A 57,671-nucleotide genomic window follows, 5' to 3' on the forward strand; every position below is an offset into this window, starting at 1 on the left:
GGTTGCCGAGGCAACCGCGCCTCGGCGCGAGAATGTGCCAAGGCACATTCTTTTTCAGATAAGCTATTGTCAGCTTCAGTTCTGATATCCCATCGCTTTGTGCGTTCCGTTTCCTTTTTCAGGAGCGGCCTGTGTGTTGTCAGTAGACTGGCTTTCTTCAGAGCTCTGTGCGGAGGAAAGGGTGATGGTCAGCTCCTTTTCTGTATAAATGCCGCCCTCGCCGGGAGACTGTACCGTAATAGAAACCGCTTCTCCGGCTGCGTAGTACTGCAGCTTTTCTTTCAGCTCCTGACTGGTGCTGACGGTCTTACCATCGAATTTTGTGATGACGTCACCCTTGCGGATGCCGGCCGCTTCTGCACCGCTGCCCGGAGTAACGCTTGCTACATAAACACCTGCGGGGATGCCATAGGCTGCGTTGATGTTGGAATCCACGGTGATGCCTGCGATACCGATGCTGGATTTCTGGCTGTCAGCAACCTTGGTTCTGGTCGTCTCATTCATCAGCTCTTCGATGATGCTGGATACTCTGGTGATGGGGATTGCATAGCCCATGCCTTCCACCTCTGTGCTGGCAAGCTTTGCAGAGTTGATACCAATAACCTCACCCTTCATATTGACCAGTGCGCCGCCGCTGTTGCCGGGGTTGATGGCTGCATCTGTCTGGATGTAGGTAGGTGTCTCTTTTGTGGTAACAGTGCTGGAAATGAGGGCATTGCTGTCATCGGAATCCGAAGAGGAAAGGGTACGGTCTGTGGCGCTGACAATGCCGGTTGTAACGGACTGACCATAGCCGAGTGCGTTGCCGATGGCAACAACCTGTTCACCGACCTTTAAGGAATCGGAATCGCCCACTGCAGCCACTGCGATCTGGGACATTGTATCATCGGAAATGCTGGAAAGCGGAACGGCGATGACTGCCAGGTCGTTGTCGGAATCTGTACCCTTGATAGTTGCTTCATAAACGGAGTTGTCAATGAAGCTTGCAGAAAGGGTATCCGCGCCTTCCACAACGTGATTATTGGTGACAATCAGCAGCTCCGTATCGTTTTTCCCAATGATAATACCGGAACCAACGCTGGTGCTTTCTACCTCCTGAGCCTGACCGCCGTAGCCGAACATGCTGAAATAGTTCTGTACCTCCTGTACAGATTTATTTGTGATGGATACGATAGAAGGCATAACGGATTCCGCAACGCTGGAGACGTCCAGACTTCCGGAGGATGCTGCGCTGCCTGTGCTGACCGGTGTGGTAGCCTTTAACAGGCTGCTGGAAGAGCTTGTTGTCTGGGAAGAAGCGGAAGCACTTTCCGAGGATGCAGCTGTTGAAGCATTGTTCCGATAGCCTGCCGCGTAGTTGACACCCAGAAAGGTACCGGATGCAACGCCGCCAAACAAAACAGCGCTCAGTGCAATTGCACCGGCTTTTTTGGCAATGCGTGCTGCACTCGTATTTTTTTTGCGGGGACGAGTCGGTGCCTGCTGTTCCGGGGTATTGGTATAATGATAATCCTGCTCTCTGTTGTCGAAGCTCTGGTTTTCATTTTCGTACATAACTGTCACTCCTTTTCTTATTCTGCCGGCGAGCTGCCTGATCGGTATCAGTCTGCCGGGAAAAACGGTTCAGCGCAAAGATTTATGCTGAACCATTGGTCTTTCTCTTTATCTGAGAAACAGTATAAAAAGGATTTGTGAGGAATGTGTTGGAAAAGTGTGAGGATTATGAGGAAAAATTGCGAAGGAATTGTGAAAATAGCTGTTGACAGCCGGATGGAGCTTCAGAATACTTTTGTATTCTGAATGGTTCCGGTTTCCCGGAAAATTTCCCATTCGCAGATATTGACCGCATGATCTCCGATGCGTTCGAGGTATTTGGCCAGCATCAGGGCATCGAGGCTCTCTATCGCATCGGAACGATCTTCTTTTATGTGGATAACGATATCATTCTTTACCTTATCAAAAAGCTTGTCGATGATATCATCGGAAGCGATGACATCATTCGCTTTTTTCTGATCCCGGGCGACAAAGGCGCTGACTGCCTCGTGTACCATCTCCCGGGAAGCTGCGATCATTGGCTGCAGATGTCCGGAATAACGTTCCAGCTGCTTGTGATCCATCTGCTGAATCAGCTCTGCGATATCAGAGGCGTGGTCTCCAATGCGTTCGATATCCGTAACGACCTTCAGAATAGAAGAAACCGTGCGCAGATCCTGTGCGATGGGCTGCTGGGTTGTAATGAGCATCAGGCACTGAGCTTCGATGCTGCGCTCCAGGTTGTTGACATTGCGGTCATCGGCCACGATCCGCTCTGCCAGCTGCATATCCTTGTTTTCGATGGAAAAAAATAAATTTTTCAGGGAAGCTTCAACGAGGTTTCCCATTTCCTCCAGGCTTTCGGAAAGCTGTACCAGCTCTTCACTGTATAATTTTCTTGTTGTCATAGATACCTCCATTTAAAATGAAAAATCGCAATGTAATGCCTGTTTACTATGCTGGGAAAGAGAAAAACGGGTAGGGTCTGTCAGGATTAGCCGAACCGTCCGCTGATATAATCCTCTGTGCGTTTATCCTGCGGATGGGAAAAGATCTGCTTCGTATCGCCGAATTCCACCATTTCTCCTACAAGGAAAAAAGCGAGATCGTCAGAAATACGGGCAGCCTGCTGCATATTGTGAGTGACAATGACAACCGTGTATTTTTCCCGCAGGTCTGCCATCAGGTCCTCGATTTTCATTGTAGAGATCGGATCAAGGGCGGAGGTGGGTTCATCCATCAACAGGATTTCCGGTGAAACAGCAAGGGCACGGGCAATGCAGAGACGCTGCTGCTGACCGCCGGAAAGACCGAGGGCAGATTTTTTCAGGCGATCCTTGACTTCATCGAAGATCGCAGCGTTTTTCAGACTGGTTTCAACGATTTCGTCCAGCTGAGCCTTGTTTTTGATACCGTGGATCCTGGGACCGTAAGCGATATTGTCGTAAATGCTCATGGGAAAAGGATTGGGCTGCTGGAATACCATACCGGCTTTTTTACGCAGCAGAGTGACATCTACGTGGGGATCGTAGATGTCCTCGCCGTCAATTTTGACCTCACCGGTGATCTTTACATTGTCCACGAGGTCATTCATACGATTTAAGGTTTTTAAAAAGGTGGATTTACCGCAGCCGGAGGGACCGATAAAGGCGGTGATCGCTCCGGCCTTGATATTCATATTGATGTTTTTAAGGGCGTGATTTTCGCCGTAATACAGATCGAGGTTCTTCGTGCTGATTTTGATATTGCTCATGAATTCTCCATTCTGCAGGCGCTGCTGCGTCTGCGTTATCCTCCGGTTAATCGAGTTTGGAAACATCGAATTTCTTTGCGAGTATTTTGGTCAGAAGGTTGATAAAAAGGACGATGATCAGCAGGACAGCGGCAATTCCGAAGGCTGCGTCATATTGTGCCTTGGACATGCTCAAGTACAGCTGGATCGTAAGGGTTCCGCCGGATTCGAAGATTTTTTTGAAAAATCCTGCAAAGGTCTTTGGCAGAAGATAGCCGCTTCCGGCGGTGAATAAAAGGGCGGCGGATTCTCCGACGATACGTCCGATCGCAAGAATGATACCGGTGATAATGCCGGGCATTGCGGAGGGGAGCAGGATTGTGCGGATCATGTACCATTTGGTTGCGCCGATGCCGAGTGCGCCGCTGCGGTAGGTCGCAGGAACTGTTTTTAAGGCTTCCTGTGTGTTTCGCGTGATCAGGGGAAGAACCATAAGGGTCAGGGTCAGGGCGCCGGTCAGGATGGAATAGCCAAGTCCCAGGGTGGTTCCGAAAAATACCATACCAAACAGACCGAAAATGATAGAAGGAATACCGGAAAGGGTTTCTGTCGTAAATTCGATCAGCCGGACGATTTTTCCGGGCTTTGCGTATTCGTTTAAGTAGATCGCGCTGCCGACACCGATGGGAGTTGCGATCAGCAGGGTAAGGATAATGATGTAAAGCGTATTGACGATATTTCCGGCGATACCAAAGGTTCCCTTGATGGTGCTGGGAACGGAAGTCAGGAAGGAAAGGCTGATCTGGGGCAGACCTCTGAAAAAGACATAGCCCATAATCGCGATCAGTAAAAGGATGGAAAATGCCGCAGCCAGATCGATCAGAACGGTGAGAATGAGATCGGAAGACCGGATTTTTTTGTTTAAAATACTGGAGGAACCGGGGACCGTAAGCTCTGTGCTCATTACTCTTTTTCTCCTTTCAGAATTTTGTTCAGGGTCATGTTAATGATCATAATGAATACGAAGAGGACAAGGCCAATGGTGAATAGTACCTGACGGTGTAAATCTGCTGCATAGCCCATTTCAGCAACGATGGCGGTTGTCAGGAAGCGGACAGAGTGAAAGGGCAGAGGGGCGTTGACACTGCTTCCGGATACAAGGCTGATTGCCATTGCTTCACCGATCGCACGGCCGACACCGAGGACGATGGCGGTTGCGATACCGGATTTGGCTGCCGGGATCGTTACACGGAAAATTGTCTGGATCCTGGAAGCACCCAGACCCAGGGAGGCCGCCTTTAAGCTGGCAGGAACGCTGCGGAGGGCGGATTCGCTGATGTTGATAACAGTAGGCAAGATCATGATCGCAAGGACAAGCACGGCAGAAATAAGGTTTGCACCGCCGGTAAACTGATGGGTCGCAGAGCCTGCAAAGATTTTCTGCTCGAGTTTATACATTGCAGGGCACAGCAACAGGATACCGAGCAGACCGTAGATAACGGAAGGAATACCGGCGAGCAGCTCAATGGCGGGGCGGACGATTTTAGAGAGGGGCTTGGGCGCTGTTTCTGCAAAAAAAACAGCAGTCAGGACGCCGATGGGAACGCCCAGCAGGATCGCAAGGGTTGTGCCGACGATGGAGGTCAGAATGACGTATAAAATGCCGTAACTGGGATCTGCAGCGGTTGGCTTCCATACTGTGCTGAACAGGATCTCTGTAAGTCCCACCTTTGTAAGGGCGGGAGTACCATTTAAAAACATATAAACTGTAATGGAAATGACTGCAAGAACAGCGAAAAACGCGCAGATGGTAAAAATGATCTCAGCAGTTTGCTCTACCACGGATCTTGCTTTTTTATTGCCGATAATAGAATTCATAAAAATCCTCGTTTCCAGGCAGCCTGCAGAAGGCTGCCTTTAATCAAAGGTTATCCCCTATGCGGTTGTGCACAGAATACTGGAAAATGCAGGTCCGACATTGCCGGGCCTGCATCCAGCAGGGAGTGTTTTGGAAAAGAAATGTTGTCAGTCAACTGTGATCAGGCCAACGGATTTGATCAGAGCCTTGCCCTCATCGGAGGTAAGGTAATCAAACAGTGCCTGTACTTCGGTCTTCTGCTCGGAGATTTCACCTTTGGTTGCCATTACGAAAGGTCTGGACAGTGCGTAGTTGCCGGCTTTAATATTTTCTTCCGTTGCGTCTACGCCATCGAGCTTCAAAGCTTTTACGGAATCATCTACAACATCGAGAGAAACATAACCGATCGCACCGGGGGTGGAAGCAATCTTTGCCATAACGGCACCGGTGGAATCCAGTTCGTTTGCGTAAACGCAGGCATCTGCGATGTCCAGCAGCTCTTCAAACGCACCTCTTGTACCGGAGCCTGCCTCACGACCAACAACAACGATCGCCTGATCGTCTCCGCCAACCTCACTCCAGTTCTTTGTTTCACCGGTGTAGATGGAAACCAGCTGATCCTTTGTGAGATCTTCTACCTTGTTTGCAGGATCTGCAACTACTGCGATACCGTCAATTGCAACGATGTTTTCTGCGGCGCCTGCGCTCTTTTCATCGTCCTTTAAGTTTCTGGAAGAGTTACCGATGTCAACGCTGCCTGCCAGGACACTTTCGATACCTGCGGAAGAACCGGTAAACTCAGCAGTTACGGTCACGTTGGGATATTTTTCCATGAAGCTTTCTGCAACTGCATTTGCCAGCTTTTCCATGGAAGTGGAACCGGACATGCTGACGGAACCGGAAAGATCTGCATATTTGTCTGCACTGTCTGCGGCTGTGTCAGCAGCTTCAGTAGCCTCAGCAGCTGCTGTGCTGACAGCCTCGACGGGGGTTTCTGCAACTGTGTCAGCTGCACTTGCTGCAGTATCTGTTGCAGCAGTATTGCCGCAGCCTGCCAGAGTGCCAACTGCCAGTGCGCTCATTGTAAGAAGTGCGATCAGTTTGTTTTTCATAATGTTTCTCCTCCTTGATGCCGGAAGTATCCTGTTCCGGGCTGATGAATGAAATATAGTGAATGCCTGAAGCCATATGCCGTCTGCCTCATTGCGAGACTTATGATAAGTCATTTGAGCAATGCAAGATATCACGATCCGGTTAGGAATGGGTAAAGGTTGTGTAAAATGATGTCGGAGTCAAAAGCCCTGACCCGGATGCCTGTGGAGCGCTTCGAGGTGTAATACACATAAATATACATATAGAATGTATATCGGCGAATAATATACATACAGGTGAATATTTATACAAGAAAGAGGTAAAAAAGTGAATATTTTGTGAAAATTTATACTTGATTTTTAAAGGAAGTGTGATAGTATAGATGTCATGAAACGGAATTACAACGGAAAAGGAAATCCCGTTTAAAGATGTCTTTAAAAATAAATCTAAAGATAAAAGAATAAGGAGACATCAGAGGAGAAGATTGAAAAATAAGATTTTTCAATCGCGAGATTTGTGTCTGCGCGCACTTGACACAAACTCGGCATGCGCAAAAAACGTGCGCAGAAATGAGGAGAAGAAAAATGAAAATGAAAAAATTACTGACAAGCGTATTGGCAGTAGCCATGGTTGCTTCTCTGGCAGCATGTGGTTCTTCTGCATCCACAGAGACAACAGTACAGGCAACAGAGACTGCAGCAGAAAGCACTGCGGCAGAGACAGCAGCTGCAGAGACCGATGAAGCAGCCTCCACAGAAGCAGAAAGCACAGATACCGCTGCTTTTGATCTGGCTGGCAAGAAGATCGGTGTTCAGCTCGGTACAACAGGTGATCAGCTGGCAACGGAATATGAACAGAACGACGGTTCTACTGTAGAACGTTTCAACAAGGGCGCAGATGCAATTCAGGCATTAAAGCAGGGCAAGATCGATTGCGTAGTGATCGACTACAATCCCGCAAAGGCTTTTGTGGAAAAGAATGATGATTTACAGATTCTGGACGAAGAGCTTTCTTCTGAAGAATATGCAATGTGTGTCAACAAAGACAACAGCGAGCTGACTGCAAAGATTAACGAAGCGCTTACTCAGTTAAAGGAAGACGGTACGCTGGATGCTATCGTTTCCAACTACATCGGTGATGAGGCAGGACAGCATCCTTATACCTCTCCGGAAGGTGTAGACCGTTCCAACGGCACACTGGTTATGGCAACCAATGCGACATTTGAGCCTTATGAGTATTATGAGGATCAGAAGGTTGTCGGCATCGATCCTGATATCGCACAGGCTGTCTGTGATGTGCTTGGTTATGACTTAAAGATCGAGGATATGGAATTTGATGCAATCGTCAATGCAGTTGTTTCCGGCAAGGCTGATTTCGGTGCAGCAGGCATGACGGTAACAGATGAGCGTAAGCTGAGCGTAGACTTCACAGATACCTATGCAACAGCAAGCCAGGTGATCATTGTAACAAAGTAATTACAAGAGATAATCGGAAAGCAATTATAATATGGAAGATTTTAAACTCAAATTTATTGCAAACTTTATAACCGATAATCGGTGGAAGTACTTCACCAACGGATTGGGAACAACTTATGTTGTTTCCTTTTTCGCTGTTATTCTGGGCGTTGTCATCGGCGTGCTGATCGCAGTGGTGCGGTCGTCTGCAGATAAGCTGGACCGTCCTCCACTGGTGGTTAAAATTCTGAATGTGATCTGTAAGCTGTATCTGACGGTTATCCGCGGAACCCCTGCAATGATCCAGCTGCTGATCATGTATTACATCGTGTTCGGTTCTGTGGATGTCAGCAAGCGGCTGGTTGCGATTCTGACCTTCGGAATCAACTCCGGCGCATACGTAGCGGAGATCATCCGTTCCGGTATCATGTCCGTGGATCAGGGGCAGTTTGAAGCAGGCAGAAGCCTGGGACTGACCTATGTGCAGACGATGTGGTATATTATTATCCCCCAGGCATTTAAAAATGTCCTGCCTGCCCTGGGCAACGAGTTCATTACCCTGTTAAAGGAGACGTCTATCTGCGGTTACATTGCACTGACGGATGTTACGCACGGTGCGAATACCGTCAGAAGTCAGACCTATGAGCCTTATATGCCGTTGTTTGCGGCAGCTCTGATTTATCTGGTCAGCGTGAGTGTACTTTCAGCTCTGATCAGCAGACTGGAAAGGAGGATGCGTGTCAATGAGCGATAACGGACAGGAAAAACAGGTTCTGTTTGAAATCAAACAGCTCTGCAAGTCCTTTGGACCGACGAAGGTGCTGGATCATATTGATGCGACGATCCGCCAGGGTGAGGTAGTCGTTATTGTAGGTCCCTCCGGCTCCGGTAAATCGACCTTTCTGCGTTCCTTAAACCTTCTGGAAATGCCGACCTCGGGCGAGATTTTATTTGAAGGAAAAGAGATTACAGATCCGAAAAGCAATTTAAATCAATATCGTCAGAAAATCGGAATGGTGTTCCAGCATTTTAATCTGTTCGCAAATAAGACGATTCTGGAAAACATGACGCTGGCACCGATCAAGGTGTTAAAAAAGTCCAAGGCGGAAGCGGAAAAAGAAGCGATGGAGCTGCTGGCACGTGTCGGCCTTGCAGAAAAAGCAAACGCTTATCCGGCACAGCTGTCCGGCGGTCAGAAACAGCGAATCGCCATCGTTCGCTCTCTGTGCATGCATCCGGATGTTATGCTGTTTGATGAGCCTACCAGCGCGCTTGATCCGGAGATGGTTGGCGAGGTTTTAAGTGTAATGCGGGATCTGGCCCACGAGGGTATGACAATGGTGGTCGTTACCCACGAGATGGGCTTTGCCCGGGAAGTCGGCACGAGAGTGCTGTTTGTGGATGAAGGCAGGATCAAAGAGGAAAACACGCCGGAAGAATTTTTCGATCATCCGAAAAACGCGAGACTGCAGGAGTTTCTGTCGAAGGTGATCTAAAGCAGATTTTCCGGAAAAATGACAGAAAAGGATTGATTTTGTAAAAATCATAAAAAATTGATATGAAATGGAAGAATTTCAACATGCCGGGGCAGTTGCAGTTCTTCCATTTCTTTTGTTACAATAAAAAGGATAAACTGGTTATTTTATCCGCGTATTTAGAGAATGACTTTTGATCAGGAGGAGCAGGAAAATGGAAAATGTAACACAGAAACGGACGCCGGGGGAATGGAGAGAGCTGTTTTCTTCGCAGGAATTTGAAGAAGCCTATGAATATGGGGGCGATGACCTTGGGGCGGTTTATCAGACGCAGGGGACAGACTTTGCACTCTGGGCCCCGACGGCAGAGCGGGCAGAGCTTTTGCTGTATCGGGCAGGAAGCGCAGAGGAGGGTGCAGCAGAGCCCTTTGACCGGACAGAAGCGGTACGCACAGAAAAAGGCGTTTTCCGTGTGCATAAAAACGGAGATCTTTCAGGTGTTTATTATACCTGGCTGGTAACGGCGGACGGTCAGACACGGGAAACTGCAGATCCTTACGCAAAGGCCGCCGGAGTAAATGGACAGCGCAGTATGGTGATCGATCTGAAAAAAGCTGAGCCGGAGGGCTGGGACAAAGATCAGGAGAAGCTGCCAAAGGCTCCGGCACCCGTTGTCTGGGAAGTGCATGTAGGCGATTTTTCCCACGATCCCCAAAGCGGTGTTTCGGAAGAAAATCGAGGGAAATATAAAGCGTTCTCAGAAAAGGATACCTGTCTGGATGGAAATACAGGAAACCCGACGTGCATGAGCTGGCTGAAATGGCTGGGTGTCACTCATGTCCAGATATTACCGATGTATGATTATGGTTCGGTAGATGAAACCGGAAAGAAGCTCCAGTATAACTGGGGGTACGATCCGATGAACTATTTTGTACCGGAAGGCTCCTATGCGACCGATCCGTATCATGGAGAAGTACGGGTGCGGGAATGCCGTGAAATGATCCAGGCCTTGCATCGCGCGGGAATCCGGGTGATCATGGATGTGGTGTATAACCATACATTCAGCATAGACTCTGTTTTCCAGAAAACTGTTCCGTATTATTTTTACAGACAGGAGGCAGACGGCAGCTTTTCAGACGGCTCCGCATGCGGCAACGATACTGCAAGTGAGAGAAGGATGTATCGCAGATATATGATTGACTGTATTTGCTACTGGGTAAAGGAATATCATGTGGATGGATTCCGGTTCGATTTGATGGGACTGCATGATACGGAGACAATGAATGAGATCCGTGCGGCACTGGATTGCCTGCCGGGTGGAAAAGAAATTCTGATGTACGGCGAACCGTGGACAGCAGGCAAGACTGCGATTCAGCCAGGCTATGAGCAGGCGCTGAAATGCAACGCAGCCCTTTTGTCTGACCGAATCGGATTTTTCAATGATGATATTCGGGACAGCATTAAGGGCAGTGTTTTTGAAGTCAAGGAGACTGGCTTTGTCAACGGAGCAAAGGGACTGGAGACTCAGATTCGTTCCAGTGTGCTGGGATTCTGTGATGGAATGGGCGGTTATCAGCCATCGTCTGCACACCAGTCTGTTTCCTATGTCTCAGCCCATGACAATTATACGCTGTGGGACAAGCTGGTGCATACGCTGACGGACAGCATGGAGCCGGATTTTGGCGCATACAATGAAGTAGCTCTGGCGCAGAACCGTCTTGCCGCGGGAATTTATTTTACCTGTCTGGGGATTACGTTTTTACAGGCGGGAGAGGAAGCGGCGCGTACGAAATACGGTGACGACAACAGCTATCGCTCCGCGGCGAAGGTGAATCAGCTAGACTGGACCCGGATGCATGAATACCGGGATTTGGCGGAGTTTTACCGCGGTCTGATCCTGCTGCGAAAGAGTTTTCCGGCATGGAGGCAGAGAAGCCTGGAGGTGCTGGATCAGATCTCCTTTGTGGACGCACCGGAAGGCTGCGTAGCCTTTACCATCCGGACAGGGGCTGAGCCGGAGGCTGCAGCCGAAAGCGTCCTCACAGACAACGTTGCGCCCTGGCAGGAGCTGTTTATTATTTACAACGCGAATAAGGAAGCTGTGGAATTTCGACTTCCGGGCGGGAAAGGCTCTGATCCGGAACAGGAGCCTTCTGAAAATTATTTTGCCTTGGAGGGCAAGTGGCAGTTGCTTACAGATGGAACACGGTTTAAAATAAAAGAGGACACGAAATTAGAGCAGATAAAAGAGCTGGAAGGTTCTGTATGGGCAGAACCGGTGTCTATTACAATATTAGGAAGATAAGAGGGAACAGGTATGAGAACAAGCGGTGTGCTGCTTCCGGTATTCAGTCTTCCGTCTCCGCACGGGATCGGCTGCTTTTCCAAGGAAGCATATGAATGGGTGGATTTTTTGAAGCTGGCAGGACAGCAGTATTGGCAGATCCTGCCGCTGGGACCGACAAGCTATGGGGACTCCCCGTATCAGTCCTTTTCTACGTATGCGGGCAACCCGTATTTTATTGATCTGGAGGAGCTGGTGGAAGCCGGGTTTCTGACCAGAAAAGAGGTAGAAGCCTGCGATTGCGGCAAAGCGGCCAGAGATATTGATTATGGAAAACTGTATGAAAACAGAATGCCGCTCTTAAAGCTGGCATATGAGAGAAGCCTGGAGAAGCCTGACCCGAAGTTTACAGCATTCTGGACAGAAAATGCCTGGTGGCTGGATGACTATGGCCTGTTCATGGCAGTGAAGGATATTTTTGACGGAAACAGCTGGGATCAGTGGGCAGAGGATATTCGCTATCGCTGGGATAATGCGATGTGGTATTACAAGACCAACTATTCTAAAGAAATCGGCTTTTATGTATGGCTTCAGTATCTGTTTTTTACACAGTGGCAGAAACTTAAAAAATATGCCAATGATAAGGGATTGAAGATCATTGGTGACATTCCGATCTATGTGGCATATGACAGCGCGGACGTCTGGGCACATCCTGAGATGTTCCAGCTGGATCAGGAGAGAAAACCCGCCGCAGTTGCAGGTTGTCCTCCCGATGGATTTTCTGCAGATGGACAGCTGTGGGGCAATCCGCTGTATCGCTGGGATCATCACAGAAATACCGGCTATGACTGGTGGATAACACGAATCTCCTGGTGCTTTAGACTGTATGACGTTGTCAGAATCGACCATTTCAGAGGCTTTGATGAATATTTCTCCATCCCTGCAAAGGACAAAACCGCGGTGAATGGTCACTGGGAAAAAGGTCCGGGTATTGAGCTGTTTCAGGCGATCAAGGCACGTCTCGGTGAAAAACCTATTATCGCAGAGGATTTGGGCTATGTGACGGATACTGTCCGCAGAATGGTAAAGGAAAGCGGCTATCCGAATATGAAGGTTCTGGAATTTGCATTCGATTCCAGAGATTCCAGCGGCGCGGGTGATTATCTGCCGCATAATTATGAGCATAACTGCGTAGCTTATACTGGCACCCATGACAATGAGACGATCCTGGGCTGGCTGTCCAGCATTAAACCGGAAGAGATTCAGATGGTGCGGGCATACTTAAACCGTCCGACAGAGAGCAAACAGGTTTTGGCATCCGAGCTGGTTCGTACTACCATCGCTTCTGTGGCGGATACCTGTATCATTCCAATTCAGGACTATCTGGGGCTGGATAACAGCGCAAGAATCAATTTTCCGTCAACACTCGGCACGAACTGGCGCTGGAGACTGATAAAGAGTGACCTGACAAAGGCGCTGGCAGATTCTATCCGCAAGCAGAATATTGTTTACGGCAGAGTGAAGTGGGAAGATCTGCAGGAGGATGAAAAACCGAAGGATCCGGAAGAAGAAAAAGAGACAGAAACAGAACCCAAGCAGAAAAAAGACAGTTCTGTAAAGGAGGCAAAAGACTGATGGAATTCGGAAAATTATGCAGTTGGGAAAAGCAGGGGAATCGTGTCGTTTTTCAGTTTGAGAAACGAACAGGACGCGTGGAGATCCTCACACCGGAGATTTTTAATGTATTTTCGGGAGTGGTGAGTGAAGAGCATCGCTCTAAGGCCATTGAGGGAGACAAGTCTGTTGCAGTTGATTTTACGGCGGCAGAAGCAGACGGTGCAGTAGAAATTTCCACAGATGCAGTGACTGCACGGATTTACGATGATTTCAAGGTCGATTTTTATAAAGCGGACGGCACCGTTTTGTGCCGGGACTACCGGGGCAGCAGAAAGATCTGCGCCGGTCTGAGTGATGAACTGAAGGCATTAAAAGAAGCAGAGGGACACAGTGTAGAGGAGCAGCGCACGGAAGCGGTAGAGGTTGTCAAGCAGCTTGAGGGTGACGAAGCCTTTTACGGACTTGGTGATAAGACCGGCTTTATGGACAAGCGCGGCTATGAATATGTGATGTGGAATACGGATGATCCGGCTCCGCAGATGGACAATTTCAAGTCCCTCTACAAATCCATTCCGTTTTTTATTACCTTACATAAAAATGCAGTGTTTGGCCTGTTCTATGATAACACCTACAGATCCTGCTTTGATATGGGCAAGGAATCGGAGGAATATTACTGGTATGGCGCTGCAGACGGCAATCTGGATTATTATCTGATCGCCGGCGAGAGTATGCCGGAGGTGCTTGGCAATTATACTTATCTGACAGGTACGGTTCCGGTTCCGCAGAAGTGGACCCTGGGCTATCATCAGTGCCGCTGGAGCTATATGTCTGAGGAAGAAATCCGGGATGGTGTTTCCCACATGAGAGAGTGCGGAATCCCCTGCGATGCCATTCATCTGGATATCGATTATATGGATCACTACAAGGTATTTACCTGGACACCGGATAAGGAACGTTATCCGGATCCGGAAAAGATGATCGCAGATCTGGCGAAGGACGGCATCAAGATCATAACCATCATTGATCCTGGTGTAAAGCTGGAAGAGGGATATTCTGTTTACGACAAAGGTGTGGAGAACGGCTATTTTGCAACGACGCCGGAGGGTGAGATCTATGTCAATGCAGTATGGCCGGGAGATGCGGTTTATCCGGATTTTGGCAAAAAAGAAGTGCGTGACTGGTGGGGCGAGAATCAGCAGTTCCTTGTAGATAAAGGCGTACGCGGCGTATGGAATGATATGAATGAGCCGGCAAGCTTCCGCGGGGAGCTGCCGCAGGACGTTGTGTTTACCGATGAGGACGAAAAGAGCGACCACGCGAGAATGCACAACGTTTATGGTCATAACATGGCAAAGGCAACCTACGAGGGCTTAAAGCAGCGGGATAAAAGGCGTCCCTTTGTTATCACGAGAGCCTGCTATGCCGGTTCGCAGAAATACAGCACAGCATGGACAGGTGATAATCACAGCATTTGGGCGCATCTGCAGATGGCGATCCCGCAGCTGTGCAACCTTGGTATGAGCGGAATGTCCTTTGTCGGTACAGACGTGGGCGGTTTCGGCTCGGATTGTACAAAAGAGCTGATGTGCCGTTGGGTAGAGGTTGGATGCTTCTCTCCGTTATTCCGGAATCATTCCGCGATCGGAACACGGTATCAGGAGCCCTGGAGATTCGATCAGGAAACCGTGGATATTTACCGGAAAGCAGTGCAGCTTCGATATCATCTGATCCCGTATTATTATGACCTGTTCTTTACCGGAGAGAAGACCGGACTGCCGATCATGCGTTCCCTGGTGCTTCATTATGAAAAGGATGAAGTAGCAAAGGAGTGCAATACAGAATTTTTGGCAGGCCCGAATCTGCTTGCTGCACCTGTTGTAACCCAGGGCGATCGCAAGAAGATGGTTTATCTGCCTGCAGGAACCTGGTATGACTACTGGACAGGTGAAAAGATTTCCGGCGATCAGGGACAGTGGATTCTGCGGGATGCTCCGCTGGATACCTGCCCGCTCTATGTAAAAGCAGGCGCAGTGCTGCCGGTATGGCCGGAGCAGAATTACGTGGGCGAGAAGGATACCAATCAGGTGCTGATGCTGGAGGTGTATCCCGGAGAAGGAAGCTGGGATCATTTCCAGGACGACGGCGAAAGCTTTGCATACCGCGATGGTGTATACAATCAGTATCACTGCGAACTCAAAGATGGAAAGCTGACCGTAGCCTGTGTTCATGATGGCTATGAAAAGCATTATCAGCGCGTACAGGTTCATTGCCTTGGAAAGACCTTTGAGGCTGAGCTGAAGGACGGCGCATGCTGTGTAGAACTGTAAAAAACGCTCTACAGGGTTCATAGAAAACAAAAAAGACCGCAGAACGTGCACATTGTTTGTACGGGTTCTGCGGTCTTTTTGGATTCATGACATTAGAATGCACACTTTACGGGAATTCTAATGCTTGTATAAACTTAGTGTGTTTTGTCGGAGCAGGATTGGGTTTTAGTCAATCTTTACCGGGTTGGTAACGCTGACGGTATGATCGTACCATTTTCCCTTGGTTCCGATCAGGGCGAGGTCGAAGTCTTTATCCAGCGCTTTTACCGGAACGTCAAATCCATTTACTTCTTCGGTCGTGCCGTCATCGTAGGTTACGGTATCAGTGGTGGGCTGTAAAAGCTCTGCACCATCCTTTTTTGCGTCAGCAGCCTTGCCGACAAACAGGTTTACGATGTTTTTGGAGGTCAGGCTGATATGAATGGACATCTGTCCATCTTTTACAGTCAAGACACCTTTTCCGTCGTTTGCTTCATTTACATGGAACATGCCGCTGTCAGTTTTGAACTCTGCTTCATAGGTTCCATCTTCCAGGACAGCATCTGTAGTGTCAGAGCTGGATGCAGCCGATGTGCCGAGCTCTTCCATAGCAGCGTGTGTGTGGGAAACATATAAATCCTGGATGACAGGGATCTGTCCAAGACCGGCGATCTGGGTTTCAATGCTGTCAAATACGCCGGAGGCTTCGAACTGGCTCTTCCAGGAGTCATCATCGTCACCAGCCATATCATTGTTTGCATGGTCGCCGGCAACAACCATCAGAGGACGGAGAATTACTTTCTTGTAGCCTGCCTCCTGAATCTTTTCGATCACTGCTTCGCATGCAGTATCTTCAGGTTCACCCTCTACAGTGCCGATGAATACATTGTCATATCCGAGGGCATTCATCTGGTTCTGCATCTGGCTGTAACTGATTTTTGCGGTATGAGAGGTTCCGTGTCCCATGAATACGAAAGCAGTTCTGTCTTCCTTTGCAGCGTCAAGGCTTTCGTAGCCTGCAGTTTTTACTGCCTCTGCTGTAACCGCCTTTGCAACCGCTTCTTTATCACTGTTTACGGAATCGTCTGCAGAGCCTACTTCACCCAGAAGAGGCTCGGCGATGGATACGGATTCAAACTTGTCGCTGTAGCTTGCAACCGCTTCGCTCAACTCATCATATTCTGCGCCGTGCATCAGATGAGTAGGCTGTACGATCAGATTCTTTACACCGTTATCAACAGCACGCTGCAGTGCCTGATCCATATTATCGATTTTTTCACCATCCCGTGCCTGCACATGGTTGATGATGATCTGCGCAGTAAATGCACGTCTTACGGACCAGTCGGGATATGCTTTCTGCAGTGCTTTTTCGATGCCGCCGATATCCTCTGTACGGCTGTCGTTAAAGGAAGTACCAAAGCTTACAACAAGCAGTTCGTTTTCCCCGATCTCATCTGCGTTTAAGGGATCATCCTTGGAAGCGTCGCCGGTATCTCTTCCGAAATAATCGGGATCGGCGTTTTCGCCTTCTACCAGTTCTTTCTGAGCATCCGTCAGTGCATCCCATGCTGCCTTTGCTTCGGCACACTGTTCATCGGTGTTATCGTTTCTTTCCTGAACATAGATCTGGTCGATGAGGGCGGCTACTTTGTCTGCGGCTTCCTGGTCAGATTCTGCGTCAGCGGTTTCCGCTTCTGTCGTAGTTTCCTGCACAGTTTCAGTGGCGGTGGATTCCACAGCGGTTTCAGCTGTAGAGCCACATCCGGAAACCAGCGCAGCAGTCATTGACATGGATAACATCAGTACGATCAGTTTCTTTTTCATAAGTTCCTCCTTGGGAATGGGTTCGGATTGCAGAAACGACGGGCGTCGGGCAATCCGGTATCAGAGGACAATAAAATTTTGTCCCAACAGTGTGTGAATATGGCGATAAATGAGTGATACGGGAAATTTTCGTTCAGATGCCGTTGAAAAAAGAGAAGAAAGGCGAAATGTGCAAAGTTGGATCGCTGAATCAACTCCATAGAGCGGAGCCATAGCTTCGAATCTCGGAGCGCAACAAAATAAAACCAGAAGTGTTTCTGATTTTGCAGATTTCGTACTGCCAGTTTCTCGTGGCATGAATTTTCATTGTTACCGTTCACTCGTACCGTTTTGTAAGCAAAAATGAGCTGCGAAGCAGCGGAGAGCGTCGAAGACGCGGGTTTTGCGAATGTCGCGGGTGAACGGTAACTTTTCATTCCTGTACTGCGAAAGGCAGGTCTCCCGACTGAACGCTCTGACGCTTCGACTCCCTTCCCGGTCTCCCAGTGGTAATAAGCCGTCGCTTGCGAATCACGGTGACGAGTTCGCGCAGGATTTGCACCCGCTTCCCTTTTCACCAGACGCATATGGTCTGACACCTTACGCATTTATTCAATTATGCCTTATGCCAAATTATTCTAGCATTCCTATAGTTAGTTGTCAATGTAGGGGGAAGAACGAGATTTGTGTCTGCGTGCACTTGACGCAAACTCGGTATGCGCAAAAAGTGTGCGCAGAAATGAGAGGAAAGATGGAATATGATTTTCGGAACGTTGTTACTGATGGAAAATGCGAAAAATAAGCGGCTTCCGAATCCTCGGAAACCGCTTGCTTACTGACTTTTTAGAAGAGCGACAGACGGGGCTCGAACCCGCGACCTCCACCTTGGCAAGGTGGCGTACTACCAACTGTACTACTGTCGCATTTTCTCTCTCGCTGATGTATCTCAGCGACGAAATTTATAATAACACAGTTTCTTCTGCTTGGCAAGCTTTTTCGTAAAAAATTTCAATTTTATTTTGGAAGAAAATAGAATAGAAAAATTTTGGAAAAATATGCGCCGTTTTTTATTCATGACAATAGAATGCTCGCAGAGCGTGCATTCTATTGTATCTTTTCATCCGTAGCATTTCCGAAAACATCGAGCAGCGTTCCATAGCGGAAGAGCCAGACCATCTGCAGCTCGGTCTGATCGTATTCCTGCAGTGTTTTCATTACCTGCTCGGCGATTTCGGGCGTAACGCTTCGGGCCGTTTCCGGGGAAGCAGGATTACAGAGCATGTGCCAGTATTCCGGATAGGCTTCGACCCATTTGACCAGCCGCTGCTGGCGCAGTTGGTTGTAGAGCTTTGAGAGGGCGAGAATGATCTGGGCAGCGTTATCTTTTTCCAGTTCTTTGTAAAGGTCTTTCGAATCCATAGTACCTCCTAAAACAAATAGTAGGGACGTATTTATCCCTATTATAAGCAAAACAGGAGAAAGATGCAAGGCAGGTCTCAGGAAGATTCGACGGAACAGGAAAGCAGGACTTGCAGATCAAAAATCGTCATGCTACACTACGATGAGAGCATGAAAAGTGTTCAAACGGGAATCACATGACGAGGCTCCCGGTGTGGGAGCACGGATCGAAGCAAAAAGAAAAGGGGAACAAAAGAATCTATGATAACAGATCAATTCGGAAAAAAATGGTATAAAGGAAATCTCCATACTCATTCCACCAATTCTGACGGTCGTCTGTCGCCGGAAGAAGTTATCAGGCTGTATCGAGAGGAAGACTACGACTTTCTTGCCCTGACAGATCACTGGTTTATGGGAGAAGAGCGCCAGGAGGAAAATTTTCTGCTTTTGAGCGGGGCAGAATATGACGTTGGCAACAATGTCCGGGACGGCATTTATCATGTCGTCGGAATCGGTATGCAGAAGGAGCCGAAGCTGGAAAAAGGACCGGAATTACAAGAAAAGCAGGCGCAGCTGATGATCGATCGGATTCATGAAGCCGGAGGCATTGCAATTCTGGCACATCCGGCGTGGTCGATGAACCGGGCGAGCGAGGTGCGTCTGTTAAAAGATCTGGACGGCTGCGAGATTTATAATACGACGTCGGGCGTGCCGTGGAACTGTAGACCCTATTCGGGCATCATCCTGGATGAATTGGCAGCGCAGGGATATGTGCTGCCCTGCATGGCAGCGGACGACGCGCATCAGTACACAGGCGACGAAACAAAATCTTACCTGATGGTGCAGGCGGATGAGCTGAGCCGCGATGCAATCCTGGAAGCGATTGCTCAGGGGCGTTTTTATGCATCCCAGGGGCCGCGTTTTTGGATTGAGAAAAAGGATAACAGTCTGATCGTGCACAGCACGCCGGTGAAGGAAATCGTCTTTTTCACGGATGCGGTATGGTCGGACGATCGCGCGACAGTCGGGGAATGCGTGGAAGAAGCCGTTTATGAGATCCAACCGCATGAAACGTTTGTAAGGGTAGAATTAAAGGATGCTGTAGGGAACCGGGCATGGTCGAACTTTTACCTGACCGGAAAGGCGGTTTTATAAGAATGGAAAATCTCCTTTTTTGTCTGAATGCGACGGTACCGATTTTTCTGACGATGATGCTGGGGTGTCTGTTTAAGAAAATCGGCTGGATAGACGAGCTTTTTACAAAACGCCTTAACAAATTTGTCTTTCAGGTGGCTTTGCCGGCGCTTCTGTTTGAAGATCTGGCGACAGTTGACCTTGCGGAAGTCTGGGATATGGGTTATGTTGCGTACTGTTTTGCTGCAACATTTCTCGGAATCGGGATCTGTTACCTGATTTCCCTCTTATTAAAGGATAAATCCATTCAGGGCGAGTTCGTGCAGGCGTCTTACCGGAGCAGCGCGGCGCTGATGGGAATCGCGATCATTCAGAACATTTATGGAAACGCCGGAATGGCGCCGCTGATGATTATCGGAACCGTGCCGCTTTACAATGTGATGGCAGTCGTTATTCTGTCGATTTTAAAGCCGGAGCGCGGAAAAGTGGACAAGGCGCTGCTTTTAAAGACAGGAAAGGGAATTGTAACAAACCCGATTATACTCGGTATTTTAGCCGGTATGATCTGGTCGGGACTGCGCCTTCCGATGCCGAAAATTCTGGACAAAACGGTTTCCAATGTCGGCGTTCTGGCGACCCCGCTTGGTTTGATGGCGCTGGGTGCTTCGTTCGATTTAAAGCAGGCTGCCGGAAAAATCAAACCGGCGATTGTTGCAACCTTTATCAAGCTGATCGGTCTGGCGGCAATTTTTCTTCCAATTGGCGTGATGCTCGGCTATACACATGAGCATCTGATTGCTCTGATCGTGATGCTCGGCTCTGCCAGCACGGTGAGCTGCTTTGTTATGGCGAAAAATATGGGACACGACGGCACGCTGACATCCAGCGTCGTTGTTTTGACAACATTGTTTTCTGCGTTGACGATGACTGGATGGCTGTTTATTTTCCGGACAATGGGACTGGTGTGATGGAGGATTAAAATGAAAAAGCTGGAAGCGGTAATTTTTGATATGGACGGCGTTCTGTTCGATACGGAGCGAATGAGCTGCGAATGCTGTTTTGAGGCGGCAAAGCAGCTGGGACTCACGCTGGCGGAGGAAGCAGTCTATGGCGGCTGCGGACGAAATGAAGCATCACTTCGCAGACATATTATGGAGACGGAGGAGCCCTGGTATCCGAATGGAACCTTTCCCTATGAAAAATATCGGGAACGGTTTATGGCGTTGTTTCAGGAGAGTCTGGAACGGGAACTTCCAATTAAAAAGGGTGTAAGGGAGCTGCTGGAATATCTGAAGGAAAAGCAGATCAAAACGGCGATCGCATCGTCTACGAAAGGCCCGCTTGTCAGAAAGCATCTGGAGCGCACCGGCCTTAGCGGATATTTTCAGGAAATTGTTTCCGGTGATATGGTGGAAAAAAGTAAGCCGGAGCCGGATATTTATTTAAAAGCCTGTGAGGTAGTCGGCGTTTTGCCGGAAAATGCGATGGGAATCGAGGATTCTTTTAACGGAATCCGTGCGGTTGCGGCTGCGGGAATGACGGCGGTTATGGTGCCGGATATGGTACAGCCGGACGAGGAAATTCGTCAGATTTATGATTACTGTGTGCAGGATTTGCTGGAAGTGAAGGAACTGATCGAACTGCTCGCGTAGAGTAGAGAAGTTCGGTGCAATGCAGCATGGAGGGTACAGTTCACCTGTAGCATTTGTAGTACAATAGAATACGCACTCCGCAAACATTCTATTGTCGCGAATCGCCTCTTCTTTTGCAGACGAAGCCATGAGTGAACGGAATCTCATTGACAAATCTCAGGAAAATGATTATACTGTAACCACCGTGCAGCCGGGGGAGCAGCGGCCCCCTGAACCTGAAATCCGCTATAGCAGGGGTGATGGTACGCCGAGGGCTTTTGGCTCATATTGCTGCCCTTTACAAGTGGCGATGAAGTTTGGGTCTTGCGCAACGGGTGTCTGTGAACCGTGTCAGGTTGGGAACAAAGCAGCACTAAACAGAAATTCCCGTGTGCCGCAAGGGTGCCTGGCGGAGTTAACTGTAAAGGTAACGGATATGGGTTTCGGTTCGAAGCGTGCCGCACGGTCTTTGAAAAAGAGAACAGTCTTTCGGGAGAAGCCCGGAAGAATATGGGCGTCCGGAGGAAGAGAATTTCTCCGGGCGTTTTTTAGTTATAGTTCACTCGTTTTTCATTCCCGGGAATGGAATTGTATCAAGACGAAGAGAAAGAGGAAATAAAACGTGGAAACGATCAAAAAGGATAACAGCGGGACGCTACCGTTGCCGGAAAATCTGGAAAAGCTGCTGACAGACTGCACACTCTGTCCGCGTAACTGCCACGTCAATCGTATGGCGGGGCAGATCGGCTACTGCCTGCAGACGGGGACGCTGCGGGCGGCAAGAGCAGCGCTGCACTACTGGGAAGAACCGTGCATCTCGGGCACGGCAGGTTCGGGTGCAGTGTTTTTTGGCGGCTGCTCGATGCGGTGCGTGTTTTGCCAGAACCATGATATTGCGGCAGGAGAAGCCGGACGGGAAATTTCGGTGGAACGGCTGAAAGAAATTTTTCTGGAACTGCAGGAAAAGGGCGCGAACAACATCAACCTCGTGACACCGACGCATTTTGTACCGCTGATTGTTCCGGCGCTGCGGGCGGCAAAGCGGGAAGGATTGCGGATCCCGATTGTATACAATACCTCCTCTTATGAAAAAGTCAGCACGCTGCAGCTGCTGGACGGGCTTGTGGATATTTATCTGCCCGATCTGAAATATGAATCTGCAGCGCTTTCCGGGCTGCTTTCGAATGCGCCGGATTATTTTGAAACAGCAACAGCGGCGATTGCAGAGATGGTCAGACAGGTCGGCGAGCCGGTTTTTGCAGCGCCGGATGGGACGCTGCTTTTAGCGGCGCAGATGAATGATGCATGTGAAGAAGCCGACGAGGACGCAGAATTTTTAATGAAAAAAGGCGTTATCGTGCGGCATCTCGCCCTGCCGGGACAGGAGGCAGATTCGAAGAGAGTGCTTTCCTATCTGTTAAAAACCTATGGGGAGCGGATTTATATCAGTCTGATGAATCAGTACACGCCGATTCCGTCTGTGCTGGAGAAGACGCTGCCAAAGCTTACGCAGAAGAAGTTGGCGGCGCCAGAGCCCTTGCGGGAGAAAAGCGCAGCGCAGCCTGAATCTGCACAAGCCTGCCTGACAGGTCTGCAGCGCCGTCTGACGGAGGACGAATACGAAGCTCTGATTGATTTCGCGATAGAAAACGGAATCGAAAACGGATTTATTCAGGATCAGGAAACGGCGCAGGAAAGTTTTATTCCTGCATTTGATGGCGAGGGCATCTGACGGAAAAAGAGGATTGTGCAATTTTACAGGGATTTATGGTGTTTTCTTGATTGTTCGGAGGCCTGTGTGAGTGTATTCTGAAAAAGAACAGATGCCTGAAAATATTCCTTTTTCAGGTACAACAACAGAGCAGGGATTTATAAAAGGAGGAACTATCATTATGAACACAATGCCCAGACCGGAGCATCCGCTTCCTCAGTGGGAAAGAAGCACATGGAAAAACTTAAACGGAGAATGGGATTTTTCTTTCGACTTTGGTAAAAGCGGCGTAGACCGTTGTTTTTATGAAAAGAAGGATTGGGAGAAAAAGATCATCGTTCCGTTTTGACCGGAAAGCGATCTGAGCGGAATCGGCTATAAGGATTACATGGATGCCGTATGGTATCATAAGACCGTAGAACTGACCGAAGTGGAGGTAAAAGGACGCGTTCTGCTGCATTTTGGCGCGGTGGATTATGATATGCGCGTATGGATCAACGGAACAGAGGTTGGACGGCATAAAGGCGGTTATACCTCTTTTACATTCGATATCACGGCTTATGTACAGGCCGGTGCAAACGATATCGCCGTATACGCAGAGGACGATTTGAGAAGCGGCAAACAGCCCCATGGCAAACAGAGTGGGCTCTACTATTCCCATGGCTGTGAATACACCAGAACCACCGGTATCTGGCAGACGGTTTGGCTTGAGTTCGTGCCGGAAAATTATGTGAAAAAAGCACGTTTCTTTCCGAACGTGGAAGCAGGCACGATTACGATCGAAGCGGTGACTGTCGGCGACGGATCGTTCTGCGCAGAAGCGTTTTATGAAGGAAGACGCTGTGGCCAGGCGGAAACCACAACTGCTGGCGGAAATGTTGTTGTGACGCTGCCTCTTTCTGAAGTGCATCTGTGGGAGGCTGGAGCAGGCAGACTGTATGATTTGACAATTACTTTTGGGAAAGATACTGTTCACAGCTATTTCGGACTGCGCAATGTCACAATTTCCGGGGAAAAGGTGTTGATTAACGGAAAATCCGTGTTCCAGAGACTCGTTCTGGATCAGGGATTTTATCCGGACGGCATTTATACCGCATCTACCGATGAAGCACTGGAAAACGATGTGAAGCTGTCGATGGCAGCAGGCTTCAACGGCGCGCGTCTGCATGAAAAAGTGTTCGAGCCCCGTTTCCTGTATCATTGCGATCGCCTGGGCTATCTTGTATGGGGCGAGCAGGGTAACTGGGGGATGGATCCGAGCGCACCGGATGGATTGAAAAACTTCCTGCCTGAATGGATGGAAGCGGTTGAAAGGGATTTCAATCATCCGGCGATCATCGGCTGGTGCCCGTTTAACGAGACATGGGATTATGAAGGGCGCAAGCAGGATGACGACCTTCTGGCAATTGTCTATCGGATGACGAAGCTCTACGATACGACCAGACCATGCATCGATACCAGCGGCAATTTCCATGTTATTACTGATATTTACGATCTGCACGACTACGAGCAGAACCCGGAAGAGTTCGCAAGTCATTATGAGAGCTATGCAAAGGACGGCATTCTGGCATGGGATAACCATGCGCCGAGACAGAAACAGATTGTCGGTATTCCGGTATTCATCAGCGAGTACGGCGGCATCAAGTGGGATGTTGAGGGCGTGAATAAGGACAGCTGGGGCTACGGCGACGGACCCAGAACCGAGGAAGAGTTCCTTGCACGTTATAAGGGTCTGACGGATGTGCTTTTGGACAATCCGAAGATGTTCGGCTTCTGCTACACCCAGCTGTACGATGTAGAGCAGGAAATGAACGGTCTTTATACCTATGGCAGAAAGCCTAAATTCGATATGGAAATTATCCGTAGGATCAACAGCCGCAAAGCTGCGATCGAGGAGGGAGAGGCATAACGCTTTCCTGTTTTGCATAGGCTGAAAGAAAAGCGGGTAACGCGATGCTGAATGCAATCTGGGCAGGAATGATTGTTCTTGGAATCTTATACGGAGCTTTTACCGGCAATCTGGAGGCGGTGTCCAACGCCGCCTTGGAAAGTGCCGGGGAAGCTGTGGATTTATGTATTACGATGTGCGGGATCATGGGACTTTGGACAGGTCTGATGAAAATCGCACAGCAGGCGGGGCTGATTGCTGCATTGACGCGCGGCATCAGCCCTTTTGTGTCGTTTTTATTTCCCCGGATTCCGAAAAATCATCCGGCGCGGGAGTCAATTTCCACCAATATTGTTGCAAACGTCCTCGGACTTGGCTGGGCGGCAACTCCGGCGGGCTTAAAGGCGATGGAGGATCTTGCACAGCTGGAAGAAAAACGGAGACAGACGGGGTATCTGAAAAACGTTCCAAAAGATACGGCGAGCAATGAAATGTGTACGTTTCTGATTTTAAATATTTCGTCCCTGCAGCTGATTCCGGTCAACATGATCGCCTATCGCAGCCAGTACGGAAGCGCCAGCCCCGCCGCAGTGGTCGGTCCTGCGGTGCTGGCGACACTTGTCAGTACGTTTGCGGCAGTGATTTTTTGCAGGGTGATGGATCGGAGATAGATTGTTGATATAGCATTTGGATACTGAACAGAAGCATAGTTTGCAGGCGGGCAGTCATACATCGTTCGATGCGCAGCTGCCCTCTGTTTTTGTGGAAATTTACATCAGATATGCCAGCAGCACGCTCATAACGACACCGACGGCGGTAGAAAGCAGCGCGCCTGCCAGCGTATATCTGGATTTGGAAACGCGCGCCGTCATAAAATAAACAGACATCGTGTAAAAACAGGTTTCTGTGCAGCTCATCAGAATCGACGTGATGCGTCCTGCCAGAGAATCTGTCCCGTAGGTTTTGAAAATATCGAGCACCAGTCCAGTCGCCGCGGAAGAAGAAAACAGGCGGATGAAAATGAGCGGGAAAAACTCCGGAAACATACCGCTTATGGAACTGTCAGCGGCGTATTTTTGCAGCAGCTTTCCCGGAAGATCCAGCAGCCCGGAGCCCCGCAGAATCCCGACTGCCATCATCAGCCCGATGAGCGTTGGGACGATGCCGACGACCGTTTTCAGACCGTCCGCTGCGCCGTTTATAAAGTCGTCGTAGAGATTACATTTATGAATCCACCCATAGCCGATGATGAAGAAGATCACGGCAGGAATGAGGATGGAGGAAAGATGTGCGAGAACATTTGCCATGGAAAACTCCATTCTGCAGAGATTAAATCACCGGACATTTTCAGACCGGGAAAGGATACGATCCTGCGGGAATATCTGTTACCGGAATATATGATTTTGCCAACCCATACAGAACCGGAATCATAAAATGCAGAGTAGGGGCATAAGTTACTATCAGGTTTTCTGAAAAACGAATGGGATGGAAAAAGGAGGACAGGCATGGCGGAATATCGAAAACAAATCGCATATCTGGATTATCTGGAAGACGGCGTAAAAATCAAAAATGCCGGATTTGTCAGAATAGAGGAACAAAACGGACACAACCGGATGGAAGTAAAAGTTAAAAACCTTCCGGGCAAGGACTGCGGGGAGTTTCGGTTACAGGAAGAACATGAGAGAACGGTCGGAAGGATTAGTTTGCAGGGCGGCAACGGAAACTGCTGCATGGTGTGGCGGATGCCGGAGCCGGGCGAATTGGATAACAGCCGGGAGGAAAGCTGGCAGCAGACTGCGCAGCTTCGGATTTTACTGCCCGGAAAAAGAATGCTGATTGCAAACTGGCACGAACCGGTTGAAATTCCGGCACAGAAAGAGACGCTGCAGCTGCAGCAGCAATCGCAGGTACAAGGGGATCAGTTCCAACAGATGGAGGCGCGGTCATCGCAGACAAATTCACCCCGGCAGCCCGGAGCTGGAGAAATTATTCCGTATCCGGAGCGGCGCGGCAGCGAGATGGAAAAGCAGTCCACACTGAAGGAGCCTGCCGAAATAGAGCAGTCCGCCATATCGGAGGAGCCTGCCGAAACAGAGCAATTCGCCATGTTGAAGAAGCCCGCTGAAACAGAGCAGTCCGCCATGTCAAAGGAGCCCGCGGCAACGAAACAGCAGCCTACTCCGGAAGCGCCATCTGTGTCAGCGTCCGAGCCGACGATTCCTTTTCCTTCCGCTGCGCCGAAATCGCCGTCCTCTCCATCGCGTGAGCCGGTCTGCAGCGCGGATAAATGGGAGCAGCTGTGCACGATGTACCCGGAAATTCATCCGTTCCGCGACAGTCGGGAATATCTTTCTATTGCGCCGAAGGATTTTGTGGTTCTGTGCAAGGAATACCAGAAGTTAGTACATAACAGCTTCCTGCTGCATGGCTACTATAATTACCGTCATCTGATTCTGGGCAGAATCCGGCAAAAGGATGCATGGCAGTATTATATCGGCGTGCCCGGCAATTTTTATGACCGGGAAAAAATGGTGGCGGAAATGTTCGGATTCGAAGCCTTTGAGGGTGAAAAAGAATCCGCATCGCCGGGTGATTACGGGTATTATATGAAGCGGGTGGAGATTTAAGTGTGTAAAACATTTGAAAAAACATTAACTGCTTGATGGAAACAAATTTTAGTAAATTGTTAATAAAGAAAATACAATATGTTATAATGCATTTAATGAATAAGGCACACTTTGATATGGAAGGACGCACTTGGGGGGATTATTTTGACGAAGATTGTAAAATTGTATTTGATTAGTGAACAAATTGATAAAGATGGCAATAGGGTAGATTATAAGGAAATAAATTCAATATTATGGAATTTACAAAAACAAACTCGAGACATAAAAAATAAAACGGTACAACTTTGTTGGGAATGGATGAATTTTTCTAGTGATTATTATAAAAAGAACGAGTTATATCCAAATGAAAAGGAGATACTGAATCTTACATTAAGAGGATATGCGTATGATCATTTCAAACAGGGATATGACTTATATTCCTCAAATATTTCGGTATTAACAGAAGCGGTATGTGGAGCATTTAAAAATGCGAAAAAGGAAATGCTGAATGGTGAAAAATCTGTTTTATCTTATAAAGCAGAACAGCCATTAGATATTCATAAAAAATGCATAAAACTTGAGTATGATAAAAATTTTTATGTAAAACTGAAAATGTTGAATAAAGCTGGGAAAAAGAAATACGGTATTGAAGATGATTTGAATTTTAAAATACAAGTAGAGGATAAATCTACGAGGACAATTCTTGAAAGGTGCATAGATGGAGAATATGTAGTAAGTGGAAGTAAACTTATTTATGATAAGAAAAAGAAACTGTGGAAATTAAACTTGTGCTACTCTTTTAAGGCTAATGAAATAGAATCCCTTGATAAAAATAAAATACTTGGGATAGATTTAGGAATCGCATGTCCGTTGATGGCATCAGTGAATGGGGAATTTGATCGTTTTTCAATAAAGGGTGGGGAAATTGAAACGTTTAGAAAACGAATCGAAGCGAGAAAGCGATCAGTTCTTCATCAGACGAAATATTGTGGAGATGGGCGAATTGGGCATGGGAGAAACAAGCGTACAGAACCAGCATATAAGATAAATGATAAAATAGCACGTTTCCGGGATACTGCAAATCATAAATATAGTAGGGCACTAATCGATTATGCGATAAGAAAAAATTGTGGTATGATTCAAATGGAAAATCTGACGGGAATTAGTGATAACAAGGAGCATTTTTTAAAAGAATGGTCTTATTATGATCTTCAAACAAAAATTGAAAATAAAGCAAAAGAAAAGGGTATAAAAATTGTCTATATCAATCCAGAATATACAAGCCAAAGGTGCAGTAAATGTGGGTACATAGATGCAAATAACAGAGAACTTCGGGCGGTTTTTAAATGTCAAAATTGTGGTTTTGAGGCGGATGCAGATTATAACGCCAGTCAAAATATAGGAATAAAAAATATAGAAGACATTATAGAAAATACCTTAAAAATAAGCAGTGCGAATGAAAAGCAAACAAAAAACACATAGGATATTCGCACTGATATTAAGGGCGGCTCAGCGTCCTTAAGTCGAGAAAGTATACATAAATTTCTTATATAGAATAGTAGATACTCTCGGCAAGGTATAAACCCTACAAATTTAATCCTTGTAGGCAACTTATATTTGTATTTATTTGAGATATATCTTGTATGCATATGTAGGTTGTGAGTGGTTTGCGCTCCCTTTTGCGGTGCTGATGCAGTGATATATCTTGTATGCATATGTAGGTTGTGAGTGTAATAATTCCTCCAAACCGATTACGGTTCTCCCGATATATCTTGTATGCATATGTAGGTTGTGAGCGTTTGCGTCTTTTATTGGGATATTCGGCCCATAGATATATCTTGTATGCATATGTAGGTTGTGAGATGACCCACACTCCTTTCGTCGTCCGAACAGGCAAGATATATCTTGTATGCATATGTAGGTTGTGAGTTTGCGATTTTGTGGCAACGTATGGGGATAGCATGATATATCTTGTATGCATATGTAGGTTGTGAGGATATTGAAGAATTACGAGAGATTACGTCCTAGGATATATCTTGTACGCATATGTAGGTTGTGAACTGGAAAAGGATGTACATGGCGTTTATATCCGAAGATGTATCTTATATGTATATGTAAGATAAGAAAAAAATTATGCCTCCATATTATTTAGGTATTTGTTGTGCGTTATATATTAAAGTAGATGTTCGATTACATTTAAACGACCAATATAAAGAATAAAATAGACTAAATTACGGCAAAATTGAAACACAGGGAGCAATTATGGCAAGAATCCGTACAGAAGAGGAAAAAGAAGCGGCGCGGCAGGCTGCAAAGCAGGCGAAAAAAGATCAGTGGCTTCGGGAGCAGGAAGAAAAGCGCCCGATACATGAAAAATATATGAAGGATGCGATCCGACAGGCGAAAAAAGCGGCAGCACTCGGCGAAGTGCCAATCGGCTGCGTGATCGTGCATGACGGACAGGTGATCGGCAGGGGCTATAATCGACGAAATACGGACAAAAGTACACTGGCGCATGCGGAGATCACGGCGATTAAGCGGGCGAGCAAAAAGCTGGGTGACTGGCGGCTGGAAGACTGCACATTGTATGTGACGCTGGAGCCCTGCCAGATGTGTGCCGGAGCCATCGTTCAGGCGCGGATTCCGGAGGTTATGATCGGCTGCATGAATCCAAAGGCAGGCTGCGCAGGATCAATCTACAACCTGCTGCAGGAACCGGCATTTAATCATCAGGTCAGCCTGTTTAAGGGCGTGCTGGAAGAAGAATGCAGCCAGATGCTGAAAGATTTTTTCCGCAGTCTGCGGACACGATTGAAAATCTGAGACAGAACGCAGTCTGCGGACATGTCGGAACGCAGCGCAGAACTTACGGACTGTGTACGGGCATATTCCGGACCGCACCACAAAGGAGAAAGGAAATATATGGACTTTTGGGAAAGACTCTTTGCCAGAGCTGGAAGAAGAAAACCAGAGCCGTCTGCAGAAGCGAAATGCGCAGAGGAGTGGGATACAGAGTTGGCAAGCGAACTCTCGGAGACTGAGCGGGAGCAGTTGAAGAAAGCCGGCTGCATCCGAAAGCATATTTATTTTTCAGGACGCGTGCAGGCGGTGGGATTTCGCTACAGCGCGCTGTGTCTGGCAAAAGAGCTGCAGCTGACCGGCTGGGTGAAAAATTTAACGGATGGACGTGTGGAAGCAGAGCTGCAGGGACAGGCCGAATTGGTAGACTCGTTTGTGGAGCGTATCAGTCAGCGTGGCAGGATTGTCGTAGAGTTTGTGGAAGAGGAGGACCGTGAACTTTGCTATGAGGAAGGCTTTGAGGTCAGGTGAAAAGCTGCAGAGCCACTGATCGGGGCAGAAGACGCTGCAGCGCATGGCTGTGCGTTCCGCCGGTCAGAACACCAGCCGCGAATATTCGCTTCCGGCGTCCTGCTTTTGCGGCTGCCTGCGATAATCTGACGGTGAGACGCCCATACGTCGGTGAAATGCCCGGGAGAAGTAAAAAGCATCCGAGAAGCCGCAGGAGACAGCAGCTGTTTTGACGGAATTGCCGAGCTCGAGCAGGCGGCATGCCTGATGAATGCGGAAATTCGATAAAAATTCGCCGGGAGAAATGTTCAGTTCAGATTGAAAGGCGCGGTAGAGCGTGCTTCTGCTGACCCCGAGCATCTGACAAAGCTGTTCAGTATGGAAGTACTCATGATGAAAATTGGAACGGATCAGAAAAACTGCATTTGCCAGAAGGGACGAAGCAGGAGAGTCGGGCAGACCGGATGCCGGGGCATAATCGGCATAAAGACCGAGCAGCGTGCGGAGTATGCCATTTGCTTCGTTGCGGTTCTGGTGATAAAGGTCGAGGGGTTGCAGATCGGCAAAAAGCTGTCGGAGCCGGGCAGGGCAGATCGCGGGACAGACGGGCGCGGCAGGGGAAAAGGCGGTCTGATCGAGCAGAGAGGCAGCTTCTTTTCCGGTAAATTCCACCCAGGTATATTCCCATGGATTCCCCGGGTCAGGATAATAGCGAATCGTATCATAAGGATAAATCAGAAAGCTTTCGCCGGTGTGAACGGGGAAAGTTTTTTTATGATAATCGATAAAGCCCTGACCGCGCAGAATATAATGGATGATATAGACCGGGCGGACGCCAGGTCCCCAGGAATGCAGATCGCTGCAGTCCTGTCTGCCTGTGGCAAGCAGGGTGAGACCGGGCTGGGAATCGGACCCAAAAACAGATGAATTCATAAAGAGACCTCCTGATTTACAGGATGCCGGGGATGATGTCTAAAAACCTCCTGCAGACAGTCTGCAGCGGCCTTTGGGCACATACCTCCGGCATTGTCCTGACGTGAATAAATAATCCATGTATTTGCAACAAAAACCCATGGAAGAGAACAAAAGTGTCATGCTACAATCACGATAACGGATAACGAAAGAGAGGTCAAGGGGTATGGTAAAATTAACGCCGCCGATGGGCTGGAACAGCTGGAACACATTTGGTGAGAATATCAATGAAAAACTGATCATGGAAACTGCGGACAAAATGGTGGAGCAGGGGCTTTTGGACTGCGGATATGAGTATCTGGTCATTGACGACTGCTGGTCTTTAAGAAAGAGAGACGAGGAAGGCCGTCTGATTGCAGATCCGGAGAAGTTTCCCCACGGCATGAAAGTGGTTGCGGATTACGTGCATTCCAAAGGGTTGAAATTTGGTATGTATTCTTGTGCGGGCAACCTGACTTGTGCCGGATATCCAGGCAGCTTCGAGCATGAATTTATCGATGCAGACACCTTTGCATCCTGGGGTGTGGATTTTTTGAAGTACGATTACTGCTATCACAGCAACATCATTCCGGGCAAATATTTATACCGCAGAATGGGCATCGCGTTGGAAAATTGCGGCAGGGATATCCTGTTTTCCGCATGCTCCTGGGGCGCAGATCAGACGCATGAATGGATTAAGGAAACCGGCGCGAGCATGTGGCGTTCCACCGGCGATATTTTCGACAGCTGGGAATCGATCAAGGATCTGACCAAACAGCAGGCAAAGCTTCATCCGTATCATAGCGTCGGCTGCTTTAATGATATGGATATGCTGGTTGTCGGCATGTACGGCAAAGGAAACGTTGGTTTAAGCGGCTGCAACGACGTTCAGTACAGAACGCATTATTCAATCTGGGCGCTGTTTGGCTCTCCGCTGATGATTGGCTGCGATATCCGTAATATGAACGAAGAGACGAAGAAGATTCTGGAAAATAAAGAACTGATTGCGATCAATCAGGATCCTCTGTGCCGTCAACCGATCCGTCTGGACGGAATCTGGAGTGGAGACGATGTCCTCATTTATTCCAGACAGCTTTCCAATGGCGATCTGGCAATCGGTTTCTTCAACTTAAAGGACGAAAGCGTAGTAGCAAATCTGAATCTGGACGAAGTCGGTCTTCCGATGAGCACCGGCAAAACCCTGCAGATGAAGGAGGTCTGGACCGGGGAAGATCTGCCTTCGCTCAACGGAACGGTCCGTAAGGCCTTGGAGCCTTACGGCTGTGCAGTCTACCGCTGCAAGGTCGTTGATCTGTAATGGACACCTGCATGAAATGCGGAAAGGAGCTGACCCAGCTGGATCGGGGAGCTTACCGGAAATTTGTCAACCGGGGCAGCACGTCGTTTCTGTGTAAAAGCTGTCTTGCAGAAAAGTTCGGAATAAAAGAGTGTGTGCTGGATGAAAAAATCGAGCATTTCCGGAAACAGGGATGCACGCTGTTTATTTAATAATGAGGAAAAGGTTCCTATAATGGCGGATTGCTTGCAGTCCAGAAAACACAGAAAGCGCTTCACGGAGAAAAAATAATTCGTGAAGCGCTTTTAAAATGCCTGACTGTACTTTCAGGAAAGTGGTGCCGACATCAGAAACAGGGAAGCGGTCAGATGCCCGTCGGAATCCTTTTGATAGGATAAGTGGCTGTTGTTGCCAAAATGGAGCTGTAAGCGTTCATTGACGTTTCGGATTCCAAAACCGCTGCTGACGGTCAGGAAAGTGTTTTCATAACGCAGAAAGGCATTCAGCTGTTCCGGATCTGCTCCGACTCCGTCGTCTGTAACGGAAATCTCGGTGCAATCAGGCTGCCTGTGAATCTGAATCCGGATGGTGAGATGGTCGAGATTCGCATTATGCAGAATCGAATTTTCCACGAGAGGCTGCAGGGTAAACTTGGGGATCGGGATCTGATCCGCTTGTTCGGGAGAGAAATCCGGGATCAGCTGGATGTCGCAGGGGCGTTCCATCTGATAGATTCGGATAAATTCCCGGATATTTTCGATTTCCCGGGAAAGGGAGGCAGTTGAATCCGGACGGGAAATGCTGTAATGCATCAGATTGGAAATTGAGGAAACAATGTCTGCGATGGAGTCTTCGCCCTTACTGAGGGCATGCCAGCTGACCATATCGAGTGCGTTATAGAGAAAATGCGGGTTGATCTGAGCCTGCAGAGCGTGGAGCATGGCGGTACGTTTTTGCCTGTTTTCTTCGATAATCTGATCCAGCAGCAGATTTTCCCGTTGAATCAGCGCTGTAAAACTGTGACAAAGCACCTGAAGCTCCGCGTCGTGATAAACCGAAAACCGTTGTGTCTGAAAGGTTCTGGTATCCTCGATGGTGCTGATCAGATCCGCCAGGGAAATTATCGGCTCGGTGATTTTGCGGGAAAGCAGATACAAAACACAGATCAGTAGGAAAAAAGCGATCAGCACAAAAAGGATATAGGGAAATAGTGCGGTAATTACAATCTGCTCAATGTCAGAAAGAGGGGTCAGGAAGGTGAGGAAAAGATCTTGGTTCACGGAAGAAGTACTGACCAGATAGCGTTCATGGGAAGTCGAATCGCACAGGATCTGTCCGGAGCTTTTGGAAAGCGCGCTGAGAAATAGGCTGTCGGAAACTTCGCTGGAAGCGTAAAGAAGCTCCTGATATTCGTTGCTCAGAAAAAATCTGCTGTTCGGAGTAATGGATCCGGCAGAAATTTTTTCGAGGAAAGCATTTTCCGGAATGGCGATCACGACAGTTCCGATTCCCTCTGAGGAAGAATTTAGCGCATAATTGTAGACATATTTGGAATAACAGAGTTCATCGGTATCCTTATTGATGAAAAAATAGGGAGACCAGGTTATTTTTTCGGTGCGTTTATACCATTCCTGATCTTTCACAAGACGGGAAGAATAAACCTGACAAGTACGCAGTGCAACGTGCTCAGAAAGCGTATAGGCATCGCAATAGGAATCCATAGGAAGCGTATCGTTTAAGTAAAACAGAATACGGCAGTCGAGATTGGAGGTAAAAAGCTGCTGATTGAGATAGTTATTGAATTTTTTGCGCAGAAGTTCCCGGGCACGGAACATATCCAGATAGGAACTATTGTTTGTGCTGGCGAGTTCTCCGATTTCTTCGTCGTTGACCAACTGAAATGGAACCATGCTGAAGGAATCAATATAGCTGGTAAAAATGGTTTCGTTATATTTTTGCAGATTGATTTGCTGCTGTCGGATCTCCTGAAACAGGACAGAACGGAACAGGAAAAATATAAAAAGATAAGAGGTCAGAAAGACAGCGGACAGGACGCTGCACAATGTAATAAAAATTTTTCGGCGCATACAGATCTCCTTTCCGATTGCAGCAGCTAGAATGATACAGATTGCGATTTCTATATCGGGTTGATTACAGGCGGCAATTACGGTATTCTGTTGGGTTCATCCCGATTTTTTTCCGGAAAAGCGAGGAAAAATAACCAGCGTCATCGTATCCGCATTTATGGGCAACTTCTCCGATTGAGTATAAGGGAGAAGCAAGCAGAAGACAGGCACGCTCGAGTCTCTTTTCCGTTACATAGTTGTTTAAGTTTTTGCCGGCATGCTGTTTGAAAAGTGTGCTCAGCCAGGAAAGCGTGATGTTCATATTGTCTGCCATGGCAGAAATAGAAAAATCCGGGTTAGTATAGTGCGTGTCGATATATTGTAGCGCATAACGGTACAGCGCGGAAGTATTGTTGTTCTTCTGTGATAAGAGCAGGTTTAAAATATCAAAATACAGAGTTTCCAGATAATTTGCTTTGGAAGCCGGATTTGGAAGGGAATACCAGGTTTCCAGCGTATGTGTTTTTGAAGTGAGCAGAGATTGCTCTGTAAAATGAATTTCCCCAAGATAGTCATACAGGGTGGTCAGAATCCTGGTACCCATCAAATTGCAGAGATTTGGATCGCTCATGCAGTTATGGTAAAGCGGAGAACGGAAAAAATCTTCAATGCAGCTGATATCGTGATGGCGCAGTGCATCAAAAAGTTCCTTCTGATAGTTGCTTTCTGACAGGGCAAGAATTTTCTGATGAGAGGCTTCCTTGCTTTTATATAATTCTGTAAGAATATCTTCCAGCTGTTCGAGTTTCTGCCGGGTGACAGGTTTTAAAATATAGTGCTGTACATGATACTGCATGGCACTTTTGGCATATTCGAATTCGCGGTAACCGGACAAAAGAATCACAGGAATGCCGGATAAAATCGGTGATTCGCTGATTTGTCTGGCAAGTTCAATTCCATCCATATGCGGCATCTTGATGTCAGAGATGATAACGTCAGGACGGCAGGTCTGCAGAAAGTTTATGGCCTCTGCTCCATCCGAAACGCAGCCGCAGATGAGACCGTTAAAACGGGACCAGTTGAGCTGTTTTTTCAGACCGTCCAGTACAATCTGTTGATCGTCCACCAGTAATATTTTAAAAGATGACTCCATTTTAAAACCTCTTTTCTCCCCTTTTTCCCTATTGTGGCAAAAAGAAGAAAGGGTGTCAATGGAGGAAATAGAGCAGTAAAAAAAATTCATAATGAACAAAAAACTTTCAAATTGAGATCTGAAGGAGCAGACAGTAGAATAAAACCATCAACAACGCAAGGGAGGAAAAAGGAGTATGGGGAAACCGAAAAAAAAGAAAGGAAAGATGAGCCAGGCAGTTGTCAGAGAGAATATCCAGTTGTACTTACTGATGCTTCCGGTCTTTCTTCTGATTATTGTTTTTTGTTATGGACCGATGTTCGGCCTTGTGATCTCGTTTCAGGATTATATGCCAGGTTCTCCTTTTTGGGGTGAAGGAGTGGAATGGGTTGGCCTGACGCATTTTAAACGGTTTGTAGAAGGAAAATATTTCGGACGTCTGATTAAAAATACACTGGTGCTGAGTGGAATGAATCTGCTGTTTGGATTTACGGCCCCAATTCTGTTTGCGCTCTTAATCGACCAGATCAAGCGGCTCCGTTTTAAAAAGATTGCGCAGACAGCCAGCTATATGCCCTATTTCATCTCTACGGTCGTCGTAGCGGGCATGGTGATTTCTTTTATCGATCAGGGGGGACTGATCAGCAATTTCCTTTCTGCAGTGTTTGGGCTGCCGAACCAGAACTGGCGGGGTCAGGCACCGGCGTTTCCTGCAATTTATACGATCACAAATGTCTGGAAAGGATTCGGCTTTGGCAGTATTCTGTATATTTCTTCGATCACATCGATCGATCAGAGCCAGTATGAGTCGGCAAGAATTGACGGGGCAAACAGAGGACAGCAGTGCTGGTACATCACATTACCTGGAATTAAAAATATTATTGCGATTAACCTGATTCTGGCGATCGGAGGAATTCTCGGGACAAACAGCGATCTGATCCTGCTTTTATATTCTCCTGCGACATATGATGTTGCGGATGTAATTGGAACTTATACATACCGACTTGGTATCGAGGGCGGACAGTACAGCTATACAGCTGCAGCAGGATTATTCATGTCAGTAATCGGATTTGCACTGACTTATATTGCAAACAAAGTGAGCGATAAACTGACAGGATTTGGGTTATGGTAAAGAAAAGACTGATTTTGGTAACAGGAGATTAACATGAAAACAGGCAAAACAAAAAACAGAATCAGAGAAGGAAATCCGGCGGTAACGGTACTTCTGTATGTGCTGGTGCTCCTGATTTGCATCGCGACCGTTTATCCGATGTATTATGTATTGATTCTTTCCATCAGCGCGCCGGAATATGCGGCAAAAATGAATGTCTATCTGGTCCCGAAAGGGTTTTCGCTGGGCGCGTATAAAATGCTGGCCGGCGACGGGGAAATGTGGAGAGCGTATTTGAATACAATCCTCTACACGGTTCCGACGACTGTTCTGATGCTGGTTACGAGTGTACTAATCGCTTATCCGCTGACGTATAAACATCTGGCAGGACGCAAATTTGTAAATATGTTTCTGCTGATCCCGATGTATTTTTCAGGCGGTATGATTCCAGCGTTTTTGCTGATTACAAAGCTGAAGCTGTATGGAAGTCCGCTGTCACAGGTTCTCCCGGTATGTTTCTCGATCTGGAATATTATTCTGATGAAAGCGTTCTTTTCCAGTATTCCGGAAGGATTGAGGGAAGCTGCAAAAATTGATGGCGCAGGAGTGATCCCGATTTTGACAAATATTTATCTGCCGCTGTCAAAACCGATCCTGGCGGTTATTTCCGTATATACGATTGTGGGACGGTGGAACAGCTGGTTTGATGCACTGATATATTTGCCGAAAACGGAGTGGCAGCCGCTGCAGTTGTTTTTGCGCAGGATCCTGGTAGAAAGTACCAGACAGGTAACGGATGTCCTGGATCCACAGATGGCGGCGGAGATGATAAAAAAGCAGATGTCGGGTGCTCAGTTAAAATATGCGATGATTATATTTACAACGCTGCCGGTGCTGTTTACGTATCCGTTCTTCCAGAAATATTTTGTAAAGGGCGTTATGCTCGGTTCATTAAAAGAGTGACAGTATTCTGTTATTTTATAGAAAATAAAAATTATAAAACCGGGAAATAACCGTGAAGTGACTGCAGGCACGGAGAGGTTATAAAATAAAAAGTAACTGTTCAACAGTATGACCGCAAAGACGGCAGATTCTGACATAAGGAGGGTACAGAATGAAAAAGAGTTGGAAAAAAGGGATAGCGGCAGCGATGAGTGTACTGCTGGCAGCTGGTATGGCAGGATGCGGACAGACGAATACAGCCAATAGTACGGCGACTTCCGGTGATGCTGCTACAACAGCGCAAACTGAAGCGGCACAATCCAATACGGATAATGGCGATTTAACTGTAGTAAAAATTCTGGGACGCAATTACACTTACACTGGGGCGAACGGAAAAACAGTCACTTTAAAAGACTGGTCAACAGAAGGCAAGAGCAAACGGTGGGATAAATTATCTGAAAACCTGGCAGCAAAGGGTGTGAAGTTGGAACTGGATCTGATTGAGCCGGATCAGTTTGATACGACGATTCAGACCATGGCGGCGAGCGGAGAACTGTTCAATTACGATATGATTAACATTACTCCTCTGGATGATAAGACAAAATTAAACCTGGTTAAACAGGGACAGCTGCAGTCGATCAGCGATATCTGGGAAACCTATTCGGATGGAACTTATACCGATTTTATCAATTCTGACGCCGGACAGTTCTATTTCAAACATGTTGCGCTGGAAGACGGGAAGTGCTACTGGCTGACAGATTATGAAACCGGTTCTTATGAAGGAAAACCTACTAATTTCATACTTGCTTTTCAGATTCGACAGGACTGGCTGGATGCAGTCGGAAAAGATATGCCGACAACGACGGACGCGGTTTATGAAGCTTTAAAGGCATTTCAGGATCAGGATGTGAACGGAAACGGACAAAAGGATGAGGCATTTCTGACAGATTACAGTGGATTTGCTACAGATGTTGCGCAGTGGTTTGGACTTGGTGTTGGAACGACGTTTATCAACAATCAGGAAGATTATAAAATTGAATCTCCTTGGTATCAGGAACATATAAAGGATTATATCCAGTATATGCAGAAACTTTACGCAGCTGGATTATTAAAGATGAATGACAGCCAGGGCGGCACTTATATGGCGAATAACCAGGTGGCTGCAATTTCCCAGTGGGGAACAGAGCTGTGGGAGGAAACGGCCATTACTGTTCCGGAAGGAGCAGAATATCAATGGTTTGCACCGATGAGAGTGGATGGAATTGAGGGAGAAACATCCCTATTCCGTGGTTCAAATGCATATAACATGGGTTGGACCGCGACAGCAGTGCCTGCAAGCAGTGATAAACAGGAAGCAATTGCAAAAATTTTGGACTATCTGATTACACAGGAATCCATGGATTTGACAGAGTATGGTCTGGAAGGCGTAAGTTATGAGATGGTGGACGGTAAAATGAGCAACACGCTGGATAACACGCTGGAAAATACAGATGCTGTCGGTATGGCGCTCTGGTGCAACGGCTCCATTTTCCCGAGATACAAGGTGAATAATGATCTGAGTGCAGAGCTGGATAATACGGTAGTGTTTGCAGAGAAAAACGGCGTAAAGAACAATCAGACTGCGAAGAAAGATTTCACAATCTCCTGTATCAAGGATCCGGAGCATCGTATTTTCCACGATTTAGGCGCTCTGGCAATCCCTACGGTAGAGGAAATCAACAAAACAAACGAAATCAGCACAGATCTTGAAACATATTCCAAGGAACTGCTGACAAAACTCATCATGGGTGAAAAGAGCCTGGATGACTGGGACAGCTATATTCAGGATCTGAAAGATCTTGGACTGGATGATCTGATTGCGGTACAGCAGGCGAGAGTTGACCGTGCGATGAAATAAAAAAGAGCAATAAAAAAACAGGCAGACAGTGTGAAAAGTAATCGGAGCTGTTTATTTTTCACACTGTTGTTTGCACTACAGATATCTACAAAAAGGGAGATTATTATGTCAGAACAGAAGAAAAATGGGATTCCGCAGATGGGCCCCGATACAGGAAACTACTGGTGCACCTGGGATACGCAGTTTCGCGTAAACAGCGTGGAAGACGGGAAGGATACGAAAAATCTGCGCAATGTGCTGACTCAGGATTTTCTGTTTGCAGAAGACGGAATGCTCCGAAATTATTTAAAAAATGTACGCCAGGATTTGTATGTTCTGTTGGACGACGGTTGGGACGTTGGAAAGGATGTGCCAGGAAACGGAGCAGTCAGCGTATTTGGCAGTCTGGTTCTGGATTCTGATAAATTTCCGGATTTTACCGGAGAACCATGGGAACGTCTTGCAAAGCTTCGTTGCAAGCTAATGGAGCTTGGATATCGTGGCCTTGGTTTGTGGATTTGTGCGAATGCGACCGGAGAGGAAGAGGCACATCCGCTTTCCGTGGAAGAGGCGGAAAATTACTGGAAAGAGCGTGCGATCTGGTGCAGAAAAGCAGGGGTGGACTACTGGAAAGTAGACTGGGGATATCATTGTGGTGACGCAGCTTATAGAGAAATGATGACAAGAATTGTAAAGCAGTATGCACCTGACCTGAAAATTGAGCATGCGGTGTGTCGCGGTCCGTTGGATGAAAAAGTGGAGCACTGGAAACGCGTTGGGAAACTGCTGTCAATCAGTGATTATGTACGGACGTATGACGTGGTAAAAGAATTTACCTACAGCACGACGATTGCTCGAACCTGGGAGATGTTCGACCAAGACAGGGAAGTGCAATTTGGCTGCAGAGGAATTCCGAATATAGAGGATGCACCGCTTTTGGCAGCAGGACTTTGCTGTTCGATGGGCGTGATGCGCCATCCCTGCTGGGGCGGCACAGAAACAGACGTCCTGGATTTTGGACGTAAGTGGAACGAAGTAGAGCGTGCGCTGCGCTGGCAGAGAATCGCACCTCCGTTTGGAATTTGGGAAAGTTCGGCAGAAGCATTTGGCGGACTCAGAAAAGACTGGACAGAGATGCTTTCCGGTCCGGAAGGAGAAGGCTGGCTAAAAAATCTGATTCCGGAGGGACGTTCGATTTCGCAGGAAGCGCCGGCTATTCTGACGAGAAATATGGATTGTCCAGAGATTTTTGCAAGAGAAGAAGAACTTCCGTTTCTTGCCTGCAGTATCCATCCAGCGACAGGTACTGTGAGCATCGCATTTATGCCGCGAACATGCGGAGACCGAAAGATATTTACACCGAAAGCTGACCTGAATGTAAAGCTTGGAGCATTTGTAAAACCGATTGGCGTATTTGGTGAGTTCGGAATCCTGACAGTTGAACTCGGAGAGGCGGTCGAAGGCAGAGTTTATCTGCAGGATCTGTGCCGGGAAGAAGCCGTGGAAGTTACGGATCTGGTTGCAAAAAGCCGTGACAGGATCGTGCTGGATTACGATGCTCTGGCACAGAACGGCTGGCTTAAAAATGATGAAGGAGACTGCTCTGCGCCAGGATTTATGATCTGGCAGGAGTGAGCTTCTGAAAAAGAAGCTTTTCCTGTTTTGTCGTTCGTGGAAGCTGTTCGGGACACCGTATGGAAGACCTTTCAAAAGAAACCATAGCCGATTTGCCCTTTTTATGATACGCTTAGTGCAGACGCAAAAAGCGCCCATATTGTCTGAGCGTATACAAAATCAGGGGGTAAGGAGGAACTCATGGGGAACAATTGGAAAATTACGGACACGCTGACAAAGGTGTTCGCAGAGGAAGCACCGGATGGACAGGGGAGCATTCGCCTTTCAACGCTGCATCGGGAAACCGTATCCTGTGTGATTGCATATTTTGGGGCGGCAGACTGGGGACGTTACTGGAAGGTTTCCGTAAAAGCGCCGGAAAAAATTGAGACGAGATTGCGCCGGGTTGAGCTGGTTCCGTCGGCTTATCCGTGCCATAAGGAGCAGGATGATAACTATCTGCGCATCGTACCCGGGATGTATCCGGATCTTTTGCGCGATCTGAATACGGAGGGCGATGGCGCGGACAAAAAATATCTGACAAAAGAAGTGCCCGGACAGTGGCGCAGCCTATGGTTGGATGTGACGGTCGATGCGGAGCTTGCAGGCGGGGACTATGTTATTGTGATCGAAACGGAAACTGAGGACGGAGAAAAAGAGACGTTAAAAGCTGATCTGCATGTGGTCGATGCGTCGCTTCCGCCGCAGAAGATTTTGCATACGGAATGGTTCCATTCTGACTGTCTGGCAGACTATTATCATGTAAAACCGTTCAGCGAAGAACACTGGAAGATTCTGGAAAACTTTATCCGCCTGTATGCGGCGCGTGGCATCAATACGATTCTGACACCCGTATTTACACCGCCTCTGGACACTGCGGTCGGCGGCGAGCGCACGACGGTTCAGCTGCTGGATATCCGCAAGGACGGTGATACCTACAGCTTCGATTTTTCGAAACTGGAGCGCTGGATCGGAATTTGTCGCTTTGCCGGAATTACGTATTTTGAAATGGCGCATCTGTTTACCCAGTGGGGCGCTAAGTGCGCACCGAAGATTATGGTCTGGGAGGACGGCACGCTTCGCCATAAGTTTGGCTGGCACACGGACGCACAGAGCCCGGAATATGCGGATTTTCTGGCACAATATCTGACTGCCCTGACAGATTTCCTGAAAGAACAGGGACTGCAGGATAAAGTCTTTTTCCATATTTCAGATGAACCCGGCGAGGAGATTTTAGAGGATTATAAAAAAGCGCGGGAAATGGTACTACCCTATATTCAGGGATTTCATACGATTGATGCGCTTTCTGACGTTGGATTTTGTGAAAAAGGCCTGGTCGATCTGTTTGCACCCGGAACAAACTGCATGGAGCCGTTTTTGGAAAGAGGAATGGAAGGACTGTGGACCTATTATTGCACCGGACAGTGGAAGGAGGTTTCCAATCGGTTCATGGCGATGCCTTCTGCGCGTACCAGAATCCTCGGTGTGCAGCTGTATCTGTATAAAATCAGTGGATTTCTGCACTGGGGCTTTAACTTTTATAACAGCCAGTATTCGATCAAGCACATTAACCCGTATGCGGTAACGGATGCGGGAGAAGCATTTCCGTCCGGCGATGCATTTTTGGTTTATCCCGGCGAGGGCGGCGTACCGGAGGAATCTATCCGTCTGATGCTGATGCAGCAGGTGATGCAGGATGTGCGTGCGTTTGAACTGCTGGAATCGCTGGTCGGCAGGGAAAAAGTCTGTGAAATCATCGCAGAAGGAACGGATGAACCGATCACCTTCAAGCGCTATCCCAAAGAAAAAGAATGGCTGCTAGCCTTAAGAGAACGGGTGAACGCGGAGATCGAAAAAGCAATTGTGAAACAATAGAATGCACGCTCTGCGAGCATTCTATTGTCATGAATAAGAAGCGCAGGGCGAGAGCAGGACTCTTGCCCTGTTTTCTGATTTTCAAATGACAGGAAATTGTAAATCCTTTCGTAGACGACGAAGAAGACAGGCTGATGGAAATTACGACGAAAGAGTGACAGAACTATGCAGACAGAACAAAAGAAATTCGCAGAGCATCGCAGATTTTTGACATATGCAATAGCGCTGTGCACTATCTTGCCATTTGTGGCGCAGGGCTGTGGAAAACCGTCCCGAGAGACCTGGCAGGATGTGGATACTGAAGCGGAAACAGTGATTGTGCTGGAAGAGGATGAAGAGCCGAAGATACGGATGGAAGATGTTTGTCTTGAGCTGTATCGGGAAGCAGGCAGAAGTGGACGGCTCGGGGAAAAAGAGACCATTGCACATATCGTAAAGCAGTTTGGAGAAAACGGATATCCTGCAGTAGACCAGAAAAATAGGGTCGATATGGTGCGGGCATCAGAGGTAAAGCGTTTCTGCAGGCGGGCGACGGATCAGCAGGAGGCACAGATAGAAATTGTTGAAGTTGACTGGAACGGTGGCTTTGTGGAGTATGAGCTGCAGGCGGCAGAAGGCAATCTCGATGTGACACGCAATTATTATCATTATGAAGATGAAATGATGCGCAAAAAGACGGAAGAACATTTTACAGCGGACAGTTGGTCGTATACGGAGGACGGTTATCTGATGTTTTCCGGAACCGGGGCGCTGGATGAGATGTATGTGATGACGCTCAGCGACGTTAAGGAATATGCGGCGCTGCGGGTGGATCCTCTGGACGAAGCCTGCCGGGAATGGAACGAAAAAGCGCTCCTGCCGGTCGGCTATGAATGCAACAATCTGTTTCTGACAGACTGGGATGAAACGGATTTCGGAGAGCTGGACTTTTATGATCTGTTCGATGTTTTTTATCCGCATATATATCATCGGAAAATCCCGTGGCAGAGTGAGAAAAATGCTGGAAACAGCACAGTGTATGGAATTCCGTCAAAAGAGTTTGAATCGGTTATTCAGGAGTTTTTGAATGTAAAAACAGATATCCTGCGCAAAAAAGCGATTTACCGGGAGGAAGATGACACATATGAATATTATCCGCGTGGATTTTATGAGTCAGAGTACCCGGAGCATCCGTACCCGGAGGTGACAGCGTTTCAGGAAAATGACGACGGGACGGTAACGCTCACTGTGCATGCTGTTTTCCCCTATCTCGGAAGTTCCAGAGCGTTCGTTCATGAGGTGACCGTGCGCCCGACGGAAAATGCTGCGGCTGCAGTGCAGTATGTGTCCAACAAAATTGTTTCCTCACTGGATGATCCGGACGACAACTGGTATGTGCCGCGTCTGTCCGGAGAGGAACGCAGTTTATTGTATGAAGAAAATACAGACTGAAAAATGGCTGCCGTATAGGGAAATTTCCCTGCGCGGCAGCCATATGTTAGTTACAGTTCACTCGTACTATTTGCAAAAGCGCATCCTCGATGCTTTCCGCTGCTTCGCAGCTCATTTTTGCTCATAAAATGGCGTTCCCTTCGTGGTTTCTTGTGGGCAGATTCTCATGCGAGCATGGAATCTGCCCACAAGAAACCACGAGTGAACTGTAACATACGTTATAAAGTTTTTGTAAATTTGAATGGTGACAGATTGAATTTGGAAAAAGTATTTTGTATAATAAAGTTGCAGTTCCTGCTGATAGGAATATTTTAGGACACAAATCAGGAAATCAGATAATCTATTATAAGCGGAGCATCGTATAGCGGTGTATCCGGCTTTCTTCTATCTTTTCAAGCCAGAATCGGCGAATGATTTCCGTGAGTCAATGAACCGAAGATTAAGCGCGCAAACCTTGGTGAATACCGTGAAAATGAACAGAACCGGCAGATGCGTTTCTTTTGTTTTCACAAAAAACTGAATAAAACATAAAAACTGAATAAAGCTGAACGAACCAGAAAGGCAAACGATGGAAACAATCAATACACCTTATGATGATGCTTTTCGAACCTTGCTGCAGGACTGCCCGGAGCTGGTGATTCCATTAATCAATGAACTGTTTGGAACGGATTACACAGGTCAGGAAGTGGTACTGTCGAGTGCAAATGAGATATTTATCAGGAATCCGAACGGGAAGAAGGAAAAGCGGGTTACGGATTCCAACATGACGTTGATTTCATTAAAAGGAATATCGAAATATTACCATCTGGAATGCCAGAGCACGCCGGACGGAACGATGGAAATTCGGATGTGGGAGTATGACACGCAGATCGCGTTATTAAACGCAGAATACAGGGAAGGCATGTTGTATGTAGATTTCCCTGATTCCGCGGTAATTTATTTAAGAAGCAATCCAAACACGCCGGATGAACTGAAAATCTGCATCCGTGCAGCCAGGAAAGAATTAAAATATGGCATTCCGATTCTGAAAGTAAGAAATTACACGCTGGAGGATATTTTTGAACGGCGTTTATGGATGCTGATTCCGTTTTATATCTTCCGGTATGAAAAAGAACTGTCGCAGATCGACAGCGATGAAGAGCGTCTTGAGAAACTGAGAAGAGAATACGAGAGGGTGGCAGAAATGCTGGATCAGGAATGTAAAAACGGACGCATGAGGTCAGTCACAGGTGGAGCGCTGTGCTAGCTGTCCCGTACTGTTGTGGAAAAACTGGCGTCAAAATATAAAAATGTGGAAAAGGAGGTAGCTGAAGTTATGGGAGGAAAGGTATTAACCTATCGGTCAAAAGAACTTTATCAGGAAGCTCTGGCGAAAGGAATCGAACAAGGAATCGACAAAGGTATTGTAAAAGGGCTTGCAAACCTTGCGGCGGGCAAATACCAGCGGGGCGAGAGCGTAGAGAAGATTGCTGATGATCTTCTGATGACTACATCAGAGGTAGAAGAACTCTTAAATCACCAGAAAGAGGCTTGAAAAGTGAGACTGTAGTGTTGTTGTACCAGTAGATTTGCCTGTTTGTGAAGTAGAAAGCAAATAAAACAATAGAATGAATGAAAAAATCGCCCCATCCGCAGTTAAAAAATACCTGCCGGATTGGGCGATTTATACGTCAGAACAAATTATTCGAGAGCGTTTCAAGTTTTGTGTAAACGTTAAAAACTGATATAAGATTTGTGAATAGTTACAAATGGGCAGAGCCGATTTTCCGGATTCTGCCCATATCTGCATTATACAGTAGTTTTTAGGCATGTCAATAAAACCTGCCTAAAATTGACTGTTTTACAGGTTCCGTCCTGCCAGACGTTCTTCAAAATAAATTTCAAGCTGGGAATGGATCTGTCCCCAGTCCTGCCTGTGACCGGTCCATTTTTTCGTGATATCCATGGTTGCCAAATACAGCATTTTCAAAAGGCTGTCATCCGACGGAAAAACCGTTTTGCTTTTGGTCACTTTCCGGAGCTGACGGTTGAAGCCTTCAATGGCATTTGTGGTGTAAATCAGGCGTCTTACTGCCTCTGGATATTTGAAATAAGTGGACAGGGTTGCCCAGTTATCATTCCAGGATTTATAGATTTTCGGGTACTTGGAATCCCATTTATCTTTGAACAATTCTAACTCATTTAAAGCTGTTTCTTCCGTTGGAGCCGCATATACAAGCTTCAGATCAGCCATCAGTTTTTTGATATCTTTGTAGGAGACAAACTTCGTTGAATTGCGGATCTGGTGGATGATACACTGCTGAATCTCTGTTTTTGGATAAACAGCCTCGATTGCCTGTGGAAATCCATTTAAACCATCAACGCATGCAATCAGGATATCCTCAACGCCTCTGTTTTTTAATCCATTCATGATAGAAAGCCAGAACTTCGCACTTTCGTTCTCTCCAACATACATTCCAAGGACATCTTTTTTTCCGCTCATGTCGATACCAAGAGCAATGTAAACCGCACGTTTTACGATACGTCCTTCGCTGCGGACATGATAGTGGATCGCATCCATAAATACTACAGCATACACTTCTTCCAGAGGACGTTCCTGCCATTCTTTTACAATCGGCAGGATTTTGTCTGTGATCCGGCTGATTGTGCTGTCAGAAATATCAATATCGTATAATTCACGCATGTGGGATTCAATGTCTCCGGTTGTCATTCCCTTGGCATACATGGAAAGTATTTTTTCTTCCATGTCCTGAGTTACGGTATTTTGATATTTTTTAATCAGCTGTGGTTCGTAATCACCGTTACGATCCCTTGGGATCGCCACATCCATATCTCCATAACTGGTGTGCATGGTTTTGCTGGAATGACCGTTTCTGCTGTTGTCTGTTTCTTTGTTACGATAATCATACTTGGAATATCCTAATTCTTCATCCAGTTCCTCATCCAAAGCACCTTCCAGAAGAACAGACATCATGTCACGCATGATACTGTTTACATCGGTGCCGTCTTTGATGCTGATATCATTATTTTTCAGATAGTCGCGCATCATTTCTCTCATTGCTGCTTTTTGTGGGCTGTCTTTTCTTCTTGCCATAAAAATAACCTCCAAACTGAGTAATTTTATCTTACATCAGTTTGGAGGTTTACACAAACTTTGGGATACTCCCAATTATTCCGCATCAATGGATTTACCCTGCTCAACTACACAGATGTTGGTCTTGCCGGGGTTGATTTCGATTTCGTTGCCGTTGTCGTCATAGAACTTGGTCGGTGCGAAGTCGCTGGTCTTTTTCCAGGTTACATGGATGCCCTTGCCGTTTGTGAAGTAGTAGCCGTCTTTGGTGTCGTCGTGGCACTGGAAAGACAGATAACCCTTCGCATCACGGGTTTCATAATAAGCAAACTGAACTAAAACGTTCTTGAATGCCAGCTGTTTGTTATTGGCGCCGTCCATATGCTTCTGGTCGCCTTTCTGCATACCCTGGAAGCGATAGTACAGACCATCTTCTTCGTTATATTCGAAATAGGTCTTGGTAATCGGGTAAGCGCCTGCCAGATCGATCTTGGTTGCAGGGATTGCACTGCTTCCGTACTGTTCCAGCGTGTTCGGATTGTTTGTGGAAGCGAATTTGAAGTGATCGCTCTGATAGTTCTCAGTATAGGTTTCGGAATAGCCGAGGGCCTGAGCGGCTTTGTCGATACGGTCGCCGCTTGTATAAGCATTATGCGGAGCTTTACGGTCGCTGGTGCGGTAGAAGGCTGCGTCATACAGACCTTTTTTCTGGGAAGGGTCGCTTGCCAGAACAGCACCGGTGATATTATTGGTAGTAGGATCATTGATCGCGTTCAGAATGTAGAACGGACCGCCGATATGGCAGTAAATTGCATCCCATTCTTTTGCCCAGTAAACATAATAATCGCGGCAGCTTCTGATATTGCCGATGCGTTCAATGTTTTTCCAATCCTTGAAAACAGCCATCAGACGGGTCATGTTGCCTTCTACGCTGCATTCATACAGGATATCAGCATTGGAAAGCCCGTAGTGCGGGAGCGCTGCATTTTCATCGGGGATCATAACTGCGATCGGACGCTGATCTGCGAGATCGCCGCTGATCCATTCGCCGGTCAGGTCACTTTTTACCATGCCTTCTTCCGGAGGAACATCCTCCTCAACGGTTTCTGTTTCCGTCTCAGATTCTGTTTCAGCAGGAGCGGCAGTGCTTTCCTGCACCTCAGCTACCGGAACGGTTTCTACGGTGTCATTTTTGCTTCCGCAGCCGAACAGCATGGATGCGCATGTCAGACCGGTCAGCAGAAATACAGCCAGTTTCTTCATTTTGGTTCCTCTCTTTCTTATAAATCGTCGAATGCGGGAAACGGAAATCCATACACAGGATATCCAACTGCCCGCGCGAAAAAGTGTGAAGCGTCTCTGCGTCACACAACTGTAACAATTATAGCGTAGCAAAATTGGTTTGTCACTACATAAAACGATATTAAATCTTAATTATTCCTGTATACGATAAAGCCTCACTCAGATCCTTTAAGAGTTCTTTGAAAGGTGGAAGATAGTCGGGATACAGGCTATATCCACGAATTATTCTGCTTCCTTCGAACGTGTCTGCAGAATGGCATGGACGAACTGAATTCATGACAATAGAATGCTCGCAGAGCGTGCATTCTATTGTTTTACGAAACTGTGTGAATGCTTCCTTGAGTTATGCAGAAAAATAAATTAAAATAGAACATGGTACTATTATAAAAAGAAATGTTTATCAAAAAACAACGCATGATAGAACTGCAGAACGTAAATCTGCGTCTGCGGGCAGGAGGGAATGTGAAGAAACGAAACTGGTATCTGATCCTTGGTATGCTGCTTTTGGTGCAGCTGATTGCGATTTTTTATTTTGGAAGTAAAAAAGCAGGGTTCCATTATGATGAATATTATTCCTATTATTCCTCCAATGTGTCGATCGGTCTGGTGCCGACCGACCGGGAGTGGAAGCCGGGCAGCGAGATTGCGGACGAATTCCGGGTTCTGCCGGGGCAGCGGTTTCAGTATGGGACGGTTACGCGCATGCAGACCTATGACGTGCATCCGCCGTTTTACTATCTGCTGCTGCATACGGTATGCTCGCTGTTTCCCGGAAGGTTCAGCAAATGGTCAGGAATTGGACTGAATATAGTGCTTTTCGTTCTGAGCTGGAGTGTGCTGGCGAAGCTGACGCGGCGGATTGTGACGGGTGCGCTGAGGAGCGCGGCTGCGCCTGGTGGGAAAGCGCAGACCTGTGTAACGGCGGCGGACGTTCCGGAGCGTATCACGCGAGTGATGATTTTCGGAGTGTGCCTCCTGTATGGTTTTAACCCGGCGGTTTATTCCGGCGTTATGCTGGTTCGAATGTATATGCTTCTGGCTCTGTGGATTTTGCTCGTGACCTGGCTGCATGTAAAAAGCCTGCAGGAGAGAAAACGCGGGTTTTCCTTTTATCTGCCGCTGATGGCGGTTGTTTATCTCGGTTTTCTGACGCATTACTATTTTGCTGTTTATCTGTTTTTCCTGGCAGCGGCGATGGAGCTGTATCTGCTGTTGGAACGTGCAGAGCAGAAAAGCTGGGGGCAGAAATGGAAAGACTGTCTCATTTATGCGGCTGCTGTGATCGGAGCGATGGTACTTGCCGTAGTCAGCTATCCGGCGTGTCTGAGCCATATTTTTCGGGGATACCGGGGGACGGAAGCGATGGGTGCGTTCTTCGACCTTGGCAATACGCTTGGAAGATTCCGGTTCTTCGCAGGACTGCTCAATGAATATGCCTTCGGGTCGATGCTGTACGGATTTGTTCTGCTGCTTGTCCTGATGGCGCTGACGGTCTGGGGAATTGGACGGATGAAAGCCGGACGGAAAACTGTCGCTGCGACTGCGCAGAAATCTGGGCAGCAGACAGCAGAGTACGCAGCCGCGCAGAAATCTGGGCAACAGACAGAAGAGTACGCAGCCGCGCAGGAAAATTCGAACCGGCAGGCTGACGCTTTCCACGAATCATTCTGGGAAGCACGGCGTGTTTTCTGGATTCCGGCGGCAGCAGTACTCGGTTATTTCCTTGTCGTGACCAAAACAGCGCTCCTGACGGCGGAGGAAGCGAACCGATATCAGATTCCGGTCTACGGGCTGATTTTGCTGCTGATGATGGTTATATTTGTACTGCTCGGACAGAAGCTTTTCGTGTTGACTATGAGAAAAGGGACTGCTGTAAAAAGCGCTGCGGGGAAAATCAGCGATACCAGAGATACATCTGCTCCGGAAAAACGGTCCGTGCACGATAAAGCAGCCGGCTATGTGCTTCTGGCGGTATTTCTGGTGCTGGCAACAGGACAGATTCGAGGACTGGCGGATGGAAAGGTGCTGTTTCTTTATGAAGAGGACACAGAAAGCATCGCGTTTGCGCAGGAGCATAAAGAGAAACCGGTCGTTTATTTTTATAATCCCAACCTGACCTGGATGATCTGGGACGATTCACTGGAGCTGATACAGTATGATGAAATTTATTTTGCGAGCCTTGCAGACGTTTCGACTGTGGAGGATGATACAATCCGGCAGGCGGATCAGGTGCTTGTATATGTTTCCAGAATGGAGCAGACTGAGGAGGCGCTGCAGGCTGTTGCAGATGGAATGGGCGGTGATGTGAAGATGGAAAAGATCAGAGAGCTGCTGTATTGTGACCTGTATTTGATAGCAAGAAAGTAATGCGTGCTCTGTGAGCATGCTATTATCAGGAATAAAAAGACTCCCGTTTCGGTGGCAAATGAAGAAGGAATTATTCCCTGCTATCCCGGCCATAGAAAATGGGAGTTTTTTCATGGTAATCGTTTTACTCTGCAGCGTTCTCAGTCTGGGCTGTCTGCGCAGCGTCGTCAGTCGTTGCTTCCCCATCAGCTGCAGCACTTTCCGTATCAGCTGCGTCGGTTTCTTCTGCAGCGCTTTCTGTGTCAGCGGTTTCCTCGGCGGTGCTTTCTGTATCTGTGTCCTCTGTTTCAGCTGCGGTACTTTCTTCAGCTGTAGTTGTTTCGATTACGCTTTCGACAGTAGTTTCTGTTTCTGCCGGCGTCTCTGTCTTGGGAGTATAGTGGCGGTAAATTGCAAAAGCAATCGCAAGTACGATTACTGCAAGTACGAAATAACTGCAGATGCGAAGGAGCTTTTTTCGTTTCTTTTCCTTCTCCAGACGTTCTTTGCGATGCGCTTTTTCCTGTTTATAACGGTCTACTTTTTGTTGGCTCATTTTATGTCCTCCATCAAATTTCTTAGTTATCACTATACAGAATAACTGTGAAAATTCTGTGTCAGGAGGGCAGATTTTTACGGGAAAAAACGTTATAACGCAGATGCGCCTTCCTACAGACACGAAAGTTGTCTGCAGGAAGGCGCAAGCAGATAAAGATTTAACCGAGGAACAGGCCGTACAATACGGCGATCAGGATGCCGAGCAGCGCGCCGACAAACACCTGTAAAGGGGTATGGCCGACGAATTCCTTGAGCTTTTCTTCGTAGGAGATCGGCTGCCCCATCTTTTCCCAGAATTCCATCATTTCATTGATGACCTGTGCCTGGAGACCGGTTTCCCGGCGCACCCCTCTGGCATCATACATAACGATAATCGCTACAATAGCGGCAATGGCGAATTCAAAGCTGCCGCCGCCGTATTGCATTCCGGATGCGGTTGCGAGTGCGCAGACAGTGGCGGAATGGGAGCTGGGCATGCCGCCGCTTCCGACTAAACGTTCCGGATCAAAGCTTTTGGTGATACAGGTATAAATCACTGTTTTGATGACCTGTGCAGCGAACCACCCCGTAACTGCGGACATAAAAACCGTGTTGTGAATCAGTGCGTTAAAAAAGTCCATAAAATACCTCTTTCTCTTTGGAAACTAAATTAGGCAAAATGCCATCCCCTGATTTTTTATTTTACACTTTTTTTGTCAGTTTTACAACGTTTCCCATCTCATTTTTGCAGACGGGAGGTTTGAAGATGGCAATACGGCAGCGCAATGAAAAACGGCGCGGCAAGGATGAGCGGATAAGCGTAGCGCAGATCGGAGGCGACAGGAGTTGCCAGAAGCAGGGTAAGTACAGTTCCGATAAACGGTACAAAGAGCACGAGAAACCGCCGCTGTCCGTATAAAAACTGATATGCGGCAAAATACAGGACAGCCCAGAAGTACGCGCCGATGCTCCACAAAATACCGTAAACCGGAAGCATATCAGGAAGCTTTAAAAGAATTTCACTGATTTTGACCGGAAACTGACCCCGCAGAAGATGCGGCCAGGAAAGTCCGATTTCGTTCGGAGAAATCCCTTCATTCGTGCGTAAAGCAGCCGGGGCGGGGAACCAGTATCCTTTTGTCTGATCGATAAAGGCCTGGAGATAGTCGCCCGGGTAAGAAATACCGAGCTGAATCCAGAGGGTGAAATATTTTGAAGGATTCCGGATGATCGCATCGGCATGGTTGTAGGAGACGAGTGCCTTGATGGGATCGGAGATCACCGGATTGTAATACTCCGGAATCAGGGAAGTATCGACTACATCATCGATGAGCATTTCCTGCTCTGGGCTCAGCTGTCGACCGTTAGAAACGACACAGGCAATCTGCTGCAGAGGAATGGAGAGGGATTCTGTAAAGGAAGCGCGCTCAACATGACAGGCAGTGTATACAGGGCCGGTGATGATCAGGGATAAAAGGAGTATGCCGGCCTGCACGGCAAACATTTTTTTCCATGTCCGGCGAAATGCGAACAGAACAAACGGGAGGGTGAACAGGAAGATATAAAGCCCGTTTGAACGCAGGGTGCAGACGAAAAAGCCGGAAAGGGAAAGCCCTGCCCAAATGTCCGGACGGTTATCCGGGTTGCAGAGCAGTTCATATAAAAAGCAAAGATATAACAGCATAAATCCGGAAAAAAGAATATCTTTCCAGACGGTTACGGCAAAAATTGCGTGAAATGGAACGAGCCCCCAGAAACAAAAAGACAGAATCAGCCAGAGGCGTGAAGCGCCTGATCTTGCGAGGAGGGATAGCGTATAGGTTTCAATAGCGGCCATAGTGCACATCTGGAACAATACATAACAGGCGATTCCGGTGTTTATGCTTCCGGTCAGAAAAAATCCGATATGGTAAAACAGGGAGAACAAAAGCGTGTGCAGGATCGGGTGGTGGTTACTGAACGGGATCAGGCCGGTAGCCTGGGAAAACTGGCTGATGCTGTCCGGGGTCAGAACACCGGGAAACTGGTACAGAAACCAGAACAGCCAGCAGAAGAGCAGACCGAAGTAACAGAGCAGCTTCTGTTTGCGGGACAGGGCATGCGCTGCAGATATGGCTGGGGGTACAGGACATGCACCGTCAGGCTGCTGCAAAGTGTTTTGGGCAAAACGCCGCTGCTGTCTGGATGCAAGAAACAGCATGGACAGTTCACAGAATCGGAAGAATATAAAATACAGACCGATAACCGCAGCCGCCAGGAATGCAAGCCTGAATATGCGGCTGTCAAAGCTGCCGGACAGTTCAGCATGCTTTGCTGCTGCATAAAATAAGGTGTAGAGAACTGCGAGAAGTCTGCATATTGGATAAAAATGGCGCGGAAGCACAGAAGAAGCTGCTCCGATATTCGTCAGCCTTTGCGTCAGCGTTGGAGAAAAAAGGAGGAGCATGCCTGCAAAGATCAGGACAGAAAAAATATCTGCCGGATGGATGGAACCGATATCGCATAGTGCAAAGGCTGCAAAAAACGCTGCAGTAATCCGAGTGATACCGGGCTTCTGGAATGAAATTATATTTGTCATAAGATGGGAGTCCTCCTGGAAAGCAATGAATGATTTTGATCTGTATATGGATTCAGTTTAGTGTCAGTGAGGGAAAAAAGCAAGAAAATTACCCGGAAAATGGAGCGCCTCCATTTCCTTGACATGAAATGGGGGCAATGGTACATTTAATGCATCAGACAGGGGTATCAAAATTATGATAATGATTTTAATGGAATGGGCGTATATGGCGGCGTTGTCGTTTCTGATGGGCTTTGCGTGTCTTGCACCGTTTCGAAAAAAGGGCGGTTGTCAGATTCATAGCGCAGTAACCTATATGATGGCGGGTCTGCTCGTATTGAATGTGTATGCAGAGTATTTCAGCCTGTTTGCCGGCGTTGGCTTCTGGGCAAGCCTGATTGCCGTTTTTGCTGCGGTCATCGGCGGAATGCTGCTGCGTCGGGATTTGGCGGATTTTTTCAAAATTTCGAAAACACAGGCATGTCAGAAAAAAACGGAAAGAAGCGACGAAGGGCTTGAAAACTCAAAAAGCCTTTGGCGCAAAAAAAACAAAGCCGTCTGGCTGCTGTATGCCGGTCTGACGCTTTTATTTGCATACGGCTCGTCGAGGGGCTATATGCACTACGATACGGGACTGTATCATGCACAGGCAATTCGATGGATCGAAGAGTACGGCGTTGTGCCGGGGCTTGCGAATCTGCACAGCCGGTTCGGTTACAACAGCGCTTCCTTTGCACTCAGCGCCTTCTTTAGCGAGACGTGGCTGATCGGACGGCCGATGCACTGCGTGGCTGGATTTTTTGCGCTGCTGTGCGCGTGTAAATGCGCGGCAGGGCTTATAGCATTTTGGAAACGAAAAAAAGTGCGAATATCGGATTTTTTATCTATCGGCGGGATCTTTTATCTGATAGCAGTGTTCCGGGAGATGGTTTCCCCGGCGTCCGATTATTTTGCAATGTTGGTTTTATTCTGGGTAATAATGACCTGGGTGGAACTGTGGGAGCAGGAAAGGGACTGTCCCATCGGGGAAAAGCAAACTGTGCCTTACGCGCTGCTGAGTCTGTATCTGGTGTATGCGGCGACGGTGAAGCTGTCCACAGCGGTAATTTTGCTGCTGGTCCTGTATCCGGCGGTGTTGCTGCTTAGGCAGAAAAAATGGCTGCAGATTGCAGGCTATATCGCGCTGGGACTTCTGATTGCATTTCCGTATCTGGCGCGGAATGTGCTGATTTCCGGCTGGCTGTTTTATCCGTTTACGTTTTTGGACTGGTTTCCGGTAGACTGGAAAATTTCCAAAGGCTATGCGAACAGCGACGCAAAGGAAATCCAGGCGTATGCGCGGGAGATTTATAATGTTTATCAGCTGGATCAGCCGTTGAAGCAGTGGCTGCCGAACTGGTTTGCAGCGCAGGCTGGATTCGATAAGCTTCTGGTGCTGGCAGGCTGGGCAGCGATCCCGGTGAGTGCAGTGCTGGCGGTGCTCGGAGCTGTGCGCGCAGTCAGAGCAGGCAAGGTGACAGTCGCGCCCCATGTGGACGGCGCTGTGTCTGAACGAGAAATCGGCGCACCCTTGCCCGCCCGCCGAGTCGCACATCTTACGCCCTTGTGTCTTTCCCTGCTTCAGCTGTGTGCAGTGGTCGGTTTTTTCTTCTGGCAGCTCGGGGCGCCGCTGGTGCGGTACGGATATTTTTATGTGTTGTTTTTTCCGTTGACGGTGTTTGGAAGCCTGTATTGTATGGCGGCGGAAAAGCTGGCTGGTTCAGAACAGGGACACAATGGACGTAAATGGTTGAAAAATGCCGGATATTGGGCATTTGTGGGATTGCTGGTAGCATTTTTTACCTATAAGGGGTATAATCTGATACAGATGGTTCGGGAGCTGGCATATGAGCCGTATTATCTGTGGCAGCAGGATTATGTAGATGGATCTGCAGAGATGTACGAGGTGGATGGTGTGACGATCTATGTGCCGACGGACAGAGGGCAGATCGGGTATAACAAATTCCCGTCATCCCCAATCGTACAGGATATCGAGCTGCGGGGCAACTCGATTCGGGACGGCTTCCGGAAAAAGCCGAAATGATCCGGCAAAATAGAAGCGATCCGGAAAAAGCCGAAAAGGATTTGTAAAAATGCATGGAATGGGCTGACGGAAGCGCAGCATTTCAGAAAGGAAATACAACATGAAAACCTATGGCGTAATTATGGCAGGCGGGGGCGGAACCCGTTTCTGGCCGCTGAGTACAAAGGCAGAGCCGAAACAGTTTTTAAACCTGTCCGGCAAAGATATTCTGGTTAATGAGACGATCGACAGACAGCATGACCTGATGGATCAGAAGGACATTTTTATTGTGACCAATGAGACACAGGCAAAGATGATGAAGGAGCGCACAGCAGGCAGAATTGCGGCAGATCATATTCTGGCAGAGCCTGCGGCGCGTAATACAGCAGCGTGTATCGGTTATGCGGCGATGGAAATTCTGCATAAATACGGTGACGGCGTGATGTGCATTTTTGCGGCGGACGCTTATATTCGCGATGAGGCGGAATACACCCGCGTGATGAAGGAAGCGGTTCGTGCAGTGGAAGAGACGGACGCACTTGTGACGATCGGGATTCATCCGACGTTTCCCTCGACCGGCTATGGTTATATCCGCAGCGTGGAAGCGGCTGGAAAAGTATGGCGCAAGGTAGAAGAATTTGTGGAAAAACCGGATTTGGAAACGGCGA

Annotated in this window: 46 protein-coding genes, 1 tRNA gene, 1 other RNA gene, 1 pseudogene, 1 CRISPR repeat array and 1 riboswitch (1 of these 51 running past the window's edge); of the genes and pseudogenes, 31 read left to right on the forward strand and 18 right to left on the reverse strand. The window is 47.7% G+C overall.

Going from position 1 to position 57,671, the window contains the following annotated elements; all coding sequences use genetic code 11:
• Nucleotides 1-75: 75 nt before the first annotated feature.
• From ACLTOQ_RS05840 to ACLTOQ_RS05865, 6 genes are all read right to left on the reverse strand, one after another.
• Nucleotides 76-1,554 carry a S1C family serine protease gene (locus tag ACLTOQ_RS05840; protein ID WP_412319055.1) on the reverse strand — a complete coding sequence of 493 codons (1,479 nt, stop codon included), beginning with the start codon at nt 1,552-1,554 and terminating at the stop codon, nt 76-78.
• A gap of 224 nt (nt 1,555-1,778) precedes the next feature.
• Complete coding sequence (gene phoU / locus ACLTOQ_RS05845; protein ID WP_021914954.1) at nt 1,779-2,441, reverse strand: phosphate signaling complex protein PhoU; 663 nt, start codon at nt 2,439-2,441, stop codon at nt 1,779-1,781.
• A gap of 86 nt (nt 2,442-2,527) precedes the next feature.
• Complete coding sequence (pstB, locus tag ACLTOQ_RS05850; RefSeq protein WP_262585205.1) at nt 2,528-3,286, reverse strand: phosphate ABC transporter ATP-binding protein PstB; 759 nt, start codon at nt 3,284-3,286, stop codon at nt 2,528-2,530.
• Nucleotides 3,287-3,332: 46 nt separating this feature from the next.
• Nucleotides 3,333-4,229, reverse strand: coding sequence for a phosphate ABC transporter permease PstA (gene pstA / locus ACLTOQ_RS05855; protein WP_262585204.1), 897 nt, complete (start codon nt 4,227-4,229; stop codon nt 3,333-3,335).
• Complete coding sequence (pstC, locus tag ACLTOQ_RS05860) at nt 4,229-5,143, reverse strand: phosphate ABC transporter permease subunit PstC (protein WP_412319056.1); 915 nt, start codon at nt 5,141-5,143, stop codon at nt 4,229-4,231. The genes pstA and pstC overlap by 1 nt, the downstream gene beginning before the upstream one ends.
• 147 nt (nt 5,144-5,290) lie before the next feature.
• Nucleotides 5,291-6,235, reverse strand: coding sequence for a phosphate ABC transporter substrate-binding protein (locus ACLTOQ_RS05865; protein ID WP_412319057.1), 945 nt, complete (start codon nt 6,233-6,235; stop codon nt 5,291-5,293).
• Nucleotides 6,236-6,799: 564 nt separating this feature from the next.
• On the opposite strand from ACLTOQ_RS05865, the gene ACLTOQ_RS05870 reads away from it, so the two are divergent.
• From ACLTOQ_RS05870 to ACLTOQ_RS05895, 6 genes are all read left to right on the forward strand, one after another.
• The gene (locus ACLTOQ_RS05870) at nt 6,800-7,690 is read left to right on the forward strand and encodes a transporter substrate-binding domain-containing protein (protein ID WP_337673051.1); all 891 of its coding nucleotides are present in this window, start codon (nt 6,800-6,802) and stop codon (nt 7,688-7,690) included.
• Between the two features lie 31 nt (nt 7,691-7,721).
• Complete coding sequence (locus ACLTOQ_RS05875; protein ID WP_021914949.1) at nt 7,722-8,423, forward strand: amino acid ABC transporter permease; 702 nt, start codon at nt 7,722-7,724, stop codon at nt 8,421-8,423.
• Nucleotides 8,413-9,165, forward strand: a complete 753-nt coding sequence (locus tag ACLTOQ_RS05880; RefSeq protein ID WP_021914948.1) for an amino acid ABC transporter ATP-binding protein — start codon at nt 8,413-8,415, stop codon at nt 9,163-9,165. Before ACLTOQ_RS05875 ends, ACLTOQ_RS05880 begins: the two co-directional genes overlap by 11 nt.
• A 193-nt stretch (nt 9,166-9,358) precedes the next feature.
• The gene (gene pulA, locus ACLTOQ_RS05885; RefSeq protein ID WP_412319058.1) at nt 9,359-11,449 is read left to right on the forward strand and encodes a type I pullulanase; all 2,091 of its coding nucleotides are present in this window, start codon (nt 9,359-9,361) and stop codon (nt 11,447-11,449) included.
• 12 nt (nt 11,450-11,461) lie between these two features.
• On the forward strand, nt 11,462-13,063 hold the full coding sequence (malQ, locus tag ACLTOQ_RS05890; RefSeq protein WP_412319059.1) for a 4-alpha-glucanotransferase: 1,602 nt from the start codon (nt 11,462-11,464) through the stop codon (nt 13,061-13,063).
• Nucleotides 13,063-15,372 carry a glycoside hydrolase family 31 protein gene (locus tag ACLTOQ_RS05895; RefSeq protein WP_412319060.1) on the forward strand — a complete coding sequence of 770 codons (2,310 nt, stop codon included), beginning with the start codon at nt 13,063-13,065 and terminating at the stop codon, nt 15,370-15,372. The genes malQ and ACLTOQ_RS05895 overlap by 1 nt, the downstream gene beginning before the upstream one ends.
• Nucleotides 15,373-15,954: 582 nt before the next feature.
• Here the strand turns inward: ACLTOQ_RS05895 and ACLTOQ_RS05900 are convergent.
• The 3 genes and pseudogenes from ACLTOQ_RS05900 to ACLTOQ_RS05910 all read right to left on the reverse strand — a co-directional run.
• Nucleotides 15,955-17,175: pseudogene (locus ACLTOQ_RS05900) on the reverse strand (sirohydrochlorin cobaltochelatase); the annotation flags it as partial.
• Between the two features lie 413 nt (nt 17,176-17,588).
• Nucleotides 17,589-17,772: riboswitch (cobalamin riboswitch) on the reverse strand.
• 232 nt (nt 17,773-18,004) lie between these two features.
• Nucleotides 18,005-18,077 (reverse strand) — tRNA-Gly (locus ACLTOQ_RS05905).
• 181 nt (nt 18,078-18,258) lie between these two features.
• Entirely contained in the window at nt 18,259-18,573 is a 315-nt protein-coding gene (locus ACLTOQ_RS05910) for a hypothetical protein (protein WP_308728610.1), read from the reverse strand.
• 240 nt (nt 18,574-18,813) lie between these two features.
• On the opposite strand from ACLTOQ_RS05910, the gene ACLTOQ_RS05915 reads away from it, so the two are divergent.
• The 8 genes from ACLTOQ_RS05915 to ACLTOQ_RS05950 all read left to right on the forward strand — a co-directional run bounded on the left by ACLTOQ_RS05915 (nt 18,814) and on the right by ACLTOQ_RS05950 (nt 25,587).
• Nucleotides 18,814-19,707, forward strand: a complete 894-nt coding sequence (locus ACLTOQ_RS05915; RefSeq protein WP_412270061.1) for a PHP domain-containing protein — start codon at nt 18,814-18,816, stop codon at nt 19,705-19,707.
• 2 nt (nt 19,708-19,709) lie between these two features.
• On the forward strand, nt 19,710-20,654 hold the full coding sequence (locus tag ACLTOQ_RS05920) for an AEC family transporter (protein ID WP_262585193.1): 945 nt from the start codon (nt 19,710-19,712) through the stop codon (nt 20,652-20,654).
• 12 nt (nt 20,655-20,666) lie between these two features.
• Nucleotides 20,667-21,338, forward strand: a complete 672-nt coding sequence (locus ACLTOQ_RS05925) for an HAD family hydrolase (RefSeq protein WP_021914818.1) — start codon at nt 20,667-20,669, stop codon at nt 21,336-21,338.
• 182 nt (nt 21,339-21,520) lie between these two features.
• Nucleotides 21,521-21,783, forward strand: an RNA gene (gene ffs, locus ACLTOQ_RS05930) — signal recognition particle sRNA large type.
• A gap of 156 nt (nt 21,784-21,939) precedes the next feature.
• On the forward strand, nt 21,940-23,049 hold the full coding sequence (locus ACLTOQ_RS05935) for a radical SAM protein (RefSeq protein ID WP_412270062.1): 1,110 nt from the start codon (nt 21,940-21,942) through the stop codon (nt 23,047-23,049).
• Nucleotides 23,050-23,209: 160 nt separating this feature from the next.
• A complete protein-coding gene (locus ACLTOQ_RS05940) occupies nt 23,210-23,377 on the forward strand; it encodes a hypothetical protein (protein WP_412319061.1) in 168 nt (55 codons plus the stop codon).
• 39 nt (nt 23,378-23,416) lie between these two features.
• Nucleotides 23,417-24,937, forward strand: coding sequence for a glycoside hydrolase family 2 protein (locus ACLTOQ_RS05945; RefSeq protein WP_412319062.1), 1,521 nt, complete (start codon nt 23,417-23,419; stop codon nt 24,935-24,937).
• A gap of 44 nt (nt 24,938-24,981) precedes the next feature.
• Nucleotides 24,982-25,587 carry a nucleoside recognition protein gene (locus ACLTOQ_RS05950; protein ID WP_117959923.1) on the forward strand — a complete coding sequence of 202 codons (606 nt, stop codon included), beginning with the start codon at nt 24,982-24,984 and terminating at the stop codon, nt 25,585-25,587.
• A gap of 99 nt (nt 25,588-25,686) precedes the next feature.
• On the opposite strand, the gene ACLTOQ_RS05955 is transcribed toward ACLTOQ_RS05950, so the two are convergent.
• Entirely contained in the window at nt 25,687-26,223 is a 537-nt protein-coding gene (locus tag ACLTOQ_RS05955) for a spore maturation protein (RefSeq protein WP_117959924.1), read from the reverse strand.
• A gap of 198 nt (nt 26,224-26,421) precedes the next feature.
• Here ACLTOQ_RS05955 and ACLTOQ_RS05960 point away from each other — a divergent pair, with 198 nt between their 5' ends.
• The 4 genes from ACLTOQ_RS05960 to ACLTOQ_RS05975 all read left to right on the forward strand — a co-directional run bounded on the left by ACLTOQ_RS05960 (nt 26,422) and on the right by ACLTOQ_RS05975 (nt 30,852).
• Complete coding sequence (locus ACLTOQ_RS05960) at nt 26,422-27,543, forward strand: hypothetical protein (RefSeq protein WP_412319063.1); 1,122 nt, start codon at nt 26,422-26,424, stop codon at nt 27,541-27,543.
• Between the two features lie 144 nt (nt 27,544-27,687).
• The gene (locus tag ACLTOQ_RS05965; protein ID WP_412319064.1) at nt 27,688-29,004 is read left to right on the forward strand and encodes an RNA-guided endonuclease TnpB family protein; all 1,317 of its coding nucleotides are present in this window, start codon (nt 27,688-27,690) and stop codon (nt 29,002-29,004) included.
• 149 nt (nt 29,005-29,153) lie between these two features.
• Nucleotides 29,154-29,582: a CRISPR direct-repeat array (repeat unit 32 nt; unit sequence GATATATCTTGTATGCATATGTAGGTTGTGAG).
• Between the two features lie 202 nt (nt 29,583-29,784).
• Nucleotides 29,785-30,345: a tRNA adenosine(34) deaminase TadA gene (tadA, locus tag ACLTOQ_RS05970; RefSeq protein ID WP_021914812.1), complete on the forward strand. Its 561-nt coding sequence runs from the start codon at nt 29,785-29,787 to the stop codon at nt 30,343-30,345.
• A 99-nt stretch (nt 30,346-30,444) separates the two neighbouring features.
• Nucleotides 30,445-30,852 (forward strand): acylphosphatase, encoded by a 408-nt coding sequence (locus ACLTOQ_RS05975; protein ID WP_117959927.1) that lies wholly within the window; start codon nt 30,445-30,447, stop codon nt 30,850-30,852.
• A 63-nt stretch (nt 30,853-30,915) separates the two neighbouring features.
• On the opposite strand, the gene ACLTOQ_RS05980 is transcribed toward ACLTOQ_RS05975, so the two are convergent.
• A complete protein-coding gene (locus ACLTOQ_RS05980; RefSeq protein WP_412319065.1) occupies nt 30,916-31,764 on the reverse strand; it encodes an AraC family transcriptional regulator in 849 nt (282 codons plus the stop codon).
• Nucleotides 31,765-31,969: 205 nt separating this feature from the next.
• Between ACLTOQ_RS05980 and ACLTOQ_RS05985 the strand changes: the two genes are divergently transcribed.
• Nucleotides 31,970-33,100: a glycoside hydrolase family 27 protein gene (locus ACLTOQ_RS05985; RefSeq protein WP_412319066.1), complete on the forward strand. Its 1,131-nt coding sequence runs from the start codon at nt 31,970-31,972 to the stop codon at nt 33,098-33,100.
• An 11-nt stretch (nt 33,101-33,111) separates the two neighbouring features.
• Entirely contained in the window at nt 33,112-33,291 is a 180-nt protein-coding gene (locus ACLTOQ_RS05990; RefSeq protein WP_147342687.1) for a hypothetical protein, read from the forward strand.
• 114 nt (nt 33,292-33,405) lie between these two features.
• On the opposite strand, the gene ACLTOQ_RS05995 is transcribed toward ACLTOQ_RS05990, so the two are convergent.
• On the reverse strand, nt 33,406-35,166 hold the full coding sequence (locus tag ACLTOQ_RS05995; protein ID WP_412319067.1) for a sensor histidine kinase: 1,761 nt from the start codon (nt 35,164-35,166) through the stop codon (nt 33,406-33,408).
• A gap of 64 nt (nt 35,167-35,230) precedes the next feature.
• Entirely contained in the window at nt 35,231-36,298 is a 1,068-nt protein-coding gene (locus ACLTOQ_RS06000) for a response regulator transcription factor (protein ID WP_349173299.1), read from the reverse strand.
• Nucleotides 36,299-36,473: 175 nt separating this feature from the next.
• On the opposite strand from ACLTOQ_RS06000, the gene ACLTOQ_RS06005 reads away from it, so the two are divergent.
• From ACLTOQ_RS06005 to ACLTOQ_RS06040, 8 genes are all read left to right on the forward strand, one after another.
• On the forward strand, nt 36,474-37,409 hold the full coding sequence (locus tag ACLTOQ_RS06005) for an ABC transporter permease (protein ID WP_412319068.1): 936 nt from the start codon (nt 36,474-36,476) through the stop codon (nt 37,407-37,409).
• A 33-nt stretch (nt 37,410-37,442) separates the two neighbouring features.
• Nucleotides 37,443-38,351 (forward strand): carbohydrate ABC transporter permease, encoded by a 909-nt coding sequence (locus ACLTOQ_RS06010; protein WP_349173301.1) that lies wholly within the window; start codon nt 37,443-37,445, stop codon nt 38,349-38,351.
• A 151-nt stretch (nt 38,352-38,502) separates the two neighbouring features.
• Nucleotides 38,503-40,227, forward strand: a complete 1,725-nt coding sequence (locus ACLTOQ_RS06015) for a hypothetical protein (RefSeq protein ID WP_412319069.1) — start codon at nt 38,503-38,505, stop codon at nt 40,225-40,227.
• Between the two features lie 105 nt (nt 40,228-40,332).
• The gene (locus tag ACLTOQ_RS06020; protein ID WP_337425791.1) at nt 40,333-41,841 is read left to right on the forward strand and encodes a hypothetical protein; all 1,509 of its coding nucleotides are present in this window, start codon (nt 40,333-40,335) and stop codon (nt 41,839-41,841) included.
• A 180-nt stretch (nt 41,842-42,021) separates the two neighbouring features.
• Nucleotides 42,022-43,695, forward strand: coding sequence for a DUF4091 domain-containing protein (locus tag ACLTOQ_RS06025; protein WP_412319070.1), 1,674 nt, complete (start codon nt 42,022-42,024; stop codon nt 43,693-43,695).
• A 165-nt stretch (nt 43,696-43,860) separates the two neighbouring features.
• Complete coding sequence (locus ACLTOQ_RS06030; protein ID WP_412319071.1) at nt 43,861-45,126, forward strand: DUF6070 family protein; 1,266 nt, start codon at nt 43,861-43,863, stop codon at nt 45,124-45,126.
• Between the two features lie 568 nt (nt 45,127-45,694).
• Entirely contained in the window at nt 45,695-46,372 is a 678-nt protein-coding gene (locus ACLTOQ_RS06035; protein WP_412319072.1) for a hypothetical protein, read from the forward strand.
• Nucleotides 46,373-46,441: 69 nt separating this feature from the next.
• Nucleotides 46,442-46,660, forward strand: coding sequence for a hypothetical protein (locus ACLTOQ_RS06040; RefSeq protein WP_412319073.1), 219 nt, complete (start codon nt 46,442-46,444; stop codon nt 46,658-46,660).
• A 306-nt stretch (nt 46,661-46,966) separates the two neighbouring features.
• Here the strand turns inward: ACLTOQ_RS06040 and ACLTOQ_RS06045 are convergent, their stop codons facing one another.
• The gene (locus tag ACLTOQ_RS06045; protein WP_412319120.1) at nt 46,967-48,184 is read right to left on the reverse strand and encodes an IS256 family transposase; all 1,218 of its coding nucleotides are present in this window, start codon (nt 48,182-48,184) and stop codon (nt 46,967-46,969) included.
• A 111-nt stretch (nt 48,185-48,295) separates the two neighbouring features.
• Nucleotides 48,296-49,462, reverse strand: a complete 1,167-nt coding sequence (locus ACLTOQ_RS06050; protein WP_117959935.1) for a DUF3048 domain-containing protein — start codon at nt 49,460-49,462, stop codon at nt 48,296-48,298.
• Between the two features lie 501 nt (nt 49,463-49,963).
• Here ACLTOQ_RS06050 and ACLTOQ_RS06055 point away from each other — a divergent pair.
• The gene (locus ACLTOQ_RS06055) at nt 49,964-51,868 is read left to right on the forward strand and encodes a hypothetical protein (RefSeq protein WP_412319074.1); all 1,905 of its coding nucleotides are present in this window, start codon (nt 49,964-49,966) and stop codon (nt 51,866-51,868) included.
• A gap of 124 nt (nt 51,869-51,992) precedes the next feature.
• On the opposite strand, the gene ACLTOQ_RS06060 is transcribed toward ACLTOQ_RS06055, so the two are convergent.
• From ACLTOQ_RS06060 to ACLTOQ_RS06070, 3 genes are all read right to left on the reverse strand, one after another.
• The gene (locus tag ACLTOQ_RS06060) at nt 51,993-52,403 is read right to left on the reverse strand and encodes a hypothetical protein (protein WP_412319075.1); all 411 of its coding nucleotides are present in this window, start codon (nt 52,401-52,403) and stop codon (nt 51,993-51,995) included.
• Between the two features lie 160 nt (nt 52,404-52,563).
• Nucleotides 52,564-53,025: a divergent PAP2 family protein gene (locus ACLTOQ_RS06065; RefSeq protein ID WP_262585171.1), complete on the reverse strand. Its 462-nt coding sequence runs from the start codon at nt 53,023-53,025 to the stop codon at nt 52,564-52,566.
• A 98-nt stretch (nt 53,026-53,123) separates the two neighbouring features.
• Nucleotides 53,124-54,962: a DUF6020 family protein gene (locus tag ACLTOQ_RS06070; protein WP_412319076.1), complete on the reverse strand. Its 1,839-nt coding sequence runs from the start codon at nt 54,960-54,962 to the stop codon at nt 53,124-53,126.
• A 175-nt stretch (nt 54,963-55,137) separates the two neighbouring features.
• Here ACLTOQ_RS06070 and ACLTOQ_RS06075 point away from each other — a divergent pair, with 175 nt between their 5' ends.
• The gene (locus ACLTOQ_RS06075; RefSeq protein ID WP_412319077.1) at nt 55,138-57,024 is read left to right on the forward strand and encodes an LIC_10190 family membrane protein; all 1,887 of its coding nucleotides are present in this window, start codon (nt 55,138-55,140) and stop codon (nt 57,022-57,024) included.
• 100 nt (nt 57,025-57,124) lie between these two features.
• Nucleotides 57,125-57,671, forward strand: partial view of a mannose-1-phosphate guanylyltransferase gene (locus ACLTOQ_RS06080; RefSeq protein ID WP_337672732.1) — the 5' portion only. The gene runs 521 nt beyond the window's last position; the window shows 547 of its 1,068 coding nt (coding positions 1-547); the start codon lies at nt 57,125-57,127; its stop codon lies off the right edge, out of view.

The sequence above is a fragment of the Gallintestinimicrobium sp. genome (assembly GCF_046968865.1).
GTDB lineage: Bacteria > Bacillota > Clostridia > Lachnospirales > Lachnospiraceae > Gallintestinimicrobium > Gallintestinimicrobium propionicum.

What these genes read in the sequence shown, in the direction of transcription:
- ACLTOQ_RS06035 (WP_412319072.1), top strand. Translation starts at nt 45,695, where the DNA reads ATGGAAACAATCAATACACCTTATGATGATGCTTTTCGAACCTTGCTG.
- ACLTOQ_RS05940 (WP_412319061.1), top strand. Translation starts at nt 23,210, where the DNA reads ATGAACACAATGCCCAGACCGGAGCATCCGCTTCCTCAGTGGGAAAGA.
- ACLTOQ_RS05975 (WP_117959927.1), top strand. Translation starts at nt 30,445, where the DNA reads ATGGACTTTTGGGAAAGACTCTTTGCCAGAGCTGGAAGAAGAAAACCA.
- ACLTOQ_RS05945 (WP_412319062.1), top strand. Translation starts at nt 23,417, where the DNA reads ATGGATGCCGTATGGTATCATAAGACCGTAGAACTGACCGAAGTGGAG.
- ACLTOQ_RS05985 (WP_412319066.1), top strand. Translation starts at nt 31,970, where the DNA reads ATGGTAAAATTAACGCCGCCGATGGGCTGGAACAGCTGGAACACATTT.
- pstB (WP_262585205.1), bottom strand. Translation starts at nt 3,286, where the DNA reads ATGAGCAATATCAAAATCAGCACGAAGAACCTCGATCTGTATTACGGC.
- ACLTOQ_RS06050 (WP_117959935.1), bottom strand. Translation starts at nt 49,462, where the DNA reads ATGAAGAAACTGGCTGTATTTCTGCTGACCGGTCTGACATGCGCATCC.
- ACLTOQ_RS05925 (WP_021914818.1), top strand. Translation starts at nt 20,667, where the DNA reads ATGAAAAAGCTGGAAGCGGTAATTTTTGATATGGACGGCGTTCTGTTC.
- ACLTOQ_RS05920 (WP_262585193.1), top strand. Translation starts at nt 19,710, where the DNA reads ATGGAAAATCTCCTTTTTTGTCTGAATGCGACGGTACCGATTTTTCTG.
- ACLTOQ_RS05950 (WP_117959923.1), top strand. Translation starts at nt 24,982, where the DNA reads ATGCTGAATGCAATCTGGGCAGGAATGATTGTTCTTGGAATCTTATAC.
- ACLTOQ_RS06020 (WP_337425791.1), top strand. Translation starts at nt 40,333, where the DNA reads ATGTCAGAACAGAAGAAAAATGGGATTCCGCAGATGGGCCCCGATACA.
- ACLTOQ_RS06045 (WP_412319120.1), bottom strand. Translation starts at nt 48,184, where the DNA reads ATGAGAGAAATGATGCGCGACTATCTGAAAAATAATGATATCAGCATC.
- ACLTOQ_RS06065 (WP_262585171.1), bottom strand. Translation starts at nt 53,025, where the DNA reads ATGGACTTTTTTAACGCACTGATTCACAACACGGTTTTTATGTCCGCA.
- ACLTOQ_RS05910 (WP_308728610.1), bottom strand. Translation starts at nt 18,573, where the DNA reads ATGGATTCGAAAGACCTTTACAAAGAACTGGAAAAAGATAACGCTGCC.
- ACLTOQ_RS06060 (WP_412319075.1), bottom strand. Translation starts at nt 52,403, where the DNA reads ATGAGCCAACAAAAAGTAGACCGTTATAAACAGGAAAAAGCGCATCGC.
- ACLTOQ_RS05960 (WP_412319063.1), top strand. Translation starts at nt 26,422, where the DNA reads ATGGCGGAATATCGAAAACAAATCGCATATCTGGATTATCTGGAAGAC.
- ACLTOQ_RS05995 (WP_412319067.1), bottom strand. Translation starts at nt 35,166, where the DNA reads ATGCGCCGAAAAATTTTTATTACATTGTGCAGCGTCCTGTCCGCTGTC.
- ACLTOQ_RS05980 (WP_412319065.1), bottom strand. Translation starts at nt 31,764, where the DNA reads ATGAATTCATCTGTTTTTGGGTCCGATTCCCAGCCCGGTCTCACCCTG.
- ACLTOQ_RS05840 (WP_412319055.1), bottom strand. Translation starts at nt 1,554, where the DNA reads ATGTACGAAAATGAAAACCAGAGCTTCGACAACAGAGAGCAGGATTAT.
- ACLTOQ_RS06015 (WP_412319069.1), top strand. Translation starts at nt 38,503, where the DNA reads ATGAAAAAGAGTTGGAAAAAAGGGATAGCGGCAGCGATGAGTGTACTG.
- ACLTOQ_RS06075 (WP_412319077.1), top strand. Translation starts at nt 55,138, where the DNA reads ATGATAATGATTTTAATGGAATGGGCGTATATGGCGGCGTTGTCGTTT.
- ACLTOQ_RS06000 (WP_349173299.1), bottom strand. Translation starts at nt 36,298, where the DNA reads ATGGAGTCATCTTTTAAAATATTACTGGTGGACGATCAACAGATTGTA.
- ACLTOQ_RS05895 (WP_412319060.1), top strand. Translation starts at nt 13,063, where the DNA reads ATGGAATTCGGAAAATTATGCAGTTGGGAAAAGCAGGGGAATCGTGTC.
- ACLTOQ_RS06025 (WP_412319070.1), top strand. Translation starts at nt 42,022, where the DNA reads ATGGGGAACAATTGGAAAATTACGGACACGCTGACAAAGGTGTTCGCA.
- pstC (WP_412319056.1), bottom strand. Translation starts at nt 5,143, where the DNA reads ATGAATTCTATTATCGGCAATAAAAAAGCAAGATCCGTGGTAGAGCAA.
- ACLTOQ_RS05865 (WP_412319057.1), bottom strand. Translation starts at nt 6,235, where the DNA reads ATGAAAAACAAACTGATCGCACTTCTTACAATGAGCGCACTGGCAGTT.
- ACLTOQ_RS06010 (WP_349173301.1), top strand. Translation starts at nt 37,443, where the DNA reads ATGAAAACAGGCAAAACAAAAAACAGAATCAGAGAAGGAAATCCGGCG.
- ACLTOQ_RS06040 (WP_412319073.1), top strand. Translation starts at nt 46,442, where the DNA reads ATGGGAGGAAAGGTATTAACCTATCGGTCAAAAGAACTTTATCAGGAA.
- ACLTOQ_RS05880 (WP_021914948.1), top strand. Translation starts at nt 8,413, where the DNA reads ATGAGCGATAACGGACAGGAAAAACAGGTTCTGTTTGAAATCAAACAG.
- ACLTOQ_RS05990 (WP_147342687.1), top strand. Translation starts at nt 33,112, where the DNA reads ATGAAATGCGGAAAGGAGCTGACCCAGCTGGATCGGGGAGCTTACCGG.
- phoU (WP_021914954.1), bottom strand. Translation starts at nt 2,441, where the DNA reads ATGACAACAAGAAAATTATACAGTGAAGAGCTGGTACAGCTTTCCGAA.
- ACLTOQ_RS05870 (WP_337673051.1), top strand. Translation starts at nt 6,800, where the DNA reads ATGAAAATGAAAAAATTACTGACAAGCGTATTGGCAGTAGCCATGGTT.
- ACLTOQ_RS05915 (WP_412270061.1), top strand. Translation starts at nt 18,814, where the DNA reads ATGATAACAGATCAATTCGGAAAAAAATGGTATAAAGGAAATCTCCAT.
- ACLTOQ_RS06005 (WP_412319068.1), top strand. Translation starts at nt 36,474, where the DNA reads ATGGGGAAACCGAAAAAAAAGAAAGGAAAGATGAGCCAGGCAGTTGTC.
- pstA (WP_262585204.1), bottom strand. Translation starts at nt 4,229, where the DNA reads ATGAGCACAGAGCTTACGGTCCCCGGTTCCTCCAGTATTTTAAACAAA.
- malQ (WP_412319059.1), top strand. Translation starts at nt 11,462, where the DNA reads ATGAGAACAAGCGGTGTGCTGCTTCCGGTATTCAGTCTTCCGTCTCCG.
- ACLTOQ_RS06030 (WP_412319071.1), top strand. Translation starts at nt 43,861, where the DNA reads ATGCAGACAGAACAAAAGAAATTCGCAGAGCATCGCAGATTTTTGACA.
- tadA (WP_021914812.1), top strand. Translation starts at nt 29,785, where the DNA reads ATGGCAAGAATCCGTACAGAAGAGGAAAAAGAAGCGGCGCGGCAGGCT.
- ACLTOQ_RS05955 (WP_117959924.1), bottom strand. Translation starts at nt 26,223, where the DNA reads ATGGCAAATGTTCTCGCACATCTTTCCTCCATCCTCATTCCTGCCGTG.
- ACLTOQ_RS06070 (WP_412319076.1), bottom strand. Translation starts at nt 54,962, where the DNA reads ATGACAAATATAATTTCATTCCAGAAGCCCGGTATCACTCGGATTACT.
- ACLTOQ_RS05875 (WP_021914949.1), top strand. Translation starts at nt 7,722, where the DNA reads ATGGAAGATTTTAAACTCAAATTTATTGCAAACTTTATAACCGATAAT.
- pulA (WP_412319058.1), top strand. Translation starts at nt 9,359, where the DNA reads ATGGAAAATGTAACACAGAAACGGACGCCGGGGGAATGGAGAGAGCTG.